The sequence below is a fragment of the Streptomyces sp. NPDC036815 genome (assembly GCF_055609205.1).
Map to the genome: position 1 here is coordinate 1 of NZ_JBVJPW010000010.1, position 57671 is coordinate 57671.

41 protein-coding genes, 5 tRNA genes and 1 riboswitch (1 of these 47 running past the window's edge) are annotated in these 57671 nt (G+C 71.4%); of the genes, 28 read left to right on the forward strand and 18 right to left on the reverse strand.

All coding sequences use genetic code 11. The features are described from left to right. Positions 1-555: 555 nt before the first annotated feature. Positions 556-1104: a MarR family winged helix-turn-helix transcriptional regulator gene (locus tag ACZ69I_RS20965; RefSeq protein ID WP_470833869.1), complete on the reverse strand. Its 549-nt coding sequence runs from the start codon at positions 1102-1104 to the stop codon at positions 556-558. A gap of 127 nt (positions 1105-1231) precedes the next feature. On the opposite strand from ACZ69I_RS20965, the gene ACZ69I_RS20970 reads away from it, so the two are divergent. Further along, positions 1232-2518: an MFS transporter gene (locus ACZ69I_RS20970; protein ID WP_467682890.1), complete on the forward strand. Its 1287-nt coding sequence runs from the start codon at positions 1232-1234 to the stop codon at positions 2516-2518. Positions 2519-2552: 34 nt separating this feature from the next. Here ACZ69I_RS20970 and ACZ69I_RS20975 read toward each other — a convergent pair whose 3' ends face one another. Then, positions 2553-4241: an ATP-binding SpoIIE family protein phosphatase gene (locus ACZ69I_RS20975; RefSeq protein ID WP_467682889.1), complete on the reverse strand. Its 1689-nt coding sequence runs from the start codon at positions 4239-4241 to the stop codon at positions 2553-2555. Positions 4242-4423: 182 nt separating this feature from the next. Further along, the gene (locus tag ACZ69I_RS20980) at positions 4424-5845 is read right to left on the reverse strand and encodes an NAD(P)/FAD-dependent oxidoreductase (protein ID WP_467682888.1); all 1422 of its coding nucleotides are present in this window, start codon (positions 5843-5845) and stop codon (positions 4424-4426) included. Between the two features lie 372 nt (positions 5846-6217). Between ACZ69I_RS20980 and ACZ69I_RS20985 the strand changes: the two genes are divergently transcribed. Both ACZ69I_RS20985 and ACZ69I_RS20990 read left to right on the forward strand, forming a co-directional pair. After that, the gene (locus ACZ69I_RS20985) at positions 6218-6982 is read left to right on the forward strand and encodes a TetR/AcrR family transcriptional regulator (RefSeq protein WP_467682887.1); all 765 of its coding nucleotides are present in this window, start codon (positions 6218-6220) and stop codon (positions 6980-6982) included. A gap of 244 nt (positions 6983-7226) precedes the next feature. Then, positions 7227-9206 (forward strand): sigma-70 family RNA polymerase sigma factor, encoded by a 1980-nt coding sequence (locus ACZ69I_RS20990; RefSeq protein WP_470833871.1) that lies wholly within the window; start codon positions 7227-7229, stop codon positions 9204-9206. On the opposite strand, the gene ACZ69I_RS20995 is transcribed toward ACZ69I_RS20990, so the two are convergent. Together ACZ69I_RS20995 and ACZ69I_RS21000 are read right to left on the reverse strand one after the other, a co-directional pair. Next, positions 9203-12574 carry an AfsR/SARP family transcriptional regulator gene (locus ACZ69I_RS20995; protein ID WP_470833873.1) on the reverse strand — a complete coding sequence of 1124 codons (3372 nt, stop codon included), beginning with the start codon at positions 12572-12574 and terminating at the stop codon, positions 9203-9205. The genes ACZ69I_RS20990 and ACZ69I_RS20995 overlap by 4 nt on opposite strands. 427 nt (positions 12575-13001) lie before the next feature. Next, positions 13002-15113 (reverse strand): asparagine synthase-related protein, encoded by a 2112-nt coding sequence (locus ACZ69I_RS21000; protein ID WP_467682884.1) that lies wholly within the window; start codon positions 15111-15113, stop codon positions 13002-13004. Positions 15114-16010: 897 nt separating this feature from the next. Between ACZ69I_RS21000 and ACZ69I_RS21005 the strand changes: the two genes are divergently transcribed. The 4 genes from ACZ69I_RS21005 to ACZ69I_RS21020 all read left to right on the forward strand — a co-directional run bounded on the left by ACZ69I_RS21005 (position 16011) and on the right by ACZ69I_RS21020 (position 21402). Continuing rightward, positions 16011-17453: an MFS transporter gene (locus ACZ69I_RS21005; RefSeq protein WP_467682883.1), complete on the forward strand. Its 1443-nt coding sequence runs from the start codon at positions 16011-16013 to the stop codon at positions 17451-17453. A gap of 157 nt (positions 17454-17610) precedes the next feature. Then, complete coding sequence (lhgO, locus tag ACZ69I_RS21010; RefSeq protein WP_467682882.1) at positions 17611-18834, forward strand: L-2-hydroxyglutarate oxidase; 1224 nt, start codon at positions 17611-17613, stop codon at positions 18832-18834. A gap of 386 nt (positions 18835-19220) precedes the next feature. Then, positions 19221-20009 carry a tRNA (guanosine(46)-N7)-methyltransferase TrmB gene (gene trmB, locus ACZ69I_RS21015; RefSeq protein ID WP_467682881.1) on the forward strand — a complete coding sequence of 263 codons (789 nt, stop codon included), beginning with the start codon at positions 19221-19223 and terminating at the stop codon, positions 20007-20009. 43 nt (positions 20010-20052) lie between these two features. Further along, positions 20053-21402, forward strand: a complete 1350-nt coding sequence (locus ACZ69I_RS21020; RefSeq protein WP_470833875.1) for a PrsW family intramembrane metalloprotease — start codon at positions 20053-20055, stop codon at positions 21400-21402. 22 nt (positions 21403-21424) lie between these two features. Here the strand turns inward: ACZ69I_RS21020 and ACZ69I_RS21025 are convergent, their stop codons facing one another. The 7 genes from ACZ69I_RS21025 to ACZ69I_RS21055 form a co-directional block, all read right to left on the reverse strand. Further along, positions 21425-22369 carry an aldo/keto reductase gene (locus tag ACZ69I_RS21025; RefSeq protein WP_470833877.1) on the reverse strand — a complete coding sequence of 315 codons (945 nt, stop codon included), beginning with the start codon at positions 22367-22369 and terminating at the stop codon, positions 21425-21427. Positions 22370-22504: 135 nt separating this feature from the next. Beyond that, entirely contained in the window at positions 22505-23581 is a 1077-nt protein-coding gene (locus tag ACZ69I_RS21030; protein WP_467682878.1) for a M23 family metallopeptidase, read from the reverse strand. Positions 23582-23592: 11 nt separating this feature from the next. Continuing rightward, positions 23593-23755, reverse strand: a riboswitch (cyclic di-AMP (ydaO/yuaA leader). Between the two features lie 231 nt (positions 23756-23986). Next, positions 23987-25129 (reverse strand): PP2C family protein-serine/threonine phosphatase, encoded by a 1143-nt coding sequence (locus tag ACZ69I_RS21035; protein ID WP_470833878.1) that lies wholly within the window; start codon positions 25127-25129, stop codon positions 23987-23989. Between the two features lie 210 nt (positions 25130-25339). Then, positions 25340-25413: transfer RNA gene (locus tag ACZ69I_RS21040), tRNA-Met, on the reverse strand. A 47-nt stretch (positions 25414-25460) separates the two neighbouring features. Continuing rightward, positions 25461-26705 (reverse strand): alginate lyase family protein, encoded by a 1245-nt coding sequence (locus ACZ69I_RS21045; protein ID WP_470833880.1) that lies wholly within the window; start codon positions 26703-26705, stop codon positions 25461-25463. A 229-nt stretch (positions 26706-26934) separates the two neighbouring features. After that, positions 26935-27783: a glycosyltransferase family 2 protein gene (locus ACZ69I_RS21050; protein ID WP_470834161.1), complete on the reverse strand. Its 849-nt coding sequence runs from the start codon at positions 27781-27783 to the stop codon at positions 26935-26937. 414 nt (positions 27784-28197) lie between these two features. Next, on the reverse strand, positions 28198-29820 hold the full coding sequence (locus ACZ69I_RS21055; protein ID WP_470833881.1) for an MFS transporter: 1623 nt from the start codon (positions 29818-29820) through the stop codon (positions 28198-28200). Between the two features lie 376 nt (positions 29821-30196). Here ACZ69I_RS21055 and ACZ69I_RS21060 point away from each other — a divergent pair, with 376 nt between their 5' ends. Next, positions 30197-30742 carry a YceI family protein gene (locus tag ACZ69I_RS21060; protein WP_467682873.1) on the forward strand — a complete coding sequence of 182 codons (546 nt, stop codon included), beginning with the start codon at positions 30197-30199 and terminating at the stop codon, positions 30740-30742. 179 nt (positions 30743-30921) lie between these two features. Here the strand turns inward: ACZ69I_RS21060 and ACZ69I_RS21065 are convergent, their stop codons facing one another. Then, entirely contained in the window at positions 30922-31611 is a 690-nt protein-coding gene (locus ACZ69I_RS21065; protein WP_470833882.1) for a GAF and ANTAR domain-containing protein, read from the reverse strand. Positions 31612-31749: 138 nt separating this feature from the next. Between ACZ69I_RS21065 and ACZ69I_RS21070 the strand changes: the two genes are divergently transcribed. The 4 genes from ACZ69I_RS21070 to ACZ69I_RS21085 all read left to right on the forward strand — a co-directional run bounded on the left by ACZ69I_RS21070 (position 31750) and on the right by ACZ69I_RS21085 (position 35632). Beyond that, positions 31750-33027 carry a helix-turn-helix domain-containing protein gene (locus ACZ69I_RS21070; protein ID WP_470833883.1) on the forward strand — a complete coding sequence of 426 codons (1278 nt, stop codon included), beginning with the start codon at positions 31750-31752 and terminating at the stop codon, positions 33025-33027. 60 nt (positions 33028-33087) lie between these two features. Then, positions 33088-33729 (forward strand): HAD family hydrolase, encoded by a 642-nt coding sequence (locus ACZ69I_RS21075; RefSeq protein ID WP_470833884.1) that lies wholly within the window; start codon positions 33088-33090, stop codon positions 33727-33729. 102 nt (positions 33730-33831) lie between these two features. Then, on the forward strand, positions 33832-35007 hold the full coding sequence (locus ACZ69I_RS21080; protein WP_470833886.1) for a helix-turn-helix domain-containing protein: 1176 nt from the start codon (positions 33832-33834) through the stop codon (positions 35005-35007). 103 nt (positions 35008-35110) lie between these two features. Further along, positions 35111-35632 (forward strand): hypothetical protein, encoded by a 522-nt coding sequence (locus ACZ69I_RS21085; RefSeq protein ID WP_470833887.1) that lies wholly within the window; start codon positions 35111-35113, stop codon positions 35630-35632. A gap of 268 nt (positions 35633-35900) precedes the next feature. Here ACZ69I_RS21085 and ACZ69I_RS21090 read toward each other — a convergent pair. Continuing rightward, a tRNA-Lys gene (locus tag ACZ69I_RS21090) sits at positions 35901-35973 on the reverse strand. A gap of 544 nt (positions 35974-36517) precedes the next feature. On the opposite strand from ACZ69I_RS21090, the gene ACZ69I_RS21095 reads away from it, so the two are divergent. Continuing rightward, on the forward strand, positions 36518-38125 hold the full coding sequence (locus ACZ69I_RS21095; RefSeq protein WP_470833888.1) for an MFS transporter: 1608 nt from the start codon (positions 36518-36520) through the stop codon (positions 38123-38125). Positions 38126-38138: 13 nt separating this feature from the next. Here ACZ69I_RS21095 and ACZ69I_RS21100 read toward each other — a convergent pair whose 3' ends face one another. The 4 genes from ACZ69I_RS21100 to ACZ69I_RS21115 all read right to left on the reverse strand — a co-directional run bounded on the left by ACZ69I_RS21100 (position 38139) and on the right by ACZ69I_RS21115 (position 43362). Then, entirely contained in the window at positions 38139-39716 is a 1578-nt protein-coding gene (locus tag ACZ69I_RS21100) for an amino acid permease (protein WP_470833889.1), read from the reverse strand. A gap of 160 nt (positions 39717-39876) precedes the next feature. Continuing rightward, complete coding sequence (locus ACZ69I_RS21105) at positions 39877-42057, reverse strand: DEAD/DEAH box helicase (RefSeq protein WP_470833891.1); 2181 nt, start codon at positions 42055-42057, stop codon at positions 39877-39879. Between the two features lie 258 nt (positions 42058-42315). Then, positions 42316-42819 carry a hypothetical protein gene (locus tag ACZ69I_RS21110; RefSeq protein ID WP_470833893.1) on the reverse strand — a complete coding sequence of 168 codons (504 nt, stop codon included), beginning with the start codon at positions 42817-42819 and terminating at the stop codon, positions 42316-42318. A 192-nt stretch (positions 42820-43011) separates the two neighbouring features. Further along, positions 43012-43362: a metallopeptidase family protein gene (locus tag ACZ69I_RS21115; protein ID WP_361718370.1), complete on the reverse strand. Its 351-nt coding sequence runs from the start codon at positions 43360-43362 to the stop codon at positions 43012-43014. 71 nt (positions 43363-43433) lie between these two features. Here ACZ69I_RS21115 and ACZ69I_RS21120 point away from each other — a divergent pair, with 71 nt between their 5' ends. The 15 genes from ACZ69I_RS21120 to ACZ69I_RS21190 all read left to right on the forward strand — a co-directional run. Further along, entirely contained in the window at positions 43434-44984 is a 1551-nt protein-coding gene (locus ACZ69I_RS21120; RefSeq protein ID WP_470833894.1) for a metallophosphoesterase family protein, read from the forward strand. 82 nt (positions 44985-45066) lie between these two features. Then, a tRNA-Glu gene (locus tag ACZ69I_RS21125) sits at positions 45067-45139 on the forward strand. A gap of 43 nt (positions 45140-45182) precedes the next feature. Next, a tRNA-Asp gene (locus ACZ69I_RS21130) sits at positions 45183-45257 on the forward strand. Between the two features lie 27 nt (positions 45258-45284). Then, positions 45285-45361: transfer RNA gene (locus ACZ69I_RS21135), tRNA-Phe, on the forward strand. Between the two features lie 235 nt (positions 45362-45596). Beyond that, complete coding sequence (locus ACZ69I_RS21140; RefSeq protein WP_467678782.1) at positions 45597-45839, forward strand: phosphopantetheine-binding protein; 243 nt, start codon at positions 45597-45599, stop codon at positions 45837-45839. Beyond that, entirely contained in the window at positions 45836-46906 is a 1071-nt protein-coding gene (locus tag ACZ69I_RS21145; protein ID WP_470833896.1) for a DUF2332 domain-containing protein, read from the forward strand. Before ACZ69I_RS21140 ends, ACZ69I_RS21145 begins: the two co-directional genes overlap by 4 nt. Beyond that, a complete protein-coding gene (locus tag ACZ69I_RS21150) occupies positions 46903-48390 on the forward strand; it encodes a class I adenylate-forming enzyme family protein (protein WP_470833898.1) in 1488 nt (495 codons plus the stop codon). Before ACZ69I_RS21145 ends, ACZ69I_RS21150 begins: the two co-directional genes overlap by 4 nt. A gap of 2 nt (positions 48391-48392) precedes the next feature. Beyond that, positions 48393-49157, forward strand: coding sequence for a phytanoyl-CoA dioxygenase family protein (locus tag ACZ69I_RS21155; protein WP_467678788.1), 765 nt, complete (start codon positions 48393-48395; stop codon positions 49155-49157). After that, a complete protein-coding gene (locus tag ACZ69I_RS21160) occupies positions 49154-50395 on the forward strand; it encodes an MFS transporter (RefSeq protein WP_470833900.1) in 1242 nt (413 codons plus the stop codon). Before ACZ69I_RS21155 ends, ACZ69I_RS21160 begins: the two co-directional genes overlap by 4 nt. A 2-nt stretch (positions 50396-50397) precedes the next feature. Further along, positions 50398-51264, forward strand: coding sequence for a hypothetical protein (locus tag ACZ69I_RS21165; RefSeq protein ID WP_470833901.1), 867 nt, complete (start codon positions 50398-50400; stop codon positions 51262-51264). A 48-nt stretch (positions 51265-51312) separates the two neighbouring features. Beyond that, on the forward strand, positions 51313-52914 hold the full coding sequence (locus ACZ69I_RS21170) for a condensation domain-containing protein (RefSeq protein WP_470833903.1): 1602 nt from the start codon (positions 51313-51315) through the stop codon (positions 52912-52914). Then, positions 52911-53972, forward strand: a complete 1062-nt coding sequence (locus tag ACZ69I_RS21175) for an NAD-dependent epimerase/dehydratase family protein (protein WP_470833905.1) — start codon at positions 52911-52913, stop codon at positions 53970-53972. Before ACZ69I_RS21170 ends, ACZ69I_RS21175 begins: the two co-directional genes overlap by 4 nt. Beyond that, a complete protein-coding gene (locus ACZ69I_RS21180) occupies positions 53969-55030 on the forward strand; it encodes a TauD/TfdA family dioxygenase (RefSeq protein ID WP_470833906.1) in 1062 nt (353 codons plus the stop codon). Before ACZ69I_RS21175 ends, ACZ69I_RS21180 begins: the two co-directional genes overlap by 4 nt. Then, on the forward strand, positions 55027-56427 hold the full coding sequence (locus tag ACZ69I_RS21185; RefSeq protein ID WP_470833908.1) for a homocitrate synthase/isopropylmalate synthase family protein: 1401 nt from the start codon (positions 55027-55029) through the stop codon (positions 56425-56427). Before ACZ69I_RS21180 ends, ACZ69I_RS21185 begins: the two co-directional genes overlap by 4 nt. 11 nt (positions 56428-56438) lie before the next feature. Then, positions 56439-57671, forward strand: partial view of an asparagine synthetase B family protein gene (locus ACZ69I_RS21190; protein ID WP_470833909.1) — the 5' portion only. 507 nt of this gene lie beyond the right edge of the window; the window shows 1233 of its 1740 coding nt (coding positions 1-1233); the start codon lies at positions 56439-56441; its stop codon lies beyond the right edge, outside the window.

Sequence of the window (57671 nt, forward strand, 5' to 3'; positions counted from 1 at the left end):
CTCGCCGAAGCAAGTCGGGGTATCAACATATCTGGCGTTGACTTTTGGCACGCTGTTGAGTTCTCAAGGAACGGACGCTTCCTTTGTACTCACCCTCGCGGGCTTTCCTCCGGGCGCTTCCCTTCGGTGTTTCTTTTTGTTCTTCGTTCTTGCGTTTCCGACTCTATCAGACTCTTTCGTGTCCGACTTCCTCGGTGCCTTTCCGGTTCCCGCTCCGGCCTTTCGGCTTTCGCGTTTCCCTTTCCGGCGGTTCCGACTCTATCAGATCCTTTCGGGCCTGACTCCCAGTCGAAGTGGGTTTGTCTTCGCGGCTGTTGGGCCGTTCCGACGTCTCAAACTCTAGCGGGTTTTCCCGGCGACTCATAATCGAGTCCTGGAATTGAATTCGGGCATGCCGAATGCGTTCCGTTGGGAGGTTGTGCAGAGTTTGATTTGCCGCACGATGGCGGCGGGAGGTGCTGTCGCAGAACCGTTACGGCTCCGTGGCAACCCGAAGAACTCTACGGACCGGGCAGATGACTGTCAACCCCCACTGTGCCCGCGTCGGCCAGTCCCTCAGTCCAGGTCGTTGAGGCGGCCACCGGCGTCCGGCTGAGCGTGCTCCACGCGGCGGAGAAGGCGGGTCAGCACTTCGCCGAGGGCGCCCCGCTCGTCCTGCGACAGGTCCTGGAGGAGGTCCTCCTCGAAGACCGTGGCCAGGCGCATCGCCTCCAGCCACTTCTCGCGGCCCTCCGCGGTGAGCTCGACGATCACGCGGACACGGTTGGTCTCGTCGCGGTCCCGGGTCACCAGGCCCTCCGCCACCATGCGGTCGATGCGGTGGGTCATGGCGGCCGGTGTGAGGCCGAGGCGCTTGGCCAGTTCGCCGGGGCCCATTTGATAGGGCGCTCCGGAGAGGACGAGGGCCTTGAGGACCTCCCACTCGGCGTTGCTGATGCCGAGGTTCGCGGTCTGGCGCCCGTAGGCGACGTTCATGCGGCGGTTCAGGCGGCCGAGGGCCGAGACGATCTGCTCGACCTGGGGGTCGAGGTCCTGGAACTCCCGCTGGTACGCGGCGATCTGTTCTTCAAGTGTCGGCTCGCTCGGGCCGGGGGTGTCACCCATGGCCGCAGTATGGCACGCCCCCACTTGGCATTGAAGTCCTTCGGTGTGTACAGTTTAGACTCGAACTTTAGCTTCGAAGTCTTCACTTCTAACGACTCACTCAAGGCAGGTGAAAGTGACCAGGGCGATGGGCGCAGCGATGCGTCGTATTCAGGCAGGCAGCGCGCTGAGCGCGTTCGGCATCGGGTTCACGGTTCCGTTCCTCTACGTCTATGTGGCGCAGGTGCGGGATCTGGGGGCCAGTGCGGCGGGGATCGTCCTTGCCGCCTTTGCCATGGCCGCTCTGATCGTCCTGCCCGTCACCGGCCGCGTCATCGACCGTCGCGGCCCGCTTCCGGTCCTCGTCGGGGCGGCGGTCGTCGCCTCCGTGGGCGCGGTCGCGCTCGGCCTCGCGAACAGCGAGCCGACGGCCATCCTCGCCGCGTCGCTGCTCGGCGCGGGCACGGCGGTCATGCAGCCGGCGCTGGCGACGATGATCGTCTGGTCGTCGACGCCCGCCACCCGTACGCGGTCCTTCGCGACGCAGTTCTTCCTGCAGAACCTGGGCCTCGGCATCGGTGGTCTCATCGGCGGCCAGATCGTCGACGAGAGCCGTCCCGGCAGCTTCACGCTGCTGTTCTCCATCGAGTCCGTGATGTTCCTGGTCCTCGCGGCCATCGCGCTGACCGTGCGGCTTCCGCACGCTCCGTCCATCCAGGACTCGATGCCCAAGGACGCCTCCGCCCCGCAGGGCGGCATGCGCGCGCTCCTGCGGCACAAGGCCATGGTGCAGCTGTGCGTGCTCGGCTTCGTGATCTTCTTCGCCTGCTACGGACAGTTCGAGTCGGGGCTCTCCGCGTACGGCGTGGAGGCCGCGGGCATCTCGGCCTCGACGCTCGGCATCGCGCTCGCCGCCAACACGGCGATGATCGTGATCGCGCAGTTCGCCGTCCTGAAGTTCGTCGAGCGCCGCAAGCGGTCCCGGGTGATCGCCTCGGTCGGTCTGATCTGGGCCTTCGCGTGGCTGCTCGCGGGCTACGCGGGTGTCGGCCACGGCAGCCAGGAGATGGCCACCGCCGCGTTCATCTCGACGTACGCGCTCTTCGGGCTCGGTGAGGCGATGCTGTCGCCGACCGTCGCGCCGCTGGTCGCGGACCTGGCGCCGGGCGGCATGGTCGGTCAGTACAACTCGGCCTTCGCCCTGGTGAAGCAGTTGGCCCTCGCGGTCGGTCCGGCCGTGGGCGGGCCGATGGGTGCCGCGCTGCACATGCCGTACATCGTGACGTTCGTGCTGTTCTCGCTGGGCATGACGGTGCTCGCGGTGCGGCTCGGCCGCCGTCTCACCCCGCTGCAGAACCAGCCCTCGCTGGCCAAGAGCCCGGTGGTCGCGCAGGGCGGCCCGACGGCCGCGAAGCCCGCGACGGCCGACGCCTGAAGCGGGCGCCGCGCGGGCTCCCCCGGGCGGGCGGCTACTTCGGGAGCGCGAACTCGCACCAGACGGCCTTGCCCCCGCCCGGTGTGCGGCGCGAGCCCCAGTTCGACGCGATCGTGGCGACGATGGCGATGCCGCGTCCCGCCTCGTCCGCGGGTTCGGCGCGGCGGCGGCGCGGCAGGTGGTCGTCGCCGTCGGTGACCTCGATGATCAGCCGGCGGTCGGTGCGGCGCAGCCGCAGCCGCATCGGCGGGGTGCCGTGCTGGAGGGAGTTGGCGACCAGTTCGCTGGCCGCGAGGACGCCCAGGTCGTGCAGTTCCGGTGAGAAGCGCCAGCTGGCGAGGACGCCGGTGGCGAAGGCACGCGCGCGTGGTGCCGCTTCGACGCCGCCGAGCAGTTCCAGGGCCGCGTTCCTGAAGAGCTCGGCGTTCGTGCCGGTGCGGGCGGGGTGCTGGACGACCATGACGGCGACGTCGTCGTCGTGGTCGGCCGCCACTCCCAGGGCGCGGATCAGCCGGTCGCACACCACCTGGGGCGTGCCGGTGGCGCCGGCCAGGGCGCGCTCCAGGGAGGCCACTCCTTCGTCGATGTCCTCGCTGCGGCGCTCGACCAGGCCGTCCGTGTAGAGGACGGCGGTGGAGCCGGGGCCGAGCGGGACGGAGCCCGAGGTGTGCAGCCAGCCGCCGGTGCCGAGCGGGGGCCCTGTGGGTTCCTCGGCGCGGTGGATCGTGCCGTTCTCGTCGCGTACGAGGATCGGCAGGTGTCCGGCCGAGGCGTAGACCAGGCTTCCTTCGTTCGGGTCGTGCACCGCGTAGACACACGTGGCGATCTGGCTGGCGTCGATCTCGGCGGCCAGGCCGTCCAGGAGCTGCAGGACCTCGTGCGGGGGCAGGTCGAGGCGGGCGTACGCGCGCACGGCCGTGCGGAGCTGGCCCATGACGGCCGCCGCGCGCACGCCGCGGCCCATCACGTCGCCGATGACGAGGGCGGTGCGGCCCCCGCCGAGGGTGATCACGTCGTACCAGTCGCCGCCGACCGCGGCCTCGGTGCCGCCCGGCTGGTAGGTGGCGGCGATGCGCAGGTCGTCGGGCTGCTCCAGTTCCTGGGGCAGGAGGGACTTCTGGAGGGTGACGGCCGTCTCGCGCTGGGCCCGCTCGCTGGTGCGCAGCCGCTCGGCGGCCTCCGCGTGGTCGGTGACGTCGGCGGCGAACACCAGGACGCCGCCGCCCTCTTCGGGGCCCGCGGCGGAGCCGCCGAGCGGCAGCGTCACGGGGGTGCACGTGAAGGTGTACGACCGGCCGGAGGGGGCCTTGCGGGACTTGACGGTGCGCGGCTTCGCGCTGCGCAGCACCTGGTCGAGGAGCGGCAGCAGGCTCAGCTCGTCCAGTTCGGGCAGGGCCACGCGCGCGGGTTCCCCGACGGGGCGGGGGCCGAAGGCGGCCACGTACGCGTCGTTGACGTACGCGATGCGGTGGTCGGCGCCGTGCACGAGGGCGACGAGGGCCGGGATGCGGTCGAGCACCTCGCGGGCGGGTAGTTCGTCGAGGCCGGCGAGGCCTACGGCGCCGTCCGGCGGGCCGGTCTCGGCTCCGTCGGTGGGCCGCTCGGCGCGGGCGGCGGGGACGGAGCCGTCCCCGCGCGGCGCGGCGGCGACCGCCTGTTCGGTCCGCGCTGCTGCGCGGCGCTGCGTTCCGGGGAGCCGGGCGCTCCAGCGCGTGAAGTTCACTGCGGTAGGCCTCGTGATGTCGCTTCTGGGTCGGGAACGCTTCTGGATCGGAAACACAGCCTGTCGGGAGCGGACGTCCCTGGTGTCGGCCCGAGGGCCGGCCCATGGTCACACGAACAGTCTGACCGAACGGACTGACATCCGTCAGACGCCGGTCCTGTGCGGGGAGTTCCTGACTCCGGTCAGGGGGACTCCTTCGGGCGCTCTCCACCGGCCGCGAGTTCGAACTCCGCACGGGGGTGTTCGAGCGATCCGAGGGAGACGATCTCGCGTTTGAACAGGCCGGACAGGGTCCATTCGGCGAGCACACGGGACTTGCGGTTGATGGTCGGCACTCTGCTCAAGTGGTAGACGCGGTGCATGAACCAGGCAGGGTAGCCCTTCAGCTTGCGTCCGTAGACGTGCGCGACACCTTTGTGCAGTCCCAGGGAGGCCACGGAGCCCACGTACTTGTGCCGGTACTCCTGGAGGGGCTTCTCGCGCAGGGACGCGACGATGTTGTCGCCGAGGACCTTGGCCTGGCGTACGGCGTGCTGGGCGTTGGGCGCGCACTCCTTGCCCGGCTGCGGGGACCCGCCCGGGTTTTCGGCTCCGGGGGCGGTGACGTCGGGGACCGCGGCCGCGTCGCCCGCCGCCCACGCGTGCGTGGCGCCGTCGATGGTCAGCCGTGCGGTGCACTTGAGGCGGCCGCGTTCGTTCAGCGGCAGGTCCGACGCGGCGAGGACGGGGTGGGGTTTGACGCCCGCGGTCCACACGACGGTGCGGGTGGGGAAGCGGGAGCCGTCGCTGAGGACGGCGACCCGGTCCTCGCAGGAGTCGAGGCGGGTCTCCAGGCGTACGTCGATATTGCGCCTTCGCAGCTGGCGCACCGTGTACTTGCCCATCTCCTCGCCGACCTCGGGCAGGATGCGGCCCGCCGCCTCGACGAGGATCCACTTCATGTCCTCGGGCTTGATGTTGTGGTAGTAGCGGGTGGCGTAGCGCGCCATGTCCTCCAGCTCGCCCAGTGCCTCGACTCCCGCGTACCCGCCTCCTACGAAGACGTAGGTCAGGGCGGCGTCGCGGATCGCGGGGTCGCGGGTGGAGGAGGCGATGTCCATCTGTTCGATGACGTGGTTGCGCAGGCCGATGGCCTCTTCGACGGTCTTGAAGCCGATGGCGTACTCGGCGAGGCCCGGTACGGGCAGGGTGCGCGCGATGGAGCCGGGGGCCAGGACGAGTTCGTCGTAGGTGATCCGGGCGGCGCCGGTGCCCTCCTCCTCGGTGGCGAGGGTGGTGAAGGAGGCGGTGCGCTTGGCGTGCTCGATGGACTCGACCTCGCCGATGAGGACGTGGCACTTGTCGAGGACGCGGCGCAGCGGGACGACGACGTGGCGCGGCGAGATGGAGCCGGCCGCGGCTTCGGGCAGGAACGGCTGGTACGTCATGTACGGGTCGGGCGTGATCACGACGATCTCGACCTCGCCCCGCCTGAGCTCCTGTTTCAGCTTTCGCTGGAGTCTCAGTGCGGTGTACATGCCGACGTAGCCGCCGCCGACGACGAGAATGCGTACACAGTCCGGGGACGCGGGGGTGGTCCCCCGGGAGATCGCAGCCTTCACCATCCCATGACGCACCCGGCTTCGGAGTTTGTCCACAGGCCCGGCAATTTGTGTGACCGGGCACGGTGTGTGCGAAAGGCTCGCAGGCCTGTCGTCGGGCGTGAAAGGTGTGCAGGTCAGCGGGGCCGAGGGGGGTACGGGGGCGGGGTGCAAGTAGGCCGGAAAGGGCGCGTACTCCGATCGGGGGGCGCGCTGTGCGGAACCCGCCTCTTCTGAATTGACCCCCGCTCAACTATGTTCGTGGGACGTCGGGGTGTCGGGGGATGCGCTCGTCGAGCCGAGATTCCGGTTCGCGGAAGGGCTCGCTCCTCACACGTCGGTAGTCAATGACGGGGAGTGTCTCCGGGGGGAGACGTCATTACCGGGGGAACGTGTATGCACATTCAGGAGACTCACTGGACTTCCGCCGGCATGACGGCGTCAGCCGTCGGCCCGGGTGGGAACGGACGAGACATGGGGGAAGGAGCGCGCACGACACCGCTGCGTGTCGACGCACAGCGCAATCTCGAACATGTACTGAGGGCGGCGCGCGAGGTCTTCGGCGAGCTGGGGTACGGCGCGCCGATGGAGGACGTGGCGCGCCGTGCGCGGGTCGGCGTCGGCACCGTCTACCGCCGTTTCCCGAGCAAGGACGTGCTGGTCAGGCGGATAGCCGAGGAGGAGACCTCCCGGCTGACCGACCAGGCGCGTGCGGCGCTCGGGCAGGAGGACGAGCCGTGGTCGGCGCTCTCGCGCTTCCTGCGGACGTCCGTGGCATCGGGTGCGGGCCGGCTGTTGCCGCCGCAGGTGCTGCGGGTGGGCGTCGACGAGGGCGCCGCGGACGAGGCGCGGGTGCCGCAGCAGCGGCAGTCGGTCCCGGACCTCCCCGAGCTGCGGCTCGTGGAACAGCGCCAGGCGCCGGTCGAGGAGTCGACCTCGCTGGATGACGACGCGGGGGCGGCGACGCTGCTCGACGTCGTCGGCCGCCTGGTGGAGCGGGCCCGTGCGGCGGGCGCGCTGCGGGCGGACGTGACGGTGGCGGACGTCCTGCTGGTGATAGCGACGGCGGCGCCCTCGCTGCCGGACGCGGCACAGCAGGCGGCGGCCTCTTCGCGGCTGCTCGACATCCTGCTCGAAGGGCTGCGGTCGCGGCCCGCGTAGCCGATCGGGGCCGCTCCTGCGGCCCGTGCCGGGCTCGCCTTCTCGGTGACCCCATCCGGGGGCGGCTCAACTCCGTGCATGAGCGCGGTCGTTGAGCCTTCCCCGAATGGGTGAACGGTAGTGCTCGGTGACGGGAAGTCGCCCCGGACGGGTGGTTGACCGTCGTCTCCCTCGGCTGCGGCGCGACCGTGTGGCACGCTTTCCCGGTGGTCGGGTCTGAGTGTGCAACCGGGGGCGTTCCGCGATGAGTGTTGACGGTCGGGACGAGTCGCCCGGCGCTTTCGGCGAGGAGGCCCCCTCGGGCAGCGCCGGCGCGGAACCGGGCGAGGCGCCCTCCCGGCAGGTGCCGCCCCAGGGCCGACCCGGTGGCGGGGCGGGAGCCGCGGCCGGTGCGACCCAGGGCCCGGCGGACTCCGCGGCCGAGCCCAGCGTGCCCTCGCAGCGTGCGGCCGGTACGGGTGCCCCGCTGCCCGTGGGCGGCGAAGGCCCGGTGTCCGACGCCGACTTGATCGCCCGGATGCGCGGCGGTGACGACTCCGCGTACGAAGCGCTGTACCGCCGCCATGCCGAGGCCGTGCGCCGCTATGCCCGTACGTGCTGTCGCGACGCCCACACGGCCGACGACCTCACGGCCGAGGTGTTCGCCCGCATGCTGCAGGCGGTGCGCGGCGGCAGCGGGCCCGAGCACGCCGTGCGCGCCTATCTGCTGACCACCGTGCGCCGGGTCGCCGCGGGGTGGACGAAGTCCGCGAAGCGGGAGCACCTGGTCGACGACTTCGCGGTGTTCGCGGCGCAGGCCGTGCGTGGCGCGGAGGCGGGCGACGACGACACCCTGGACCTGGGCGCGGACGTCCGCGCGATGCACGAGGCCGAGCAGTCGATGGCCATGCAGGCCTTCCGTAGTCTGCCGGAGCGCTGGCAGGCCGTGCTGTGGCACACGGAGGTCGAGGAGGAGTCCCCGAGCGACGTCGCCACGCTCTTCGGCCTCGACGCGAACGGCACGCGCGTCCTCGCGAGCCGCGCCCGCGAGGGGTTGAAACAGGCCTATCTGCAGGCGCATGTGAGCGCGACGCTCACCGAGAGCGAGGAGTGCGCGCGCTACGCCGACCGGCTCGGCGCCTATGCGCGCGGCGGCCTGCGCACCCGCGCCGAGCGCGGCCTGCGCAAGCACCTGGAGGAGTGCGCCAAGTGCCGGCTGGCCGCGGGCCAGATCAAGGACGTCGCCAGCGGCATCCCCGCGGTCGTGCCGGTCGCCGTCATCGGCTGGTTCGGTGCCGCCGGGTACGCGAAGGCGGCCGCGCTCATCGGCGGCGGTACGGCGGGCGCGGGCGCGGCGGGCGCCGCCGGTGCGGCCGCCGCGGGCGGTTCCTCCGGCGGATCGGCCGCGGGGGGCGGAGCCGCCGCGTCGGAGGGGCTCGGCGCTCCGGCGAAGGCCGGGATCGCGGCGAGCGTCGTGGTGGCGGCCGGGGTCGCCGCCGCGATCGCCCTCACCGGCGGCAGCGGAAAGCCCGAGGCGGCCCCGCCGCCGAAGGCCAAGGAGCCCGCGGTCTCCGAGTCGATCGTGCCGCAGAAGCCGCCGCCCCCGAAGCCGAGGCCCAAGCCGACCCCGCCGCCGCCCGCGCCGAAGCCGAAGCCGACCCCCAAGCCCACTCCCACTCCCACGCCGGAGCCGAAGCCTCCCGCGCAGCAGAAGCCGAAACCGAAGCCGAAGCCGCCCCCGCCTGCCCCGAAGCCCACGCCCAAGCCGCCGAGGCCGACGCCGAAGCCGCCGCCCCCACCGCCCCCGGCCCCCCGGGTCTACCAGTGGAACGAGCTGGACTACGGCCTCACGGGTGACGGCACCAAGCCCGAGATGCGGCTCACCGAGTCCAGCTGGGTGTGGCAGCGCTGGGGTCTGTCGATCGCCGACAAGCGGTACTCCCACGGCGTGACCGTGCACGGCAAGTCCTCCGTGACGATCGACCTCAACCGCAGCTGCTCGACGTACGACGCGGTCGTCGGTGTCGACGACATGACGATGGGCCTCGGCAGGGTGCGCTTCTCCGTGTACGGGGACGGGGCGCGGCTCTGGCAGTCCCCGCTGGTCAAGGGCGGCGATCCGGCGGTGCCCCTGCACGTGAGCCTGAGCGGCCGCAAGACGGTGAGGCTCGTCGTCGAACCCCATACGCCGTTCGACACGGTGGCCCTGGCGGACTGGGCGCAGTCGCGGATGACCTGCACCTAGTCCTGTCCCGGGTCGGCGAGCACGGCCAACTCGGCGAGCACCTGCTCGGTCGTCAGCGCGCTGCCCGCCTCGCGCTCCCGCTCGTACCCGTCCGGGCCGAGCGCGGCGACGGCGGCGCGCTCCGTGCGCTCCGCCTCGGCCGACTCCGGCATCGGTCGCGGGTATCCGTTGCGCAGGGAGGTGGCGGCGGCGAGCACCCGGGCCGCCCGCGCGTGATCACCGAGGTCGCTCAGGATCACGGCGGTGCTGTCCGCCAGGGAGGCCAGGATGACCTCGGAGCACTGGGACGACAGGGCCGCGCCCAGGGCGGCGACGACGATCGGCAGCCCCTCGGCCGGACCGGACTCGGCCGCGACGATGCGTGCCTCCAGGCCGCCGACGGCGGCTTCGAACTGCGGGGGCGGGGTGCCGTAAGTGGACTCCTCGCGCGCTTCCTGCCACAGCGCGCGGGCTCCGACGATGTCCCCGTCGTCAAGCAGCATCAGCGCCCGCAGCAGTCGTACGAAGGCGCGCGAGTCCGTCACCCCGGACCGGTCGGCCTCCTGGCTCGCCTCGTCGAGGACCTTGGACGCGACGTCCCGGTCGCCCTCGCGGTAGGCGATCTCGGCGAGCCGGGCGAGCAGGAACGGCGCCTCGGCGTACGCGCTCACCTCGTGGGCGAGGCGGAGCGCCTCCTCGTACTCGGCGCGGGCCTCCTCGTAGTGGCTGCGGGCCATGGCCGCCTCGCCCGCCGCGCTGCACACCTGGGCGCGCATCCAGCGGTCGCCCACGCGGCGGCTCAGCGCGCGCAGCTCCGCCAGGTCCTCGTCGACGCCCGAGAGGTTGCCGGGCATGTCGACGGCCATGTGGGCGCGGAACATGAGGATGACGCCCAGGTCCCATTCGCCGCCGTACCTGCGGCAGTTCTCGACCGTACGGTTCAGCGGGATCACCGCGTCCTCGTGGGTGCCGCCGGTGAAGAAGATGGTGAACGGCCAGATCAGCCCGGGGAAGCGGGCGGACTCGGGGCCCGGCCGCATGAACGCGGCGCGCAGCGCCTCGACGTACTCCACGTCGGCCAGCCCGCCGAAGCGGCCTTCCCCCTCCGCGGGCCTGGACTCCGCGACCAGGAAGAGGTGCAGTATCCGCAGGTTCATCCACGGCCAGTACAGCGGGTCGTCCTCGGCGGGCAGGCCGTCCGGGGCGAGCTCCACGACGCGGCCCATCCAGTCGGCGCCCTCCCCGCGGTAGTTGCGCAGCCACCAGAACCAGCCCGTGTGCAGCACCATCGTGATCGCCGCCGCCGCGTCGCGGGCCTCGATGAAGCGCTGCAGGGCGGCGCGGATGTTGTCGAGCTCGACCTCCAGGCAGGTGATCCACGGCAGTTGCTCCGCCGAGCGGATCAGCGGGTCGGCGCGGGCGACGAGGTCGGCGAAGTAGGCGGAGTGGCGGGCGCCGGCCGCGGCGAGCAGTTCCGGGGTCTCGGCGGCGCGCTCGCTCGCGTACTCGTGGATGGTCTCCAGGAGGCGGTAGCGCATGCCGCCGTCCCCGGCCGCGGCGGGGACGGTCACGACCAGGGACTTGTCGACTAGGGCGCCGATCAGGTCCGTGGCGGGCGCGGTGCAGACGGCCTCCGCCGCCGGGAGGTCCCAGCTGCCGGCGAAGACGGACACCTCGCGCAGCACGGACCGCTCGGCCTCGTCGAGCAGTTCCCAGGACCAGTCGACGACGGCCCGCAGGGTCTGCTGGCGGGGCAGGGCCGTGCGGCTTCCGCTGGTCAGGAGGCGGAAGCGGTCGTCGAGGCGGTCGGCGATCTGGCGCGGGGTGAGCATCCGCAGGCGGGCGGCGGCCAGTTCGATGGCGAGCGGCAGGCCGTCGAGGCGGCGGCAGATCTCCGCGACGGCCGCCGCGTCGTCCTCCGGGTCGAACCCGGCACGCACCGCCGCGGCCCGCTCGGCGAACAGGCGGTGCGCGGGGTCGGGCGGCAGCGGCTCCACGGGGCGCACCGACTCGCCCGGTACGCCCAGGGGTTCGCGGCTGGTGGCGAGGATCGTGAGGCCCGGGCAGTGCGTGAGGAGGGTCTCGGCGAGTTCGGCGGCGGCGCCGATGACGTGTTCGCAGTTGTCGAGGAGCAGGAGCAGGCTGCGCTGGGCGCAGTACTCGACGAGCTGGGCGACCGGGTCGTCCTGCGGCGCGGTCAGTTCGCTGGTCATCAGGACGGTCTCGCGCAGGTCGAGCGCGCTGACGACAGCGCCGGGCACCGCCTTGGGGTGGTCGAGCGGGGCGAGCTCGGCCAGCCATGCCTGCGGATGCCCGGCGGCGGCTTCCTCGGCGAGGCGGGTCTTGCCGGAGCCGCCCGGTCCGGTGAGGGTGACGAGGCGGGCCCTGTGCAAGTCGGAACGGATGGCGGCGAGTTCTGGTTCCCGGCCGACGAAAGAGGTCAGGCGGGGGCGGATGTTCCCCTTCCGTTCGGCGGGGGCCGGGCGTTCTGCGGGAGCGGGGTGTTCTGCGGGAGCCGGGCGGTCTGCGGGAGCCGGGTGCCCCGTGGTCGTCGAGCGCCCCGCGCCTGTCGGGCGTTCCGCCGGAGTGGGCCGTTCCGTGGGGGCGCCGCGGAGGACGGGAGCGGCGGGGGCGGCATGCCCCGTCCGCCGGGGCGGCGGCGACGTGTCCGCCGAGTCGCCGAGCAACTGCGCGTGCAGCGCCCGCAGTTCGGGCCCCGGACCGGTGCCGAGCCCCTCGGCGAGGGCACGGCGCGCCTCCTCGTAGGCGGCGAGCGCGGCGGCCCCGCGCCCGGCGTCGCGCAGGGCGCGGATCAGGAGGGCGCGCAGCGTCTCGTCGTACGGCTGGAGCGCGGTCAGTTCGCGCAGTTCCGGTACGACGTCGGACGCGCGGCCGAGGAGCAGGTCCGCCTCGATCCGCGTGCGGACGGCCTCGGCGCGCAGGGCCTCGGGGCGTGCCGCCGCGCTGCGGTCGGGCAGGTCGGCGAGGGCGGGACCGCGCCACAGGGCGAGCGCGTCGCGCAGGGTGCGGGCGGCGGCGTCCGGGTCGGCGCGGTCCAGCGCCGCCCTGGCCTCGCGCACGAGCCGCTCGAAGCGGTACAGGTCGACGTCCTCGGGGGCGACGGCCAGGCGGTAGCCGCCGGGGGCCGACACGACGGCGTCCTTGCTCAGGGCGCGGCGCAGGCGGCCGACGAGGGCCTGCAGGGCTGCGGGGGCGTCGGCCGGCGGGTCGTCCGCCCAGACCTCGTCGATCAGCGTGCCGACGGTGGCCGTGCGGTTGGCGCGCAGCACGAGGGCGGCGAGCAGGGCGCGCAGCCGCTGGCCCCCTACGGGCAGGGGGAGGCCATGACTGTCGTACGCCTCGGTGGCGCCCAGGATCTTGTACCGCACCACGTCATTCTCCCCGGTGGAGCGCGCTGGGGCGCATGGTTTCTTCCGGGTGGGCGTTGCCGGGGCGGTGCCAGCTACCGGAGGGCTGCGTTCCGCAGCGAACTCCGGATCCGGCGCGGCCGCGTACCGGCGGCGGCACGGACGGAAGCCGTATCCGGCAGGGACGTAGACCGGCCCCACCCCGACCACGCACCGGAACCGGCCCGGACGCACACCGGGTCAGGCCCGGACGCACGCCGGACCCGGCACGGACGTCGACCCCGGCGCCAGCCCGACCACGCACCGGAACCAGCCCGGACGCACGCCGAGTCCGGCACACACGCACACCGGCGCCAGCCCGACCACGCACCGGAACCGGCCCGGCGCCCGTGACCGGCTGCGCCCGAACCAGTGCTCCCCGCCCCGGCCCGGACCCCGCACACCCGCCTCAGACCGCCGACGCCCCGCTCGACGGGCGGCGCCCCACCCCTAGGGCGCCCCTCTGCGGAACCACGCTCCCCGTAGGAACGGCTCGCTGTCGTGCCGGAGTTCCCGTCCAGCACGTTCCTCTTCGCGACAGGAGCCGGCGCAGCCACAGCTCGGTGGAGACCAGGTCGGCCAGGCCGTCCAGCGGAAGGGGTTCCCCCTCGGCGGCCGAGCGCAGGGCCTTGCGGACGACACGGGCCTCCACCAGGCCCGCCTGGGCGAGCAGCGGGGTGTCGAAGAGGGCGATCAGGTCGTCCACGGCCACGCGGATGCCGGTGCGGGCGGCGGCCGCGTTCGAGGCGTGGGACGGTGCGCCCCAGCCGGGCGGCAGCTCGGCGACCCCGGCGCCTTCGAGGACGGTGCGCAGGATCGCGGCCCGCGCCCCGGGCCGCACGCGCAGGGCCTCGGGCAGGGCCCGGCAGGCGCGGACGACCTGGTTGTCGAGGAAGGGGGCGTGCAGGCGCTGGAAGCGCACCTCGGCCGCCTGTTCCAGGACGCGCAGGTCCGCCGCGTGCCGGGCGAGGGCCGCCCGCGCCCGGAACTCGCCGGGGCGCTGGCCGGGACCGCCCGGACGCATCGTCGTGTCCTGGAGGCGAACCGATACTTCAGCGAGTGCCTCGCCGGTCAGCCAGCGCGCGGCGGGCCCGGGTCTGGCCCACGCGAGGGCGGCGAGCGACGCCCCCACCGCGCCGCCCGGCTCGTCGAAGCGGCGGTGCAGCAGCCGGTCGGCGAGCGAATCGACGCCCGCGCGGTGCGGCATCCGGGCCAGTTTGCGCGCGGCGCCGTACACGCGCGCGGGGACGAGGACCGAACCGTCGGCCTTCGCCAGGGCCGCCACGGGGCGCACCAGGTGGCGCCGCTTGCGGTCCATCAGGAGGTCGGCGAGGCGCGCCGGGTGGGCGTCGAGGACCTGCCGGGCGCCGTAGCCCGTGAAGTGGTCGGCGCTGCCCGAGGAGAGCCGGGCGCGGTGGCGCTGGGCGGAGACCAGGACGGCGCTCGGCTCGTCCGTGAGGGGGCCCTCCAGGTCCGCGTAGGGCAGGGCGTCCTCACCCGCGGCGACGACCACGTGGTGCAGGCGCGGGTTGGCCGCGATGGCGCCGGCCCGCTCCAGCTCGGCCTCGCGGCCGTCGACGGCAAGGTCGTTGAAGGTGACGGCGAGGAGCCGCTCGCCCGCGCCCGTGCCGTGCCCGAGGACGGTGCCGGGCATCCCGGGCAGACCGGCCGCGAGGAGGGCGAGGGTTCCCGAAGCGGGCCCTCCGGAGAGGTCGGCTCCGATGCCGGGCACCGGCATGCCGCGCGCCGCGCGCCGTTCGGCGGGGCCCATCCCGGGCACCGGGCCGGGGTCGACGTCCGTGCCGGGCACGTGGCGCGGGGCGGTGAGGCGGGCGCGTACCGCCTCGACGAGGGCGTCGCGGACGCCGTCCACCGCGCTGTCGGCGTCCCCCGGGGGCGCCGCCACGGCCAGCGAGGCCACCGGCTCGTACCCGGCGATCTCCCGTGCGCCCGCGCGCAGGATCAGCGCGTGCCCCGGGGGCACGCGCCGCACGCCCTGGTACGGGGTGGAGTCGTGCAGCGCCTCCGGGACGTCGGGGGCCGCGAGCAGCGCCGCGAGGTGGCCGACGTCCAGGTGGGCCTCGACGAGGTCGGCCAGGGGCAGCGCGGCCGTCGCGTAGGCCGTGCCGCCGGACCAGGGGGTGTAGAACACGGGGCGGGCGCCCGCGAGGTCACCGGCGATCATGACGCGGCGGCCGACCTGGACGACCGCCGTGTAACTGCCGGACCAGGCGGTCAGATGGCGCAGGGCGCCGCCGCGCGCGGCGAGCAGGCCGACCCGCAGCTCCTCGTCGGAGGCCCCGCAGGTGCCGAGCACCGCGATGCGCGCCTGCTCACCGGCTGTCACCGTCCGCACCTCGTCGGCGCGCCAGTCGCCGACCGCCCAGAGCGGATCGGGGTCGCCCCACAGGAGCTGGGAGCCCACCGGGTGCACGGTCTCGCCGTGGTCGCCGGTGGCTCCGGCCGAGCCCACGACCGAGGATCTCGCGGTGGTACTGCTCCACCCCACCAACCACCGCATCGCTGCCTCCACAGGCTGTGGACGAACCGTCGGCGAAGCGCCGTCGGGCGCGGCCGACCGGTGCACCGAAGAACTGGGGACCCATGCTGCCACGAAGGAGGCGTGCGGGAAGGGCTACGGGAGCGCTTGCGCGCCAGTGAATGCGCCTCGGGGGAAGGGTGGTTGAAGGAAAGAACCAAGGCGCTTCCCCGCGGGAACGCGTTCGGGGACGCTTCGGGAACGCTTCCCGGGCACCCCGGAACAGCCCGCGGAATCCCCCAGGAGAGGCCGCCGGAGTGACCTGTGGGTGAAATGTCGCTTCTCGCGCACGGGTGCTTTTCGGCCAAATCGGCCTGGGATGAGCCCAGAACGGAACCGTTCGAAGGCAACACACAGCCCGGGAGGCGGTGTTCGCCTCCCGGACCGGTCCGCCGCCCGCGGGGATGGAGGCGGCGGTGTCCCCCAGCCCACTGACTCCAGCGCAGCGGGCCGACCCACGCACCCTCAATGGAAGCGCTCCCGTCATGGCCGGAGAAGAGCGCACACACGGGCGCACGGCCACACAACGGGAGCACGCCGAGGCATGGACGCCCTTCCGTACGGGCAACAATCTCGCCATCCGGAACTGCGCCTCTTAACGCTTGGGATGCGGCGAACTACGCTGTGTGTGCTGATGTTTTCGCGGAGGCATATACCTGGAGGATCGGCCAAACGCTCTTGCGGCCGCTATTCCGGCCACTGCGCGTGGTGGCCCGGGGCGCGACGCCCGGACCGCGGTGTGCGGAGGCTCGGCCGGAGTGCCCGTGGCTCACGTCACGGCGCGCACGGCCAGGGGTGCCACTGCCCCCGGGGGGACCCAGCACGAATGCCGTGCGGTCCAGCCACCGCCCGGCAGCCGTCTGTGTCGAGGGGTGGCGCATGTCCAGGGAGCAACGCGGGCCGAACGAAAAGCTCGGCACCGTTCTCGCCCTCGCGGGAATCAGCAATGCGGGACTCGCCCGCCGGGTCAACGACCTCGGCGCACAGCGCGGGTTGACGCTCCGTTACGACAAGACATCGGTGGCCCGCTGGGTCTCCAAGGGCATGGTGCCCCAGGGCGCCGCGCCCCATCTGATCGCGGCGGCCATCGGACAGAAGCTCGGCCGCCCGGTGCCGCTGCACGAGATCGGCCTCGCCGACGCCGACCCCGCGCCCGAGGTGGGCCTCGCCTTCCCGCGCGACGTGGGGGCCGCGGTGAAGTCCGCCACCGAGCTCTACCGCCTCGACCTCGCGGGCCGCCGCGCGGGCGGCGGCATCTGGCAGTCCCTCGCCGGCTCCTTCGCCGTGAGCGCCTATGCGACGCCCGCCTCGCGCTGGCTGATAACCCCGGCCGACAGCTCCGTCGCCCGTGACGTCTCGCGCGAGGCCTCCCGCGACCTCGCGCACGCAGACGACGGCGCGCCCATGAAGGTCGGCCACAGCGACGTGCTGAAGCTGCGGGAGGCCGCCGAGGACGCGCGCCGCTGGGACTCCAAGTACGGGGGCGGCGACTGGCGTTCCTCGATGGTCCCGGAGTGCCTGCGGGTCGAGGCGGCGCCGCTGCTGCTCGGCTCGTACTCCGACGAGGTCGGCCGCGCCCTCTTCGGGGCGTCCGCCGAGCTGACGCGCCTGGCCGGCTGGATGGCCTTCGACACGGGCCAGCAGGAGGCCGCGCAGCGCTACTACATCCAGGCGCTGCGGCTCGCGCGCGCGGCGGCGGACGTGCCCCTGGGGGGGTACGTATTGGCGTCCATGTCCCTCCAGGCGACGTACCGCGGCTTCGGGGACGAGGGCGTCGACCTCGCGCAGGCCGCGCTCGAGCGCAACAGGGGCCTGGCCACCGCCCGCACCATGAGCTTCTTCCGGCTCGTCGAGGCACGGGCACACGCGCGTGCCAACGACGCGCAGGCGGCGGGGGCGGCGCTGCGGGCCGCCGAGGGATGGCTCGAGCGGGCCAGGGACGGTGACAACGACCCGTCGTGGCTCGGTTTCTACGGATACGACCGGTTCGCGGCGGACGCCGCCGAGTGCTACCGCGACCTGAAGGCGCCGCGACAGGTGCGGCGCTTCACCGAGCAGGCGCTGTCCCGCCCCACCGAGGAGTTCGTGCGCTCGCACGGCTTGCGCCTGGTGGTGTCGGCGGTCGCCGAGCTGGAGTCAGGGAACCTCGACGCGGCGTGCGAGCAGGGGACGCGGGCCCTCGAAGTCGCCGGGCGGATCTCCTCCGCGCGGACGACGGAGTACGTGAAGGACTTGCTGCACCGCCTGGAGCCGTACGGCGACGAGCCGCGGGTGGTGGAGCTCCGCGAGCGGGCGCGGCCGCTGCTTGTGGCTCCGGCGTAGGCGGCGGGCCGCCCGGGCCGTGCCTCCCGACGCCCGGGTGAACGCGCGGATGAGGCCGGGTGAACCGGTACGGATCGGTGGGGAAGGATCCGGCGCCCGAGGTTTGGCGGCGTTGTCAGTGGCGCAGGGCAGTATCTGTGGTGGGAGGTGAGGCGCGGTGAAGAAGGTCGCGTACGACTGCGACGTGCTGGTGATCGGCGGCGGCATCGTCGGTCTTGCGACGGCGTATGCCCTGACGCGCGGCGCTCCCGGGACCCGGGTGACGGTGCTCGAGAAGGAGCCCGGTCCCGCCCGCCACCAGACGGGGCGCAACAGCGGTGTGATCCACAGCGGGATCTACTACCGCCCCGGCTCGCTCAAGGCGAGGTTCGCGGTCCGCGGCGCCGCGGAGATGATCAAGTTCTGCGCGGAGTACGACATCGCGCACGAGGTCACCGGCAAGCTGATCGTCGCCACCGAGCGCGAGGAGCTCCCCCGGCTGCACGCGCTGGTCCAGCGCGGCAGGGAGAACGGCATTCCGGTCCGCGAGCTGGGCCCCGCGCAGATCTCGGAGTACGAGCCGGAGGTCCGCGGCCTGGCCGCGATCCACGTGGGGACGACGGGGATCTGCGACTACGGCGCGGTGGCGGCGCGCCTGGCCGAAGCGTCCGGGGCCGAGATCCGCTACGGGGCGCGGGGCGCCGTCGTCCGCATCGACCGCCGCCCCGACCTCGGCGTCGCGGTCGCCACGGCGGACGGCTCGGTCGTCCGCGGCAAGGTCCTGGTGAACTGCGCGGGGCTGCACTGCGACGCGGTCGCGCGGCTCACCGGGGACGATCCGGGCATGCGGATCGTGCCGTTCCGGGGGGAGTACTTCGACCTGGTCCGGCCCGAGCTGGTGCGCGGCCTCGTCTATCCCGTGCCGGACCCGGCCTTTCCATTCCTCGGCGTCCACCTCACGCGGGGTGTCGGCGGCGGCGTCCACGTGGGGCCGAACGCGGTGCCGGCGCTGGCCCGCGAGGGCTATGACTGGTCGGTCGTCCGGCCCCGCGAGCTCGCCGGGACCATCGGCTGGCCCGGCTCCTGGCACATGGCCCGCCGGCACTGGCGGTACGGGGCGGGGGAGCTGCGGCGCTCCGCGTCGAAGTCGGCGTTCACCTCGGCGGTGCGGAGGCTGCTGCCGGCGGTGCGGGCGGATGATCTGGTGCCGTCCCCTGCGGGGGTGCGGGCGCAGGCGGTGCTGCGGGACGGGACGTTGGTCGACGACTTCCTGATACGGGAGGGGGCGTGCGCGGTGCACGTTCTGAACGCGCCGTCTCCTGCGGCTACGGCTTCCCTCCCTATTGGTAGGGAGGTTGCTCGTAAGGCGTTGGGGGTGTTGCGGGGGGTGGGGGGCGAGTAGGGGGGTGGAGTGTGGGGGCTGCCTCGGTGGGTTCCTGCGGGGCGGACGTGGCTGGTCGCGCAGTTCCCCGCGCCCCTGAATGCGCGTTCCACGCGCCCCTGGGCGGCGATCCGGTGGTCCCATCGTCTTGGCGAGGCGCCCCTCAGCTCGGTGCGCAGTTCCCCGCGCCCCTGATCGGCGATCCGGTGGCCCCACCCCCGTGGCAAAGCCCCACTCAGCTCGGTGCGCAGTTCCCCGCGCCCCCGGGCGGCGATCCGGTGGCCCCACCCCCGTGGCAAAGCCCCACTCAGCTCGGTGCGCAGTTCCCCGCGCACCCGGGTGGCGATCCGGTGGTCCCACCCGCGTGGCGAGTCGTCGTTCTCTTCTGGTCGTAAAATTGGGGCACTGTGTCTGACTCTTCCCACAATCCCGATGCCCCGTCGCCCCGCGCGGTCGCCGCGCCCCGGTTTCCCGGGGGGCCCTCGCCCGATCCTGCCGGGTCGCATCACGAGCGGCGGATCCGTAGCTTCCAGCCCCGGCGCAGCCGGGTGACCGCCAGCCAGGGGGACGCGCTGCGGCGGCTCTGGCCCCAGTGGGGCATGGACATCGACGGGCTGCGCCGGCTCGACCTCGCCGAGTTGTTCGGGGACGACAAGCCCGTCGTCCTGGAGATCGGCTTCGGCATGGGCGAGGCCACCGCCCAGATGGCCGCCGCCGACCCGGACACCGGCATCCTCGCCGTCGACGTGCACACCCCCGGCCAGGGCAACCTCCTCGGCCTCGCCGAGCGCAACGGGCTGAGCAACGTCCGCGTGGCCAACGGCGACGCGATCATCCTGCTCCGCGAGATGCTCGCACCCGAGTCCCTCGACGGGCTGCGCGTCTACTTCCCCGACCCGTGGCCCAAGGCCCGGCACCACAAGCGCCGCCTGATCCAGCCGGAGTTCCTGACGCTGGCCGCGCCCTCCCTCAAGCCCGGCGCGCTGCTGCACTGCGCGACCGACTGGGAGCCGTACGCCGAGCAGATGCTGGAGGTGCTCACCGCGCACCCCGACTTCGAGAACACCCAGGCGGACGGCGGGTACGCCCCGCGCCCGGACTTCCGCCCCCTCACCCGCTTCGAGGGCCAGGGCCTCGGCAAGGGGCACGTCGTCCAGGATCTGCTGTTCCGCCGAGTCGCCCCTCCCCAGGGCTGAGGCACCGTCGCGGCCCGTCCCGTCCCTCGTTAGGGTCAACGACGTGGCCACCAGTTCTCCGTATCCGATACCCCCCGAGGCGCCCGCCCCGGGGGCACTGCGCCGCGTCCGCTGGTGGCAGCGGCGCGCGATACGCGGGGCCGCGCTCGTCACGCTGCTCGCCCTCTCCGGCCTGGTGATCCTCGCCCTGGTCAGGGAGCAGACCGGCACCGAGGGCTTCCTGGTCGGGCTCGGCCTCGCGGTCGTGCCCGTGCCGCTGCTCGTCGCCGCGTTCCGCTGGCTGGACCGCGTACAGCCGGGGCCCTGGCGCAACCTCCTCTTCTCCTTCGCCTGGGGCGCCTGCGCGGCCGCCCTCATCGCGATCGTCGCGAACAGCTTCGCGATCCGCTGGATAGCCACCGCCACCGCCGACCCCACCAGCGCGGACAACCTCGGCGCGACCGTGATCGCCCCGATCGTCGAGGAGAGCGCGAAGGCGGCGGCCGTCCTGCTCGTCTTCCTCTTCCGCAGACGCGACTTCACGGGGATCGTCGACGGCGTCGTCATAGCGGGGGTGACCGCGACGGGGTTCGCGTTCACCGAGAACATCCTCTATCTGGGCAACGCCTTCGTCACCGACCAGCTCAGCCGCGAGAGCGGCCTCGCCTCGGTGACGGCGGCGACGTTCTTCGTGCGCGTCGTCATGTCACCGTTCGCGCATCCGCTCTTCACCGTCCTGACCGGCATCGGCTTCGGCCTCGCCGCGTTCGCCGCCGACCGCCAGCGGCTGCGGCGCCTGCTCCTTCCGCTCGCCGGACTGCTGCTCGCGATGGGCATGCACGCGCTGTGGAACGGCTCGGCGGTCTTCGGACAGTTCGGCTTCTTCACCGTGTACGCGGCGTTCATGCTCCCGGTGTTCGGCCTGCTCACCTGGCTGGCCGTCTGGACCCGGCAGCGCGAGCTGCGCACGATCCGCGCGGAGCTGCCCGTGTACGCGGCGGCCGGCTGGCTGACGCCGCCCGAGCCGTACGCGCTGGGCTCGATGCGCGCCCGCTCGCTGGCCCGCGACTACGCCTCGTACACCTGGGGCAAGGCTGCGGCCCGCACGGTCGCCGAGTACCAGGTGTACGCGACGTCCCTCGCGCTCCTGCGCCACCGGGGCCGCCGCGGCCGGGCCGGCGCGGACTTCGTCGTACGCGAGCGGGAGCTGCTCGAAAGGCTGTGGGAGCGCCGCGAACCGGCCCGCCCCGCCCTCGCGTACGCGGCGCGGGCGACGGCGCCGGTCATGCTCCCCGTGCCGTACGCGGGGTACGGGCACCCCCCGTACGGGTACCCGCAGCCCCGCCCCGTCTACCCGCAGCCCCATCCCGCGTACGGCTACCCGACGACGTACGACAACCCCTATCGCACCTGACGGAAGGCCCTGGGGCCCGCCCCTATGCCGAGGCCGCCGTCAGGCGTGCGAGCTCCGGCTGCGTCAGTTCCAGGTCCGCCACCGCGAGCAGCGCGGGCAGCTGCTCGACCGTGCGCGCGGAGGCGATCGGCGCGGCGACGGTGGGCTGCGCCGCCAGCCAGGCGAGTGCCACGGTCGCGACCTCCGCGCCGCGTTCGGCGGCGATCCCGTCGAGCGCGGCGAGGACGCGGTCGCCGCGCTCGCTGCCCACGTACGACTCGACCCGGCCGCTGCGGGCGCTGCTCACCTGCGTGCCGGGGCGGTACTTGCCGGTCAGGAAGCCGGACGCGAGCGCGTAATAGGGGACGGCCGCGAGGCCGGAGCGCGAGGCGACGCCCTGGAGCGGGCCCTCGTAGGTGTCGCGGGAGACGAGGTTGTAGTGCGGCTGCAGCGCGACGTAGCGCGCGAGGCCCTCGCGGTCGGAGAGGTCGAGGGACTCCTGGAGCCGCTCGGGCGTGATGTTGGAGGCGGCGATGGCGCGCACCTTGCCGTCCCGCACCAGCTCGTCGAGCGCGCCGATGATCTCCTCGACGGGGACGGAGGGGTCGTCGTAGTGCGTGTAGTAGAGGTCGATGTAGTCGGTGCCGAGGCGGCGCAGGGACTGCTCGGCGGCGCCCTTGATCGTGGCCGGGGAGAGGCCCTTGTACGCGGGGTGCGCGCCGACCTTCGTGGCGAGGACGACATCGGAGCGGTTGCGGCGCTCGGCGAGCCAGGCGCCGATGAGGGTCTCGGACTCGCCGCCCTCGTTGCCGTCCACCCAGGCCGAGTACGCGTCGGCGGTGTCGATGAAGTTGCCGCCCGCGGCGGTGTAGGCGTCGAGGACGGCGAAGGACGCGGTGCGGTCGGCGGTCCAGCCGAAGACGTTGCCACCCAGGGAGAGCGGGAAGACCTCGAGGTCGGAAGAGCCGAGCCGGCGTAGAGAAGTCATGTAGTCCGGAACGTCCGCGGCGGAAACGGAATTCCGTCGCGCCGGGACGGGACCGGCGGCCCTGGCGTCGGGGGGGGGTTGGCGCCAGGGCCGCCGGAGTGGAGGGGCCCCTTCAGGGGGTGGTGGCGGGGTTTCTCAGGGGTTGAGGCCCTTGCCCTGCAGCCAGCCGAGCGGGTCGATGCCGGTGCCGTCGGGGGTGTGGACCTCCATGTGGAGGTGCGGCCCGGTGACGTTGCCGGTCGCGCCGACGCGGCCGATGACCTCGCCCGTGGTGACCTTCTGCCCGGCGCTGACATTGAGGGAGGACTGGTGGCAGTACCAGATCTCCGTGCCGTCCTCGAGTTCGAGCACGGTGCGGTAGCCGTACGCGCCCGCCCAGCCGGCCTCCTTGACGGTGCCGGTGTGCACGGCCTTCAGCGGGGTACCCGTGGGAGCGGCGAAGTCCAGACCGGTGTGGTGGCCGGAGGACCACATGGCACCGGCGTCACCGAAGTGCGAGGTGAGGGTGTACGAGGAGGTGGGGATGGCGTAGCTCTTGGCGAGCTTGGCCAGGCGCTCGGCCTCTGCCTTGGCCTTGCGGGCCTCCTCCGCCTTCTTCTTCTTGGCGGCGGCCTTGGCCTTCGCGTCCTTCTGGGCCGCCTGCTGCTGGGCGGCGGCCTCTTCGGCGGCCTTCTTGACGGCCGCGTCCTCGGCCGCGGTCCGTACGGCGGTGTCCGCCTGGTCCTGCTGGTTCTCGGCCTGCTGCATGATGCGGGCGCGCAGCGCCTCGCCCGCGTCGGTGGTGCCCTGCTCGGCGTCGGCGGTGCTGACGCCGGCCGCGGTGAGCGGGGCCGCCGCGGCGGCGGTCGCCGTGGTGTCCGACGCGTCGTCGGAGATCAGCGAGCCGACGCCGGGCAGCGACGTGGCCTCCGGCAGCGAGTCCGCGACGGTGTCCATGCCCGGCAGGTCGGGCAGGGAGATGGAGACCGGCGGCTTGCCGTCCTGCGCGGTGGCGATGCCGCCCGCGCCGACGGCGGCGATGACGCCCACGCCGAGGACGGTGGAGCTGCGGGCGAGCCCGCCGCCGCCCTTCTTGTGCACACGGTGCCTGCCGCGGACGGGACGGATGGAATCCTCGGTGGGGTTCCACTCCTCGAAGGAGTCGTCGTACGGACCGAAGTCATCGTCATTCGGTATGTACACGGCTTGGGGGGCAGGCCGGTTGGACGCCACTGGGGCGCACTCCTTTCCTTCCTTCTCGCCTACCGGGTTAGCTGACGGGTTCGGAGCAGGAAGGTCTCCTACGGACAGCCGGCGCCGGTGCACGAATGCACGGTGCGCAGCTGCCTGATTCACCCCAAGTTGGTGGTTCCCCGGCTCCCTTGCGGGATTAGGCGCGTGCGCGCGGAGCCGCCTCTAGTGACGGCTGGGACGACCGCGCTGCGTTATCGAACGTTAATAGACAGCGGGTCCGTATTCCAAGCCGTTCCGGTTGATCGTTAACGCGGACCGGGTGTACGTACCGGGACACGGGGGTTCGGAACGGGGCGAGTTGACGCCCTCTCATCCCACCGTGGCGCGCACCGGAGCTTCACATTCCCTTGACAGTACGTCAGTTGTCATGCGGAGCGACGTCCATCAGTCACCGGCCGTGATGTCCGGATCCCCGGCGACGGGCCGCCGCACCGCGAGCAGCGCCATGTCGTCGGTCATCCGCCCCCCGGTGTGCCGCCGCACCTCCTCCGCGAGCGCGGCGAGCAGCGCGCGCGGGCCGCCGCGGCCCGGGAAGATGCGGCCGCCGAGCCGGGTCGCGGGATCGTAGAACTCCCCCGCCGGATCGCGCGCCTCCGACAGGCCGTCCGTGTAGAAGAGCAGCATCGCGCCGGGCGGGAACTCCGACTCGTCCGCCCGGTCCGGCCAGGCCCCCAGCTCGCCCATGCCGAGCGGCAGCGCGGGCTCGCTCGCCGACAGGACGCACAGCCGGCCGTCCCCGCGCAGCAGCAGCGGCGACGGGTGCCCCCGGTTGATCAGCCGTACGGCGCCGTCGGCGTGGTGGATCTCGGCGAGTACGGCGGTGGTGAACCCCTCGAACTGGTCGAGCCCGTCGCGGCGGGTGCCCTCGCGCGCGAGCGCCCGCTCCAGGCGCTGCGCCACCGCCTCCAGCGTCGTCTCCTGCTCGGCGGCCTCCCGGAAGGCGCCGATGACGACGGCGACCGCCGCGACCGCGCCCATGCCCTTGCCCCGGACGTCGCCGACGATGAGCCGCACGCCGTGCGGGGTGTCCTGCACCGCGTACAGGTCGCCCCCGATGAACGCGTCGGCCTGCGCGGCCTCGTACCGCGCCGCGATGTCGAGCCCGCCGATCCGCGGATCGGGTTCGGGCAGCACGGCGCGCTGGGTGGTCTCGGCGATGGAGCGGGCGTTGGCGAGCCGGTCGTTGCCGCGGCGCACGACGCGGTTGATGACGATCGCGAGGGCCGCGACGGTGACCACGGTGAGCACCTCGGTGACGGCCTCGACGTGGCTGCTCACCGGGTTGCCGAAGTGCAGGAAGAGGACGGCGGCCGTGGCGGCGGCGCCGGTCAGGACCGTGCTGAGCTGCGAGTAGAAGGGGGCGGCGATCAGCGGGGCGGCCGTGTAGAGGGGGGCCGCGGTGAATTCCGGCGGGGTCGCCACGTCGTAGACGACGCCGACGATCAGGAGCAGCAGGGGCAGGGACCGGACGAACGTCCGCTCGTGCGCGCTGGCACCCCTGTCCCCGGAACCCGCTCGCTGCCCCACCGCTTGTCTCCCGCCGACTCCGCGCCCATCACCGCGCTCCACTCAGGGTTCCCCCGACGGGGAGCGGGTGCGAGCTGGTGCGGTCCGACCGGGTTACGAGAAGAGGGGTACGAATGGGGCGTACGGGAAACGCCCGTACGGGAAGCGCACGTACGGGAAAACACCTAGGGCCCGGAACCAATTGCTTGGTTCCGGGCCCTAGGCCTTGAGTAGCGGGGACAGGATTTGAACCTGCGACCTCTGGGTTATGAGCCCAGCGAGCTACCGAGCTGCTCCACCCCGCGCCGTTGAATGCAACTCTACGCCATGGGGAGGGGTGCGTCGAACCACTTCAGGCGTTGCCCGCGTGCGTGAGCGTCTCCCAGGCCACGAAGAGGCCGTCCGTCCCCTCCGGCCGCCCCCGCTCCGTGTACCTCTCGGTCTCCGGCATCTCCCGGTGCAGCCGCCCCCGCAGGTGGTTCAGGCCGACCTCCGTGTCGGGTCCCATGTCGCGCTGCACCCTGCCGCCGCACAGCCAGCCCGGCACCGGAGCGCCCAGCTGGTACTTGGAGTGGAACTCGAAGGCGGCCCGCAGCCGGTCCTCGGCCTCCCCGTACAGGTCGACGCCCTGGTGCCACGCCGTCTCCGCCATGTGGGAGGCGGCGGCGAGGGAGTAGCTGGCGTGTTTGAAGTTGCGGCAGGTCTCCTGGGAGAGCCCGTCGGCGAAGGTGCCCTGCCCGAACCAGTACCTCTTCAGCTCGGCCGCGGTGTCGATGCCGCTGCCCTCCGGCGAGACCGGCAGCTTGCCGTCCGACTCCAGGTAGAAGTAGGCGGGCACGCGGGTTCGGAAGTGGTGCACGGACTTCTCGAACGTGGCGTGGTCGTCGAGGAAGACGGCCATCGCCATGGTGGCGTCGGCCATCACCAGGTCCCAGTTTCCGTTGAAGTCGGCGGAGCCGTTCTCGACCTGCGGCAGGTAGGCGTTGCGGAGCATCCGCTCGAAGCGCAGCAGCGAGCCGTCGTTCCAGCCGTCGTAGCTGTAGCGCACCGCCTCGGCGGCACGGGCCCAGGAGGAGGCGGCCCAGGCGGTCTGGAGCCCGGCGTTGGCCTCGGTGTGCCTGGTGATCACCTTCGCCCAGGCGTCCATGATCTGCACGGCCTTCTCGGCGTGCGCGCGCTCACCGGTGATGTTCCAGAGCAGCGCCTGGGTGTACGCGGCCAGGGCGTCCTGGCGCTCCTCGACGCACCCCTTGCCGGGGCGGGTGTCGGGCGGGCACTCCACGACGGGGTACGGGGTGGCCCGGTAGCCGTCCGCCGCGTACTTGCTGCCCCGCATCTGCTCGTACGCCTTCAGCCAGGGCTGCTCCCGCGCCCGGACGTGCGCCCGGACCCGGTCGAGCTGCTCCTTGCTGACCAGCACGCCGGGGTGCTTGAACGCCAGGTCGAGGGGGCGGGCCGCGGCGGTACGGGTGTCCGACCCGCCCTCGCCGCCACCGCAGGCCGCGGCGAGGGCGACGAGGAGGGGCAAGAGGAGGAGTACGAGGACGCGCTGTCCGCGCGGGCCGCGCCGCCCTCTGCCGCGTACGGCTGCTGCCATGCTGCACCTCCGGTTCGGGCCCACTGCCCCGGCAGTTCAGCGTGGCCCGGGGCGCGGGCGGGCGCACCGCCGGGCTGCTCCGTTCGGGCGGTGCGCGGCAGGGGTGGGGTGCGCGGCAGGGGTGGGGTGCGGGCCGGGTGGGGCGCGGGCCGGGTGGGGCGCGGGCCGGGTGGGGCGCGGGCCGGGGCGGGTGGCGTACGCCCCGTGCGCCCCGTGCACCCCGTGCACCTCAGATGACCGGCGGGCGGCCGAGGCGCGTCAGCTTCCACACCGTGCGCCAGCGCATCGGCCTGCGCTCGCCGCACGGCGTCCGCAGCCCTTCGACGAAGCCGCCGGCCCAGGCGCGCAGGCCCGGCAGCGAGCGGGTGCGGGCGAGGGTGAGGAGGGTCCAGATGCCCAGGTGGACGGGGATCAGCGGGAGCGGGAGGCCGCGGCGGACCAGCCAGACGCGGTTGCGGGCGGTGTTGCGGTAGTAGACGGCGTGCCGGGCCGGGGAGGTCTTGGGGTGCTGGAGCAGCAGGGCGGGCTCGTAGAGGATCTGCCAGCCGTCGTCGATGGCCCGCCAGGCCAGGTCGGTCTCCTCGTGCCCGAAGAAGAACTGGGCGGGCCAGGTCCCGGTCCGCGCGAGCATGGGCATGGAGAGGGCGTGCCCGCCGCCGAGGAAGGCGGTGACCGGGCCGCGGCGCATCGGGTCGGTGGCGCGCAGGCGTGGGATGTGGCGGCGCTGGGTCTCGCCCGTCTCGTCGGCGATGCGGAAGCCGACGATGCCCAGGTGCGGGTCGGCGGCGAACAGGTCACGGATCCTGCGGAAGACGTCGTCGGCGACGAGCAGCCCGTCGTCGTCGAGCTCGATGACGACGTCCACGTCGCCGAAGTCCGCGAGGCGCTCGATGGCCACGTTGCGGCCACCCGGGCAGCCGAGGTTCTCGTCCAGCTCGACGGCGGTCACCTTGCCGGGCAGGGGCGGGAGTTCTGGGAGGGGCGAGCCGTTGCCGACGACGACGACGCGGTCGGCGGGCACGTCCTGCATGGCAACGGACGCGAGCAGCGCGTCGAGCTCCCGGGGACGGTTGCCCATCGTGATGACGGCAACGCCCAGACGCGGCAGCGGTGGCTGAGGCACGGTGGTCCCTTCGGGGGGGGGGTGGGTGCGGGTGTGGGTATGGGGTCCGGGCTCCGGGGGCCGGGCTCCAGGGGGGCCGGGGGCCGGGGTGCGGGGTGCGAGGTGCGGCGGGAGTCGGCCAGTCAACACCACGGCGCCCCGCGGGGCCGAAGCCGGGCGGGGCGCTGTGGGGGGCGGCGTATGGGGTTGTTGCGGGGGCGGGGCGGAGGGCGGTGGGGGCGGGCTCGCGAGCCAGGCCCGGAGGCCGGACTCGGGGGCCGTGCCCGGAGGGCTGGCCCCCCGGGGGGGAGCCGGGCTCGGGAGCCGGGCTCGGGAGCCAGGCCCCAGCCCCCGCCGGGACTCAGGCCGCCGGGACCCAGGCCGCCGGACTCAGGCCACCGGACTCAACTCGCCGCTGTGGGCAGCCTCGTCGGCGACAGGAGTCTGCTCGTCCGCGGCGGCCTGCCCCACCACTGGAACCTGCCCCACTCCCGAAACCTGCCCCTCCACAGGAACCTGCCCCTCCCCCGAAACCCGCCCCTCCGCGGGAGCCTCCCCGTCCCGGATGAGGACGAGGGCGAGGACGGCGGCGGCCAGGACGCCCGCGGCGCCTGCCCAGAAGCTGGCGGACATCGCCTCGGTGAAGGCCTCACGGGCAGCCGTGGCGAGGGCGCCGTCGCCGGTGGCGGCCGCCCGGGCGAGCGCGTCCTGCACCGAGTGGCCGGCCCCCGCCGGGGCGTCGGCGGGCAGGGAGTCGGCGTACGTGCTGGAGAGGACCGTGCCGAGGACGGCGACGCCGAGGGCCGCGCCCGCCTGCTGGACGGTGTCGTTGAGGGCGGAACCGACCCCGGCGTGCTCGGCGGGCACGGCGATCATCAGCGCGGCGGTCGCGGCGGGCATCGCGAGGCCGCCGCCGATGCCGATCAGCACCATGGCCGCGGCGAGCATCCCGAACCCGGCGTCCGAGGGGAGGGAGGCGAGGGCGCCGAAGCCCGCGGCGATGACGGCGAGACCCGCGGCGGTCATGGGGCGGTTGCCGATCTTGTTGCCGAGGGTGGCGCCGACGCCGTTGAAGAGGAGGGTGGCGACGGCCATCGGTGCGAAGGCGATGCCGGTCTTCGCGGGCGAGTAGCCGAGGACGAACTGCAGGTACTGGGTGAGCACCAGCATCAGGCCGCCGTTGGCGAAGGTCAGCAGGACGAGGGAGAAGCTGGCGCCGCTGAAGACGCGGTCGCGGAAGAGCGAGAGCGGGACCATCGGCGCGTCGGTGCGGGTCTCCCAGATCCCGAAGGCGACGAGTGCGACGACCGCGACGCCGAGCGAGAGCTGCGTACCCGTGTCGGCAAGGCCGGTCTTGGCGGACTCGATGATCGTCCAGACGAGCGCGGTCATGCCGGTCATCGAAAGGACCATGCCGAGCGGGTCGGCCTTGCGGGCGGGCCCCTTGGACTCGGGCATCAGGACGAGGGCGGCGACGACGGCGAGCCCGGCGATCGGAACGTTCATCAGGAAGACCGCGCCCCACCAGAAGTGGGCGATCAGGACGCCACCGAGCACGGGCCCGCCGACCAGGCCGACCACGGCCACCGCGCTCCAGGCGCCGATCGCCTTGCGGCGCTCCTCGTCGTCGAAGACGGTGATGAGGATCGACAGGGTGCTCGGCATGATCAGGGCACCGCCGACGCCCATCAACACCCGGCCCGCGATGAGCTGTTCGGGATTCCGGGCGACGGTGGCCAGGAGGGACGCCGCACCGAAGAGGGCGAGCCCCACGATCATCACGCGCCGCCGTCCGAACCGGTCGGAGAGGCTGCCCGCGGTGAGGAGCAGTCCGGCGAAGACGAGGATGTACGACTCGATGATCCACTGGATGTCCTGGGCGTCCGCGCCCAGATCCGCGGCGATGGGCGGGACCGAGACGGTCAGGACCATGTTGTCGACGACCAGGACGAGCGTGCTCAGGCAGAGCACGATCAGGATGAGCCAGCGGCGCGGATCGCGGCGTACTTCCATCGTGGGACCCCCAGGACATAGGCGGCACGCCCGTTGAGTACGGCGTGCTCTCGTTGCGCACACCGTACGCACTGCGCACAGTGTGCGCAACAGGCGTACGACGTACGACGCCGCTAACTCCACTTGACTCGGGGTGGTTTGGCGCTGGAGCAGCCCGAACAGGCGTGGTCACCGGCGGTATCGTCGCCCCCGTCCGCCGGACCGACCCGGCACGCACGCGCACACGCGCAACACCCGGAGAACCAACACCCAGAGAACCGACACCCGGAGAACCGACACCCGGAGAACCCCACACGCTCGGCCCCGGACAGACGCCTCATCCAGTGACCGGTCGCACCGAACGCTCACCCCGTCTTCCCACCAGGAGTGACCAAGCATGCCAACCATCACCGAGCTCACCGAGCTCAGCGGCGAGTACGTCCTCGACACCGAAGGCACCCGGATCGGGTTCATCGGCAAGCACTCCGTGGGCCCCCAAGTACGCGGGGAATTCGAGGAGTTCGAGGGCGCCGCGCACCTCGACGGCGACACCCCCTCCAAGTCCGGCATCCAGCTCACGCTCCGGTCGCAGAGCCTCCAGACCCGCAACCGCTTCCGCGACGACCCGCTGCGCACCAAGTTCCTGGACGCGGCCAACCACCCCGTCATCACCTTCACCTCGACGGAGGTGGAGCACGTCGACGGCGCCCGCTTCCGGGTCACCGGCGACCTGACCCTGCGGGGTACGACGAAGCCGCTCACCCTCGACGTCGAGACGACCGGCGGCGAGCACGACGCGCAGGGCCGCCTCCGGGTCGGCTTCCGGGGCAGCGTCACCATCAACCGCAAGGACTGGGGCGCGAGCGCGAACGCCGTGGACACGATGATCGTCAGCTCGAAGGTGACGGTCGAGTTCGAGGTCGCGGCGGTCCGTCAGCCCTGAGCCACCCCTTCTCGTACGAAATCGTATGTGTGAGGTGTACGGGGCGGGGGACCTGGGAGGCAGGCACGGGCCCGGCAGCGTTCCTCTGGAGGGTCGGCCCGGCCAGGTTCCTCCGGTTCAGCAGAGAGCCGGGGGAGCCGTGTGTCGGCGCCCGTTCCGGCGCCGCTCTCGGTTTCCGTTCACACGATGCCGCCCTGCTCACAGACCCGCCGCGCGACCTCCCGCAGCTTCAGGTTGTTCTCCTGCGAGAAGCGCCGGAGTACGTCGAACGCCTCTTCCTCAGTGATGTGGTGACGGCCCATCAGGATGCCCATCGCCTCGCCGATGGAGTGCCGGGTGGCGACGGCCTGTTCCAGCTGGGCGTGCCCGCGGGCGCTGGAGAAGGCGACGGCGGCGTGCGAGGCGAGCAGCCAGCCCGCGACCTCGCTGGCCTCCGTGAAGGCGCCCGGGCGCCGGCAGTAGAGGTTGAGGGCGCCCAGGTCCTCGTCCTCGGTGAAGAGCAGGAACCCCATCATGCTGCCCACGCCGAGCGCGTGGGCGCGCGGGGCGTAGGCGGGCCAGCGGGAGTGCTCCTGCGCGAGGTCGGCGATCCGGAACACGCGCTCACCGTGCACCCGGCGGGCGACGTCGAAGCAGGGCCCCTCGCCCACCTCCTCCTGCAACAGATCGCTGTCGACGACGAGTTGCTCGGTGAACGCCAGCGTCTCCACCTTCTTGCCGCGCAGGACGAGGATCCCGGCCGCGTCGCAGCCGCTCACCAGCTCGACGGCGGACACGGAGATCTGCCGCAGCGTGGCGTCGACGGATTCCTGCGCCAGCAACTCCCGCGCCATGGAAGCCATCTGCAACGCGAACCCACGCCAGTCCATGACGCCCCGCCCTTCCCGTCCCCGGCCTCTTCGGCCAGCCTGCCATGGGCGGGGGCGGGAGGGGTGGGGCTTGGCGGACGGGGCCACTTTTCGGGTCGTACGACGGGTCCCGGCGACCGGGCGGCGTACCGTGGCGGCGTGGCAACCGACGATCTGGGGCGGACCCTCCGACGCCTGCGCCGTCTGGCCTCCCTGACTCAGGAAGAGCTGGCGGAGCGCTCCGACGTGAGCGTCGACGTGATCCGCCAGCTCGAACAGCGGCGCAAGCATTCGGCGCGGCTGCCCACGCTGCACGCTCTGGCCAACGGACTCGGCGTGGAGCTGACGACGCTTCTCGGCGACCCTCCCGCAGTCAGCTCGACCGGCGAGAACGACGGCCCCCGCTTCGTGGCGGTACGGCGCGCCGTCATGCCTGCGCTCTGGGGACCCGCGCCGGAGCCACCGGGCCCCGGTTTCTCCCCTGACCGCCTGCGTGAGCAGATCGCGGACGGCTGGACGCGGTACCACGCCGCCGAGTTCGACCCCGTGATGAAGGCGCTGCCCGACATGATCGCGGACGCGCGTTCAGCCACGGTCGCCGGCCACGACGCCGACCGGGGCGCCGGTTTCGCGGCGCTCGGCAAAGCTCTCCAGCTTGCCGGACACGTAGCCGTACGGATGGGGAAGACCGACCTCGCACTGATCAGCCTGGAGCGTGCCATAGAGGCGGCGGGTCAATCCCCGGACCCCCTGCTGCGCCCCATGATCGTCAACTCCGTCGCGTGGACGTACCAGCGACAAGGGCGCCTCGCCGACGCCATGAGCATCGCCCTGCACGCCGCCGCCGACATCAAGGAGCGCGGTCACACGGGAACCGCTGACGGCTTGAAGGTCTGGGGCGCGTTGACCATGTCCGCCGCCACGTCGGCCGCACGCAGCAACGACTACGCGCGGGCCGCCGAGTTGATGGAGAACGCCGAGGCCGAAGCCGCGCGTGTGGCCAGACTGCCGCAGGGCGGCGACAGCCGCATGGTCAGTGTCTTCAGTCCGTCTTCGGTACGGATCGAACGCGTGCGGCTGGCCGTCCAGTACGGGCGCCCCGAGCAGGCCCTGGCGCTCGCGAAGGGCATGCGGCTGAGCAAGGACGTCCCTCCGTCATGGCGAACGTGGCTGTTGCTGGACGTGGCCCGCGCTCACACCGACCTCGGTGACGCGGCGGGGGCGGTGAAGGCCCTGGAGTCCCTACACCGGGTCGCACCGACGTGGATGCAGCACCACACCTTGGCGGTGGCCATCGTCCGCGACCTGTGGGCACTGCCCAACCACCCGACCGGGCTGAGCTCGTTGGCCGGTTTCCTGGGCCTCAGCGAATGGTGTCAAGACCAGGCCTGCACTGGGTGGTGTGGCCCTGCACCATCCGCGACCACTGCCCCGTAGCGGCCGTCGCCGCCCTCGTCCGCGCCGACGCCGCTCACCCACTCCCACTAGGGTCGCCGGATGATTCGCACCATCGCATTCGACGTAGGTGAGACCCTCGTCCGCGACGACCGCCACTGGTCATCGTGGGCCGACTGGCTGCGCGTGCCCCGGCACACTGTGTCCGCGCTCGTCGGCGCTGTGGTCGCACAGGGGAAGGACAACGCCGAGGCGCTGCGCCTGGTCCAGCCGGACATCGACGTCGCAGCCGAGTACCGCGCCCGCGAGGAAGCAGGCTGCGGTGAATACCTCAATGAGAGCGACGTGTACGCCGACGTCCGCCCCGCGCTCGGCACACTCCGCGCCCACGGCGTCCGCGTCGTCATCGCGGGTAACCAAACCGCACGCGCAGGCGAGTTGTTGCACGCCCTCCGCCTACCCGCCGACCTGATCGCGACCTCTGGGGAGTGGGGCGTCGCCAAACCGTCTCCCGCGTTCTACGAACGGCTCATCGCCGAGGCCGGAGGGCCCGCCGAGGACATCCTCTACGTGGGTGACCACCCGCAGAACGACGTGTTCCCCGCGCGAGCGGCCGGGCTGCGCACCGCGCACCTGCGCCGGGGCCCGTGGGGGTACCTGTGGGCAGAGGCCCCCGAAGTGATCACAGCTGCGGACTACCGGATCAATTCGCTCATGGATCTGGTGAGCATCGCTACGGACTGATCGACAAGAATGCCCGCCCGCGAGTACAGACGAACTCAACCTCGCGACAGAGCGTTACCGCCCAGGTACGGTTCGAAGTGGAAGCCTCGAACTGGAGCGAGTATGCCCGCACTTGACGACGGACACGTAGGGCTCCGCATCGCTACCGCCCGTAAGGCGAAACGCCTGCGACAGGCCGACCTCGCCCGCAGTGCTTTCGTCTCTTTGGCCATGGTCAAAGCGATCGAGCGCGGCGCCCGCAGGCCTGGCGACGCCACGCTCGAAGCCATCGCGGCCGCGCTCGGCATGGATCCCACCCGACTCCTGTCCACCTTCACCGGCACCGAGCACCGCGTGCGTGCCGCGTTGTCCGCCCTGTCTGCGTGCATCGCCGCGTACGACGTGCCCCTCGCCCCACCGAGCCGCGGTCTCGACGAGCTGTCCCGGGCAGTTGACGCGGCGGTGAACTGGCGGCTTGCAGCACAGTACGGCCGAATCGCCCAGTACGCTCCGGCTCTCCTCGGCGACGCACTCGCCGCGTTTCACGCAGCTACGGATCGGCGGGCCGCGGCCCGTCTCCTCGTGTGTGCCGCGCGCTGCGCAGACGCGGTCGCCTACAAGTTCGGCGCCCACGACCTGTCCGCGCGTCTGATCGAACTCATGCGGTGGGCGGCACCACATGCGCAGGACCCACTCCTCACCGCGTCGGTGGCCTACGTGCGTACTGAAACGTTCTTCACCGCCCGCGCGCACACGGCCGGTGCCCGCGCACTGGAGACCGCGATCGACGAGGCACCAGCCGGTACCGGCACCGAGGCGATGGCGGCACGTGGTTCGCTCCACATGCGGGCCGCTGTCATCGCAGGTCGGGATGGCGATGTGAGCGCCGCGGACACTCACCTGGCAGAGGCGCGGCACCTGAGTGAACGCCTCCGTGAAGGCACCTACCTGGGCACCTCGTTCGGTCCGGAATCCGTCCGCGTCCACGAGCTTTCGGTGGCCGTGAGTCTGGGGAGCGACCACATCGGCCGTGCGTTCACGATCGCCCGGGGGTGGACCCCGTCCGACGACCTCCCGGCCGAGCGACGATCCGGGTCATGGATCGAGTTGTCCCGCGCACAGTTGTGGGGCCAGCGCTTCGACGACGCCTTCGAATCGCTGAAGGTGGCGCGCCTCATCGCTCCCCAGCACACCCGCGCTCACCCATGGGCGCGCGATACAGCCGCGACATTGATGCGCCTGAAGCGGGCGGACAAGGAGTCTCTGCACCACTTCGCCGGATGGCTCGGCGCTGTGTGACACAACCCGTTCCAGCGCCGGCGGAGGGATACACGGTGTATCCCTTACCGGCTCGCAGGGCGCCCATGATCTGTGCATCAACAGCGACAGGTCAGGGGCCGAGATGAGCGGTACACGAGTTGCGGATTGGCTGGCGCGCTCCCAGCAAGTCCCCGAGCAGGCCCGTCGGGAATGGACGGCCACCGGCGTCGCCCTCCTCCCGCTGGGGCAACGTTTCGACGCGGTCCGGCTGCCCGAGCGTCTCGTTCACGCGGCAGTACGCACCCCCGTCCCGCACGAGGTTGCCGCGCGGCTCGCCCGGCTCCTCGACGGACCCGTGATCTACGACGGACGGACGATGGGCGGCACGTACTACGCCCTGACGAGAAAGCGCCGCAAGGGCACTTGGCGCCACCAGGACAGCGCGGCCTGGCTGGGCGCCGGCACCTACCTCGGCGTACCGAAGCTCGCCCGCACGGAGCCGCCCGGCACGCACTGGACGGTGGCGCCCCGCTTCGAGGGAGACCTGTGCGAGCCCCTCGCCGTGGCCGCCCTCATCATCACCGGCCGGTCCGCCGACCAAGAGGCCGACCAAGAGGCCGACCAAGAGGCCGAGCAGGAGGTCGAGCAGGAGGCCGAGCAGTGAGCACCCCCACCCCGACCACCGCGGAACGCCGCGAACAGCTCACCTATCAGAGCTACCTCGCCCACCTCGACGCCTGCGCCCCCTGCCGGACGGAGGTGAACCCCTGCGCGGAAGGCGCTCGGATACGACGCGCTCTCCGAGCCGCGCGAACGGCCGCACACCGCGAAGCGGAAACTACGCCCTGAAGGCGACGCACGGGCCCGGCCCCGCCGAGGCCCGAAAACGACCTCGACCCCTGGTCAGATCGCTCTGACCAGGGGTCGATTCGTGGGCCGCGTGGGACTCGAACCCACAACCTACAGATTAAAAGTCTGCTGCTCTGCCAATTGAGCTAGCGGCCCGCCCGCCCAGCATAGCCGTACGGTCGCACTGCCCTCACAGGCTTGTCCGAGTCGGGCGCGCCCGGCCCCGCCCCGGTGACCCGGGCCTGGCCGCCGAGGACCGGGGCGCGGCCCGGACGAGCGACGGGCCAGCGACGGGCGAGCACCGCACGAGCACCGCACGAGCGCCGGTCGGCCGAGGCACACGCCGGGCCCCGCGCGCCACCCCTGAGCAACGAATTCAAGAATTGACAGTCGCGTGATGCCATGCCCTCGATCGCTCGGCAAAGGCGGCGATTTATTCAAGGGGCGAGAATCGACATGGAAATCGACAGGGAATCGACAGGGAATTGACAGGCCCCGTAGCGGCATGCCCTGGCTGACCTGCCAGAACCTTCGCATTAAAGGTCGTCAATGAATTGACAGGGACGCAATGCCATGCCCCCGCCACTCCACCAAAAAAGTCTCCAATTTTAATTGACACAGGCGCGGCGATTACCTACGGTCCAGGTGATTACCTACGGCCCATTCGACAGTTCTTGCCGACACCCACCCAAGGGAATTCATGACCACATCCCCAACCCTGCCGAAGTCCAGGCAACAGCTGATCCTCGTCGTCCTCATGGTGTGCTCGCTGCTGATCTGGCTGGACAACACCGTCCTGAGCACCGCCCTGGAGACCCTCGCCGACCCGGACCGCGGCCTCGACGCCGACCCCGCCGAACTGCAGTGGGCCACCGGCTCGTACACCCTGGCCTTCGCCACGCTGATGTTCACCGCCGGCGCCCTCGGCGACCGCTTCGGTCACCGGACCGTGCTCGTCGCGGGATTGGTCGTATTCGCCGGGTCCTCGATATGGGCGGCGTACGCGGGGGACGCGGGACAGCTGATTGCCGCGCGTGCCGCGATGGGCGTGGGCAGTGCGTTGATCATGCCCGGAAACATGGCGATCCTCATGTGGACCTTCACCGGTCCCGCGCGGTCGACCGCGGTCGCCATTTCCTCGACGGCCGCCGGTGTCGGAATGGCCGCGGGCCCGGTCCTCGCCGGGTTCCTTCTCGACCATTTCTGGTGGGGCTCGGTCTTCCTGGTCAATGTCCCGGTCGTGATCGTGGCGCTCATCGGAATCGCCGTACTGGTCCCGAATTTCCGCAGCCCCGTCCCGCGCCCGCTGGACGGCGCCGGAATGGTCCTTTCGATCACCGGGCTCGCCGCCCTCGCCTACGGACTGATCCGGGCCGGCCAGGTGGCCGCCTGGGGCCGTACGGACGTCTGGGCGCCGATCGCCGTCGGCACCGTCCTGCTGACCGCCTTCGTCCTGGTCGAACTGCGGATCAGGGTGCCCAGCTTCGACCCCCGGCTGCTCGCACAGCGCGCCTTCGGCGGCGGCAACGTCGCCCTCGGCCTGCTCCTCTTCGCTGTGACCGCCGTGACCTTCTACAACGCGTTCTACTTGCAGGGCGCGCGCGGCTACTCGCCGATGGAGGCGGGCCTGGCCAGCCTCCCGACCGCCGTCGGCGCGACCCTCGGAGCGCCCGTCGGCGCCCGTCTGGTGCGGCGCTGGTCGCTCCGTCGCGTCAGCGCACCGGCGCTCGTCGTGGCTGCGCTGACCATGGGCGCGTACGGGTTCCTCGGGCTGGAGACCCCGCTCCTGTGGATCGAGATCCTGGTGCTGATCCAGGGCCTGACCGTCGGCATGGTGCTCGGCCCGGTGACCGCCGCGCTGATCAGCTCCCTGCCGCTGGAGCGGGCCGGTGCCGGATCGGCCGTCACCAACACCGTGCGGCAGACCGGCAGCGTGATCGGCATCGCGGTCGGCGGCACGATCATGTCGATCGTCTACCGGCGCGCGATCGAGCCCTCGCTCGACGGCGTCCCCGAGTCGGTACGGGACCGGGCGCAGGTCTCGGCCGAACAGGCACGGCACGTCGCCACGGAGACCCACCGGCCCACCCTGGCGCACGCCGCCGATGACGCGTTCCTCCACGCCATGCACGTCGGCGCGGTCTGGATCACGCTCATCGCCCTCGGGGCAGCAGCGGTGCTCGTGTTCTCGCTGCGCCCCGGCGGGAAGCCGACGCTGGAGCGCGAGGAGCCGGTGCGGGAGCACGAGGAGCCGGACCACGTGAACCGGCCCCCGTACGAGGCCGGGCGGACAGGGCGGACAGCGTGAGCAACCGCTGCCCTCACGGCGGATCGAGAGGCTCCGAACCTTTCGTCCGCGCCCCGTCACGCGCCCGCGCCGCGTCCCGCGCCCGCGTCCGGGCGTGGTCCGGATCGAGGAACCAGTGCCGGGCCGACGCCAGCCACCAGACCGCCGCGAAGCCGAGGACGACGAGGACCGCGACCGGGGCGTAGTTGAAGGTCTCCCAGGTGACCGGAGAGACCTGCGGCAGCATGAACAGGACGGTGATCACGCCGACCCATCCCACCGCCACGACGCCGATCGGCCGCGACCAGCGGCCCAGGTGCCAGGGCCCGCGCTCGAACGCGTCGCCCTTGCGCAGCCGCAGCAGCGTCGGGATGACGTACGCGATGTAGAGCCCGATGACGGCGATGGACGTCACCGCTGCGTACGCCGTGACGTTGATCAGATACGGCAGACCGAGGACGAGCGCGCCGAGCACGGCCAGCCACACCGCCGCGACCGGGGTCCTCGTGCGCGGATCGACCGAGTGCCAGACGTGCGAGAAGGGCAGCGCGCCGTCCCGCGAAAAGGCGTAGATCATACGGGAGTTGGCGGTCACGGAGGCCATGCCGCAGAAGAGCTGCGCCCCGATGACGACGAGCAGAAGCAGCTTGCCGGTACTGGCTCCGAGCGCGTCGAGCAGAATCTGCGCGGGCGGCGCCCCCGTCGCCGACTCACGGGCCCCGTCGTACGACTGGATGGCGAACGTGAAGCCGAGCAGCAGCACGAACCCGGCGATCCAGGACGTCCAGATGGACCGCACGATGCCCTTGGGCCCGGCGGTGGACGCGTCGTGGGTCTCCTCGGTCATATGGGCGGAGGCGTCGTACCCGGTGAAGGTGTACTGGGCCATCAGCAGCCCGATGAGTGCCACGTACAGCCCGCTCCCCCACCCGGTGTTGTTGACGAACTCGGTGAAGACGAAGGACGCCGACCGGTGCGAGTCGGGCGAGAAGGCGAGCGCCCCGACGATCACGGCCACGCCGGCCACGTGCCACCACACGCTCACGCTGTTGAGCAGCCCCACGATCCGCACGCCGAAGGTGTTGAGCAGCCCGTGCAGCACGAGGATCGCGGCGAACAGCAGGATCGTCCGCTCCTCGGTGACCCGGAAGTCGAACTGCAGGTTCAGATAGACCCCGAGGAACGAGGCCGCACCGAAGTCGATCCCCGCGGTGACGGCGACCTGCCCGAGCACGTTGAACCACCCCGTGAACCAGGCCCACGCGGCCGCGGTCCGCGGCGGCGCGAGCCGGTGCGCCCAGAAGTACAGCCCGGCGGAGGTCGGATAGGCGGAACAGATCTCCGCCATGGCGAGCCCCACGACCAACGTCATCAGCCCGACCCCGACCCACCCCCAGGTGATCAGGGCGGGCCCCCCGGTGTTCATCCCGAACAGGTACATGGTGAGGCACCCGGAAAGCACCGAGATGATCGTGAACGAGACCGCGTAGTTCGAGAACGCGGACATCCGCCGCGCGAGAACCTGGGTGTAGCCGAGCTGAGCGAGCCGCTCCTCGTCCGCCCCCGCCCCGGTCGGCGGCGAGCCGGTCACTCCACGCGATTCTTTTGTCATGCCCCCAGCGATTCCCTCGCCGGGGGCATGACATGCGCCACGTCTGGCCAAATACCGCTCAACTCAGAAGCCAAGAGGGGTGTCGCGCACGGATAAGCCGAAGGGCCCGCACGACGCTGACGTCGTGCGGGCCCTTCGTTCAGGCAGAAGCGGCTAGAGATCAGCCGTTGCGCTTCCAGCGCGGCTTGTCGTCGCGGCGGCCGAAGGAGCCGGTGCCCGTGCCGGTGCCGGACGTGCCCGAGTTGCGGTTGTACGACGGGCGGTCGTGGCCGCCGGAGCGGAAGCCGCCCGAGGGACGGTCGTCGCGGCGGTCACGGTTGAACGGGCGGTCGCTGCCGCGGTGGCCGCCGGAGGGGCGGTCGTCGCGGCGGAAACCGGCGCCGCCGCCACGGTTGTCGTCACGGCGGTCACGGTTGAAGCCGCCACCGCGGTTGTCGTCGCGGCGGAAGCCACCACGCTCACCGCCACGGTCGTCACGACGCTCGAAAGAACGGCCGCCACGCTCGCCACCACGGTCGTCGCGACGGAAGCCGCCACCACGGTTGTCGCCGCCACGGCTGTCGTCACGACGGTCACGGTTGAAGCCGCCACCGCGGTTGTCGCCGCGGCGGTCCCGCTCGTAGTTGCCGCGGTCGTCGCGCTGCGGACGGCGGTTGTCGTACGAGGAGGAGCGCTCCTCGCGGGCCGGGCGCTCGGCGACGGGCTGCTCCGGGACCGACACGGCGGCCTCGACGACGGCCTCGGCGGCAGCGGCGGCCTCGGCGACCGCGGTCTCCGGGTCGTCACCGCGCTCGCGGGCGGCGCGCGCGATGAGGCGCTCGGCCTCCTCGCGCAGCTCGGTCGCGCGGCGGGTGGCGCGCTCCAGCTCCTTGGTGAGGTCCTTGACCTCACGCTCGGCCTGGGTCGCGGCGTTGCCCGCGGAGTCGGCCTGCACCTCGGTCATGGAGCGGGCGCCGGTGATCTCGGCGACCTCCGGGTCGAAGGTGCCGCCGCCGTTGATGATGTGGCGCGAGGCGTCGACGCCCGCGTCCTCCATGAGGCGGAAGATCTGGCGGCGCTGGTGCGGGAGGGAGAGCGAGACGACCGTGCCGCTGCGGCCCGCGCGGGCCGTACGGCCGGAGCGGTGCAGGTAGTCCTTGTGGTCGCCGGCCGGGTCCACGTTCAGGACCAGGTCGATGCCGTCGACGTGGATGCCGCGGGCGGCGACGTCGGTGGCGACGAGGGCGTTGACGTAGCCCTTCTTGAAGTCCTCGAGCACGCGGGTGCGGGCACCCTGCGTCATGCCGCCGTGCAGCGCGTCGGCCTTCACGCCGGAGTCGCAGAGCTGCTCGGCGATGCGGTCGGCGCCCAGCTGGGTGCGGACGAAGATGATCGTGCGGCCCTTGCGCGCGGCGATGGCGGCCGTGACGGGCGCCTTGTCGCGGGGCTTCACGATGAGGATGTGGTGCGTCATGGTCGTGACGTTGCCCTGGGCGCTGTCGACCTCGTGCGTCACCGGGTTGTTCAGGTAGCGCTTGACCAGCGTGGAGATCTCGTTCTCCATCGTGGCCGAGAACAGCATGCGCTGGCCGCCGCCGGGAACCTGGTCGAGCAGCTCGGTGACCTCGGGCAGGAAGCCCAGGTCGGACATCTGGTCGGCCTCGTCGAGGACGGCGATCTGGGTGTTCTCCAGGGAGCAGGCGCCGCGGTTGATGAGGTCGCGCAGTCGGCCCGGGGTGGCGACGAGGATGTCGACGCCGCGCTCCAGGGCGTAGATCTGGTTGCCCATCGACGTACCGCCGCAGACGACCTTCATCTTCAGGCCGAGCACGTCGCCGTAGGGCTGGAGGGCGTCCGCGACCTGCATCGCGAGCTCGCGGGTCGGGGTCAGGATGACGCCGCGGGGCTTCTTCTTCTCGGTGCGGCCGTCGGAGGCCAGCGTCGCCAGCATCGGCAGGCCGAAGGAGAGGGTCTTGCCGGAGCCGGTACGGCCGCGGCCGAGGATGTCCTTGCCGGCCAGGGCGTCCGGGATGGTCGCGGCCTGGATCGGGAAGGGCGTGGTGACGCCGTTCTGCGCGAGCTTGCGGACGATGCCCTCGGGCAGACCGAGGTCGCCGAAGGTGGCCTCGGGCTCGGCGTCGGCGTCAGGCTCGGCGTCGGCCTCGGCGTCCTCGGCCTGAGAGGCCTCGGGGGCGTCGGAGGCACCGGCGTCGGGGGTGACCTCGGTGACGTCCTGGGCCTCGGAGACCTCGACCTCGGCCGGCGCGACGACGGCCACTACGGCCTCCGTCTCGACGGACTCGACGGCCTCGACGATCTCGTTCTCGGGCAGGACGGCGTGGTCAGAATGAGAAATGGACATGCGAAATGCGAAACCTTCCGGAGTCTCGGCACGCGCCCGTCAACTCCGTGATTTCGCAATGGACCGCCTCGATGCGGTCAGCCACGGCAAGGGAGAGTACGCGCCACGCGGCGCTCTTCTGTGTCGGCGCCGGGCAAATGGGATCAAACGATCTACCACCATACGCACCCCCCACCCCAGATGGCAAACCGCCCCCTTTGGAGAGGCCGCGACCGACCTGCGGTACCGCCTCTGACCTGCGCAATTACTGAGGTCCCGCTACTGAGGTCCCGCCTCCGGCGAAGGCTCCCGCGCCGGGATCTCCGCGTTCCGCCGCTGCAGCTGCGCGTCCTGCCCCGACCCCTCGTGCGCCGACGAGGACGGCTCCGGAGTCGTCGGATCCGGCGTCGGGGTCGGGTCGGGCTTCGGCGGGGTCGGCGTCGCGCTTGTCCGGGTCGCGGTGGGTCTGGGCCGCGTCGGCGTGGGCTTGCCCGGCCCGCCCTGCTGCGGCTCCTTCGCCGGGGAGGACACCGAGGACGACTCCGCGGGCTCCGCGCCGTCCCCCGCACCGGACCCGCCCGAGTGCGACGAGCCGCCCTTCCCGTGGCCCTTCCCCCTGCCTTTGCCCTTCCCCCTGCCCTTCCCGCGGCCCTGCGCGTGCTCGCCCCCGTCCTCGGCGTCGTCACCCCGCCGCTCGGGGCCGCCGTCGGACGCCGCCGCCCCGCTGCGGTGCCCCGCGGACCGGTCGGGCCCGGGGGCCTTCCCGTCGTCACTGACGCTCATGCAGCCCGCTGTCGCCGCTACGGCCACCGCGACCGCGGCCCAACGGACGGGAACGTACAACTGGCGCACGGCCGAGCACCTCCTGAGGCGCTGAGAATCCAGACGCCCTGCCCAACTCCCGCGGCCCGCAAGAGGACACGGAGGTCCACCCCCGCCCGGCCCCGCCCCGCACACCAGGCCGGGGGCCCTCGCTCACCCGTACCCGAGCGCGTGCAACCGGGCGTCGTCGATCCCGAAATGGTGCGCCACCTCGTGCACCACCGTGATTTCTGTCTCGGCCACGGCCTCCTCGCGCGAGCCGCACATCCGCAGCGTCGGACCGCGGTAGATGGTGATGCGGTCCGGCAGGACACCCGCGTACCACTCGCCCCGGTCGGTCAGCGGCGTCCCCTCGTACAACCCGAGCAGCTCGGGATCGTCGGAGGGCGGCTCGTCCTCGACGAAGACGGCCACGTTGTCCATCAGCCGCGTCAATTCCGGCGGGATCCGGTCGAGCGCCTCGCCGACCAGTTCCTCGAACTCCTCGCGCGTCATCTCCAGCACTCCCCCATTGTCGGCCACGCCGCCGCCCCCGTCCCGGCATAGCCACCGCCCCAACTGGGCATACGGGACCAATGGCCCGCGACTTCACCGTCGTCCTGAAGGGCGTACGACGGGCGGGCACCGCCCTCGTAGGCCACTACCGCGCTCGCCGCACCCACCCGACCCACGAGCTGATCAGCCCCCCGCACCCGTACGCCCGCGCCCTCGGCCTGATCGCCGTCGTCGTCCTCGGCGCCTGGCTCGGGCTCCTCGTCGTCGGCAGCGTCCGCGCCCCGGTCGGCCCGATGGACACCCGCATGGCGCTGCGCCCGTCCGTGTCCGGCGGCACGAAGATCGACGTCTCCCCGCTGGGCGCCCTGGAACTCCGCTCGCACACCGCGCCCCTGCGCCTCGACGTCGACGTGGACCGCCTCGACCCGGTGCGCTCCCAGGCCCTGGTCGACCACCCCGAGCGGCTCGCCGGGCTCCAGGAGGAGGTCGCCCGCGACGTCGGACACGGCACGCTCGACCTCGCCGTACGCTCCTGCGTCGCCGTCGTCTCGGGCGCCACGGCGCTCGGCCTCGCCGTCTACCGCCGCCCGCGCCGCGCACTCGCCGCGGGCGGCCTCGCCCTCGCCCTCCTCGCGGCCTCGGGCACGGTGGCGTACGCCACCTGGAACCCGAAGTCCGTCCTGGAGCCGAAGTTCTCCGGCCTGCTCAGCAGCGCCCCCTCGGTCGTCGGCAACGCGCGCAGCATCGTCAGCGAGTTCGATGTCTACCAGCGGGAGTTGGCCCGCCTCGTCACCAACGTGACCAAGCTCTACGACGTGACGTCCACGCTCCCCGCGTACCAGCCGGACCCCACCACGATGCGGGTCCTGCACGTCTCCGACATCCACCTCAACCCGGCCAGCTGGAAGATCATCTCCTCCCTCGTCGACCAGTACGAGATCGACGTCATCGTCGACTCCGGCGACACCATGGACCACGGCTCGGCCACCGAGAACGGCTTCCTCGACCCGGTCGAGGACCTCGGCGCCCCCTACGTGTGGGTGCGCGGCAACCACGACTCGCGCACCACCCAGCGCTACCTGCAACGCCTCAAGAACGCGCACGTGCTCGACGACGGCAGGGCCGAGACGGTCGCGGGCCTGCGCTTCGCGGGCATCGGGGACCCGCAGTACACCCCGGACCGCTCGGTGCGGGCCGAGGGCGACGCGGTCGAGCGCATGGCGGGCATACGGCTGGCCTCCGCGCTGCGCGCCGAGCGGGCGGCCGGGACGCCCGTCGACGTGGCGATCGCGCACAACCCCACGGCGGCGCGGGAGACCGACGGCGAGGTGCCGCTCGCCCTCGCGGGGCACGTCCACCACCAGGAGATGGACGTCCTGGACGAAGGGACGCGGCTGCGCGTCGAGGGGTCGACGGGCGGCAGCGGGCTGCGCGCGGTCGAGGGCAAGTACCCCGATCCGGTCGAGGCATCGGTCCTCTACCTGGACCGTACGAGCAAGCGGCTCCAGGCCTGGGACGAGATCAAACTCGGCGGGCTGGGCCTGACGAAGGCCGAGGTCAGCCGCCATCTCCCCAAGGAGAACCGGCCCGGGGCGCCCACCGCGCCGAGCTCTCCCGGCACCGACCCGTAAACCGTTTTGGCGATAGCTCCCCGCATCCCATATGCTTCTCACGTCCCCGACGCGCCGCAAGGCGCACACGGCGGGCCTCTTAGCCCTCATCGTCTAGTGGCCCAGGACGCCGCCCTTTCAAGGCGGTAGCACGGGTTCGAATCCCGTTGGGGGCACGCAAAGCTTTACGTACGTGGATTCGTTCGCATACGTAAATATGGTCCTGTGGAGCAGTTTGGAGTGCTCGCCACCCTGTCAAGGTGGAGGCCGCGGGTTCAAATCCCGTCAGGACCGCTTGCAGATCACCTCGGTGAACTGCGTGGCTGGGTAGCTCAGTTGGTACGAGCGATCGCCTGAAAAGCGATAGGTCGCCGGTTCGATCCCGGCCCCAGCCACCAGAACGAGAACACCCCGGACGGCATGCCGTCCGGGGTGTTCTCTTTGCGTTCCCACAGCCTGGCTCCCGCGATTCCGCGTTCAAGACAACGATCATTCAACGGTCATGCGCGCCACCGATACCGTGCGTCAGCCGGTCGGCGAGCAGGCGACCCGGGCGGATCGGCGGGACGAGGTGTGAGTACTCCGTGCCGCCCCCGAGGCCGGTAGGCAGCTCACGCGGGGAGGAGAACAAAGATGGACGAAGAGACTTTCTACGAGGAGAGCAAGAAGTACCTACGCGAGATCCTGGGCGAGGCCGACCTGGAACTCGCCTCGGATACCGAACTTCTGGAGTCCGGCTTGCTCGACTCGCTGTCGACACTGGAATTCTTCTTCTTCATAGAGGAAGTCAGAGGCGCGCCGATCGATCCGGAGGAGGCCAGTCCGGAGTCGATCTCCACGCTGCGCAACGCCTACAAGCTGGTGCAGTCGGCATGACGCTCACCGTGGAGCAGGTGCACGCGGGCTGGGCCTGGCAGCGGGAGATCTGCAGGCAGGCCGGGTCGGTCGGCTACGTGGGGGTGATCACCGGGGTGCTGGACCGGCTCGGTCGCGACCCCCGGCTCACCGAGTTGCTCACCTCGGAGACGCAGGACCCCATCCAGTCCGCCCAATGCCTCAGGCTCCTTGGCGCCGTCAACCGGGTGGCCCTGGCGGAGAACGCCTCCTGGATCACGGACTACTACCCGGTCTTCGGCGGGCGGTGCGATGTCGAGCGGCTCGTTCCGGCATTTCTGGCCTTCCTCGATGACCGGTTGCCGGCGGTGCGGCGGCAGCTGCCCGCCGGTGTGCAGACCAATGAGGTGGGACGGGCGGCTCCGCTGTCCGCCGCGATCAATTACGTGGCCGAGGCGACCGGGATGCCCGTCCGGCTGCTCGAGGTCGGTGCCAGCGCCGGTCTCAACCTCCTCATCGACCGGTACTACGTCGCCGCGGGCGGGCGGAGCTGGGGTCCCCCGGGCTCGGCCTTGCGGCTGACCGGGCAGTTCGAGGACGGCGATCCGCCGGCCGGCGCCCCTGAGGTCGTCGACCGCAGGGGCTGCGACCTCAACCCCATCGACGCGCGAGACCCGAGGTCCATGGACCTGCTGAGGTCGTTCGTGTGGCCCGAGCACGTCGAGCGCATGACCCGGCTCAACGCGGCGCTCGAGATCGCACGGGCCGCTCCCGCTGTCCCGATCGACGCGGACGAAGCCGGCTCGTGGGCCTCCCAGCAGCTCGCCACCCGCCCGGCGGGCCAGGCCACCGTGCTCTACCACTCCATGGTGCTCACGTACTTCGACGACGCCGAACGAGCCAAGTTCGCGGACGTCGTCCGTGCCCACGGCGCCCGGACCACCGCCGACCGGCCGCTGGCCTGGATCTCCATGGAACCGAGCGAGGACGACTCGGCCGTGGTCGAGGTCGGCTGCGAGCTGTGGCCCGAGGGGCGGCGCCTCCTGCTCGCCCGGTGCACGCCGCACGGCGGCAAGGTGCGGTGGGCCCCGGCGGAGATCCCGGCATGAGAGCGGACACGCTGCTCGGGGTCTACGAGCGTCAGGCGGCGAGTACGCCGGACGGCGAGGCGCTCGTCTACGCCCGCGCTCCCTACGAAGGGACCACGCTGACCTGGCGTGGGCTGCTGGAGCGCGGCCGCGAGCTCGCGTCGAAGCTGCGGGAGGCCGGGCTCGGCCCTGGCGGCCGCTGCGCCGTGGTCATGATCGACCACCCGGACGTGCTTCCCGGTGTGCTCGCCGTCTGGCAGGTGGGCGGCGTGCCGGTCCTCCTGGACAGCCAGTGGGGGCGCACCACCACTCGCTCGGTACTGCGGCTGAGTGCCGTCGAGGCGATCTTCGATGTGGTCCGCGGTACCTGCGAGAAGGTTCCGGCCGCAGGCACGGACGCTCCCCCCTTGCCGGGGGACACCGCGCTGCTCAGCTACACCTCGGGCTCCACCAGTGACCCGAGGGGAGTGGTGCTCTCGCACGGGCAGTTGCTCCATGCCTACCGGGCCGGAGGCACCGCGCTGACCGAGCTCCTGGGGCGGAGGCGGCGCCGCTTCGGCGTCACCATGCGTTTGTCGGGTCTCGGCATCCTCGGTATGAACTATTTGTGGCCCGCTGTCATGGGACTGCCTGTCACGGTCCTTCCCGAGCTCTCCGTCGCCTCGGCGAAAGGCTATTGGTCGAGGCTCAGAGAACATGACGTCGACGTCACCTACCTGGTCCCGCCGCTCGTCGATCTCCTCACCAAGATGTCGGTGGATCCCGGAGCCGAGAACGGGGACACCATCGCCTGTTTGTCGGGCGGCGCACCCCTCTTCGAGCAGTCGCAGCGGGCCCTTCAGCGGAACTGTCGCGCCGTACTCCTGAATGTCTACGGCCTCACCGAAGTCTCCTTCGCCGCCTTCTTCGGAGACATCGGACCCGACGGTCTTGCGACACACTCCATCGGCCGGCCCGCGACCGTGGAAGCGAGGCTGCGGTCAGCGGACGGCAGCATCGTCGTCGGCCCGGGCGAAGGCGAGCTCGAACTCGCCGGGGCAGCGGTGAGCCACGGCTATTACGCGAACGACACCGCCAACAAGGAACTGTTCCGGGAGGGCTGGGTCAGAACCGGGGACCTTGCCGACAGGGACGCGAGCGGCCGCTACTCGATCATCGGTCGGCACAAGGACGTCGTGCTCAGGGGGGCATTCACCGTCTACCTGCACGAGATCGAAGAGGCGGCCAACGGGCACCCCGGGGTACTGGAATCGGCGGCCGTCCGACTTCAGCTGCCCAGCGGTGAAGACGTGGGGCTGCTCGTGCGCATGGCACCGGGACCGGATGCGGAAACCAGCACCGCAGACCTCCGTGAACACCTCGCTCTGGAGTTGGGGAGCCAGCGGACACCGCGCCGCATCGTCAAGACGACGGAACCACTTCCCCGACTGGCACAGCACAAGATCGACCGTCGCGCCGCCCACGCGCGATGGCATGCGGTGAACACGCCTCACGCCAAGGAGTGAACATGACTGCAAAAGGCTTCGATCTGGACTGGGCGAAGTTCCGACGTAATGGCTTCCTCGAACTCGGACCTCGCCTGTGTGAAAGCGACCGGCTGGCCGTACTCGAGCACTTCGACAAGCTGGATGCCGCGGACCGGATTCCTCCGGGCTATCAGGCCCAGTACGACGAGTCGGGCGGAACACGCAGGTTGCGCAAACTGCGTCGGCTCCTGTGGTGCGACAAGAAGCTCTACGCGCCGATTCTCCACCGGATGGGGGCGCTCGACCTGGCGGAGACGCTCATAGGTCCCAGTGCCGTGGCGATCCTCCATGCCGCCTTCCTCAAGCCGGCCCGCATCGGCACCCACGTCGCGCCCCATCAGGATCAAGCACTGTGGGACCGCCACCTCCCCGGCTCCTTCAACATGTGGACCGCCCTGACCGACGTGTCGCCTGCCAACGGTGGCCTGCACGGCTATCCGGGCTCGCACGTCCACGGCGTGATCGAACACCGCGACGACCCCGATCACCCGTGGCACGAAACGCTGAGCTACAAAGTGCCCGAACTCGCCGAGCGGCACGACTTCTTGCTCAAGCCCGGCGAGTCCGCCATGTGGGAATCCACCTTCGTGCACGGGAGTGAACCGAACACTTCCGACGAGGACCGCCGGGGCATGGTCGTGGTCTTCGCGGACAGCTCCGCGGCGAACTTCCATGAGCGCGACGTCATGACACTCGAGCAGATACGTACCCTCGCCGCAGCTGGAGCCGCGACGGAGTCCGGGTGACCAACGAGGGGGTCCAGGTCGAAGAGCGGAACGCCAGGCCCACCCTCTGGGTTCCTGATTTCCGGCTCTTCTTCACGGCCAGGACCACGTCACTGCTCGGGGACGCCGCACTCCCGGTGGCGATCACCGCCGCCATGCTGGAGGCCGGCTACGGCATCTCGGGTGTGGGATACGCGCTGGCCGCGCATCTGGGGCCGTTCGCGGGATTCATGATCTTCGGCGGGGTGCTTTCGGACCGGCTCGGCGCGCGGCGACTGATGATCTTCGCGGACTTCGTGCGCCTGGCCGTCCAACTCACCCTGGCGGTCCTGCTGTTGGCCGGCCCGCCGCAGCTCTGGGTGATCCTCGCTCTGCTGGCCACGCTCGGCACCGGCGGTGCGCTGTTCCAGCCGGGCGTGGCCAGCGTGACCCCCCGGCTCGCGTCCGACGTGCAGCGAGCCAACGCCGTCCTGCGCATCACGGAGTCATCCGCCGTCGTGGTCGGTCCGGCTGTCGCCGGTGGGCTGCTGGCGCTGATGCAGCCCGCCGCCGTGATCGCCTTCGACGCGCTGACGTTCGGCGCCAGCGGCTGCTGCCTGCTGCTGCTGCGCCTGGCGCCCCTGCCCGCGCCCGACGGGCCGAAGAGCTCGCTGCGCGGCGATCTCCTCGTGGGCTGGCGGGAGTTCGTGGCACGGCGGTGGCTGTGGCAGGTCGTAGCGGTCTGGATGCTGTTCCAGCTGGGCTCCTGGGGGCCGACCCTGACCCTCACCAACGGCATCCTGGTCGATCGGCTCGGCGCTTCGACCTTCGGCCTGGTCATGTCCGCCATGGGACTCGGCAGCGTCCTGGGCGGAGTGATCGCGATCAAACTGCGGCCGGTCCGACCGCTTCGTGCGGCCACCATCGCGATGCTCTTCTACGCACTGATTCCCCTGAGTTCGTCATTCGACCTGTCGGCTCCGGTGCTCGGCGCCTGCTATTGCGTCGGCGGGGCGAGCATGGCGTTCTGGGGAGTCATGTTCCACACCAGCGTGCAGACGTACATACCGGTCCAATTCCTTGGGCGAGTACACGCCTACGACGCGGCGGGCTCGCTGATGATGAAGCCGGTGGGGCAGGCTCTGGCCGGCCCCGTAGCCGGAGTCATAGGCGCTGTTCAGCTACTCCATATCGCGACCGGCATAGGCATGGTGGTGTGTCTCATTCTGCTGCTCCTGCCTGCCGTCCGTAATCTCCCCCGGAACGAATGTGTGGGATAAGCATGCGCATTGACATCGCCAGCAGGGCTTCCCTCGGAGCCGTGCAGAATGAGGACTTTGCCGCTGCCGCGCTGCCGGCCATGGGGCGCGGTGGCGTAGCCGTCGTGCTCGATGGCGTCAGCGCGCCCGTCGCCCCTGGAATGGGATGCTCACACGGCACGCCGTGGTTCACCAGCTCGGTCGGCGGAAGCCTGCTCGAGCTCGCCGCCAGGATGGACCGGCCTTTCGCCCAGTGTCTGGCCGATGCGATCTCCAGGACGCGCGAGCAGCACTCCGGAGTATGCGATCTCGGGCATCCGCGCACCCCGCAGGCGACGCTTGCGGCGGTCCGCTGGGACGCGGACCAGCTCGAATACCTGGTTCTCGGCGACAGCGAGGCGATGGTGGAGACCACGGTGGCAGCCGCGGCGGAGGTGCACTTCCTCCGTGACATGCGCGTGGAGGCCGTCAGGGAACGACCGGACATGCGGGCCTGGCGGGCTCAGCTCGACGCCCTTCCCATCGGTTCCGAGGAGTGGGAGCGCACCACCAAGGAATACCAGAAATTTGGTGACGCCTTCCGAAACTCCAAAGAGGGCTTCTTCACGGTGGCCGCGGATCCGAGTGTGGCCGCGGAGGCAGTGAACGGGCGTTTCTCGATGACTGAGCTCGTCGGCGCCGCGCTGTTGACGGACGGCGTGACACAAATGACCGACATATTCGGCCATAGCGACCGCCACGAAATCTACCAATCGCTCAGAGCGACCAGTTGCCAAGAGGTGATCGACAAGACAAGGGCGCTGGAGCTGGCCGATGAGTCGGCCACCAGGTTCCCCCGCAGGAAAGCCTCGGACGATGCGACTGCCGTCCTGGTCGAGTTCTCCGGATAACCGTCCCTTCGCTGAGTGGCCGTCGTACTGCAGGAAGTTGGATGAGACATGAAGGACGACAACGATCTGCTGGAACTCAATCCATCCCAGCTGCGAAACCACCGCAATTGGACTGACGCCGAGCTGCCCATACGCGTTCAGACGCTCGTCCTGTCGCCGACTGAGGACATCTCCCTGGACGCCGCTACGCGGGCACTGGGCGAACTGATGAGCGCGCACGAGGGACTCCGCAGCCGCCTGTGCCACGACGACCACGGAAACCCGCGGCAGCGGGTGATATCAGCACGTGAGGCACTCGCCGAGATCAACCACAGCATCGAGACGAAGCCCTACGAGCCCGACGACGACCTCTGGGCCACGGTCCCGGTCCAGCCCCGGGAGGCGTCGGTCAAAGCGGTGTTCTACCTCGTGGGGGACCGCGTATCGGCGATCAAGCTGAGCCTTTCGCACGTCTTCGTCGATTCGCTCGGCAAGCAGGCGGTGACCGCGCACCTGGCCGAGCTGCTGCGGAAGAACGGCAGCACGGCACCCAGCATCACACCGCAGGCGAGCACCTATGCGAAGGGCATCGAGCACCCGGATGTCCGAGCGAGCACCGCGCACTGGAAATCAGTGCTCGCCGACGCGCCGCGCTCTTGCACGTACGGTGCGGGAGAGCGGCCGGAGAGCGAGCAGGCCCAGGTGTGTCAGGTGCCGTTGGAGCGGCGTGCGGCGGACCGCCTGGTGGCGACCTGCCGCAGGCTGCGCGTGTCGCCGCAGACAGCATGGGTGGCCGCGCTCAGCACGGTGGTCGGCCTGTTGTCGGGCCAGCATCGCCACACGTTCAAGACCACCCATGGCAACCGTGTGCTGCCTGCGGACTTCCGGGCGGTCGCGCAGATCGCACAACCCTTCTTCTCCGTCGTGGGCGGTGACCGTGCGGACACCCTCCGCAAGAGGGTGGAGAAGGCGGGCAAAGCGCTCGACGCAGCCACGGGAAACACCATGTACGACGCGAACGCCCTCCTTGACTGGCTCAATTCCGAGGAGCGTTCCAGCGGCTCGGTGTTCCAGCCCGCCTTCGAAGTGAACTACGTGCCGACGATCCGCCGCGCACACGCGTCGTTCCTCTACGGACCGGCTCCGGAACAGCTGCGGAACGTGACGATGCGGTACGACCCGAACGCGGGCAAGCCGGATCTCGCCCTCACCATCCGCCACTTGCCGGAACCGCTCCTCCTGCTCACCGTGCGCGGCCCCCTGTGCGCGGAGCGGGACGCGCGGAAACTCCTGGACCACGGGCTCACGTTCATGGAGGCGCTGGCCGACCATCCCGACCTGCCCATCTCAGAGTTGGGGATTCCGGAACTCGGCGCGCGGGGCTCGCTGCTGTACGGGCACCGGAGTGAGGTCGCCATCGATCCGGAGATGACCCGGCGGCTGTTGCTTTCCGCGCGCGGCGTCACGCGTTGCGAACTGACGCCCCAACACTCGGCGGACGGCTCGGTCGTGCTGCGCGCGCGGCTGGCGATGCGCGGCGCGCCGGACGAGAAGGAACTGCGAGCGCAGCTGCGCCGGGCGCAGCCGTGGTACGCGGGCGCCATTGTCCCTGACGTGCTCGTCATCGAGCCGCACGGCGAGGGAGCCGGAGAATCCAAGGAGGGCGCGTGAGACGAAGGGTTCTGATTACCGGAGGCTGTGGATACGTCGGATCTGCCCTGGTGAAAAGACTGGTGCGAGACGGCGGATATCACGTGACCGTTCTCGACAACGGACTGGTTCCGGGCTGGCGCGTGGAGGGCGGTCCCGTTGACTACATCGAAGGCGATGTGCGTGACGTCGCTGACTGGTCATCGGTGCTGAAGAATGTGGACTGCGTGGTTCACCTGGCAGCGGTCGTGGGCGATCCGGCCAGCAGTATCGACACCCAGTTGACCTGGGAGGTCAACTACCTCGCCACCGTGCGGCTGGTCACGGAGTGCCGCAAGGCCGGGGTGGCCCGCTTCGTCTTCTCCTCGACCTGCAGCAACTACGGTGTCGTCGACGATGTGGCGGACGAGGACGCCCCCCTGCAACCCCACTCGGAGTACGCGGAATCCAAGGTCCGCGCCGAACACCATCTCCTGGTGAGTCAGGATGTCGGATTCACGCCCGTGATCGTGCGGCTCGCCACGCTGTACGGGTTGGCGCCTCGCATGAGATTCGACCTCGCGGTGAACGTGATGACGGCGAACGCGGTCCGCAACGGCAAGATCGAAGTCCATGGCGGAAAGCAATGGCGACCGTTCCTCCACGTCAACGACGCGGCGAAAGCACTGCAACTGGCAGTGGAAGCGGGCGCCACACCCTCCGTACCGCAGGTGTACAACTGCGGCTCAGCCGCGGACTGCTACCAACTCGGTGACATAGGCCGGCAGATCGCGGCCGAGGTCCCAGGATCCGAACTCGTCACGCTGGATTCCGTCACCGACGTACGCGATTACCGGGTCAGCTTCGACCGTATAGGAAAGCGCATCGGGTTCCGCGCGGATCTGAGGGTCGTCGATGGCATCAGAGAGATGAGAGACGCACTCGCCGCGGGCGAGTACGCCGATTACGCCCATGAGCGCTACAGCGACCATCTGTCCGTCTCCGCTTCCGTCCAGCGCGGCGATCCGGCCGGACAGTGCCGGTCCGGGCCGCGGCACCCGGACGTCACGACTGACTGCCGTGCGGGAAGTGGCGTATGACCGAGATACGCACCGCGCCGACAGCAGTAACGGGAGACTGGATCGGCGCGGACCTGTCCGCTGACCCGGAACAGTGGCGCCTCCCCGTTCCCCAGCACGTCGCGGACGACATACTCACGCTGGCCCGCGACTTCCTCGACAGAGGGGCCGAGAAGGACCCCGACGCACCGCCTCCCGCGGCCGGGCCCGCGACGCGTTCCCTGGCCGGGCGCATACACCGGCGTCTCGCCGGATTCCCCGGCTTCGTCCAGCTCACCGGTTTCCCGGTGGATGCCGGGTTCGAACTGGTGGAAGCAGCGTACTGGCTGTTCGGCAGGCTGATCGGCGCGCCCGTTTCGCAGACACGCGCGGGGAACTTCCTCGCCCGGGTCGAGGACCAAGGGGCGAAGATCGCCGTTCCCACCCAGCGTGGCCACCACAGTTCCAGCGCCCTCGCGTTTCACGCCGACCGTACGGACGTCATCGGGCTGCTGTGCGTCCGCGCCGCCGCCGAGGGCGGACACAGCCAACTGGTGTCGAGCAAAGCCCTCCACAACCTCATCCTGCGCGAACGTCCCGACTTGCTGGCCGTGTTGTACCGGACGTTCCCGCACGACCAGCGGGGCGAGGCACCTCCCGGTCGTCCCGGCTGGTGTGAACTTCCGGTGTTCAGCCAGTTCGCGGGGGATTTCTCGGCCCGTTATGTGCGGCGCTTCGTCGAGGGTTCCCAGCGTCACGCGGGGGCACCGCGGCTGACCGCCGAGCAGGTCGCTGCCATGGATTTCATGGACGAGCTGCTCCATCGGCAGGGAATGGCGCTGCAGATGGAATTGCGGCCGGGTGACATGCAATGGATCAACAACTTCCACATCCTGCACGCCAGGAGCGCGTTCCGTGATGCGGCCGGCCTCGACGAAGGCAGGTTGCTTCTGCGGCTGTGGCTCTCTTTCGCGGGCAGCCCTGCCCTGCCGCCCGAATACGCCGACATGTACGGCAGTACCACCGGCGGCGCGTACCGGGGCGGAGTGTGCGCGACAGGGTGCTGGTCCGAATCGGGCAACGGAGAGGGGCGACCATGAATGACCGGCCGGTGCACATCATCGACGCCACGCTGCGTGAGGGAATGCAGGCTGCCAACGGCGCCTTCACCACGGAGCAGAGCGTGGAAGTGGCTCGATGTCTCATAGCGTGCGGCGTCGACATGGTGGAATGCGGGCACCCCGCGATCGGCCACCACGAGCAGCTTCGGGTGGCGGCGGTGGTGGAGGCCAGCGGGGCGGTGCCCGTGCTCGCCCACGCCAGGGCGAACAACAACGACGTCGACGCGGTGGCCAAGACCGGTGCCGACTGGGTGGGCATCTTCCTCGGGGTCAACGAGATATCACTCAACAGCAGGCTCCCCGGCTACAGCCGAGACGACGTGCACCGCAAGATCGACGAGTCCGTCGGATACGCACGTCAATTGGGCCTGCACGTGCGGTTCACCGTCGAGGACAGCAGCCGTACCGACTTCGACCTCCTGGTGGAGACGTACACCAGAGCGATCAAGGCGGGCGCCGACCGGATCGGCATCGCCGACACCGTAGGGGTGCTGGAGCCGGGAAGAGCGGGCGAACTCGTGCGGAGGCTGGTGGCGAGCGGCCTCGACGCCGAGATCGAGGTGCATCTGCACGACGACAGAGGTCTCGCCCTCGCCAACGCCCTCGCGGCCATCGACGCCGGCGCCACCTGGGTCTCCACCTCGGTCAACGGGCTCGGAGAGCGGGCCGGAATCGTTGATCTGGGCGCGCTGCTCGCCAACCTGGACCACCGGGGCACCCGCACGTGTGCGAACGGTCAGCGGCTGCGCGACCTCAGCCGTCGCGTCGGCGCCTACTCCCGGTCGGCGCCGGACGACCGGCGGCCCGTCGTGGGCAAGAACGTGTTCCGCCATGTGTCCAGACTCCATCTCATGGCGGTGGACCGCGATCCTGCCTCCTACGAGTGGATCGCTCCTGAACTGGTCGGAGCCGAACGGGTCATCGGCGGTGCCGGACTGCCGAGGACTCCGGCCGAGTGGATCGTCAAGCCACCGGTCGTGTCCGCGACGGAACTGCGTCACCACCGTGCGGGGCCCGGCGACCGGTTCGTCCTGGTGGACGAGAGGTTCGTCGCCGGTGCCGGCCAGTACTGCATCGCCCGCCGCATCCCCGAACTCGACAGCTATGGCGCCGGGCACGTCGATGGCCATGTGCACCACTGCGACAGCCTGTTCGTCTTCCTCGGCACCCAGGAGAGCTACCAGGGGCTCGAAGTGGACGTGCACCTGGGTGAGGAGACGTTCCGGGTGCTCAGTCCGGCCTCGGTGTTCATCCCCGCGGGGGTGCGGCACAGCTACCAAGTGGTCGCCGGTTCCGGCACCTACCTCAACCATGTGCTGGCCGGCGACTACAACAGCAGCCTCCTCGATCCGCCGTCCCTCGGAAGCCGGGACTGACCGTGTGTGGCGTGGTGGGTGTCTCGCTGCGGCCGCGCGCGGGTGAGCGGTCGGCGGGCGAAGTCGCCGCCGGGGTCCTGGATCAGCTGCGGCATCGTGGACCGGACGGCCTCGGCCTCGTCGGCCACGGAACCGCGGCCTTGGGGATGGCCCGGCTCCGGGTACGGAGCAGGCAACAGGATTCCGTGCCCTTCGCCGGGTCGGGTGCCGTCTTCGCGTTCAACGGGGAGGTCTACCGTGCCGACGGCCTGGTGCCGGAGGGCGGTTTCGAAGAGGCACGGTGGGCCAGCGAGCCGGCAGCGGCGGTGGACGGGATGTACGCGGTGGTCGGTGGGCCCCCTGACGGGGCGCTGCGAGCCGTGCGCGACCCGCTGGGCATCAAGCCTCTCTACCTGCGCGAGTCACCGGACGGCGTCGCGGTCGCTTCCGAGGTGGGGCCACTGGTGGATGTCTTCGACCGGGCTCCGGTCAGGCGCGCGGCATTCGCGCAGTTCCTTCTCAGTGGGCGCCGGGTCGTCGACGGCGGTTCGTTCTTCGAGGGGATCAGAGCGGTCAGGCCAGGAGAGCGGCTGACGCTGCGCGACGGGCGGGTCACCCAGTCGGTCCTGGCACGTCCGACGCCCTGTGCCCCCGGCGTGCCCGAGGCGGCCGAGCTGCGGGCCGCCCTGGAGACGGCTGTTGACCGGATGCTGCTGACCGATCGCCGAGTGGGCCTCGCCGTCAGCGGTGGCTTGGACTCCACCCTGGTGGCCCGGCTGCTCGCGCGGCGCGGCATCCGCGACCTGCCCACGGTCAGCGTCCTGCCCCAGGACACCGGCGACGGGGTCCGCGACCTCGACGACCTGGGTCTCTCCGATGACGTCATCGGAACCTGGAAGCACCGCTCGACGTCGTTCGGCCCGGCCGACCTGCTTGCCGGGCTGCCGGCCGCGGTGCGGTCACTCGGTGAACCGGTGGCCATGTCGAGCCTGCCGATGTACCGGGCGCTGGCGAGGCTGGCCAGAGCCGCTGGGATCACGGTGCTGCTGGTCGGCGAGGGAGCGGACGAGCTGTTCGCCGGATACCACCGCTACCGGCCGCTCTACGCCGGTGCGTTCACCGATCCCGTCGACTTCTACCTCCCGTACGAGCGGCTGGAACTCGTCACCGCACTGCTCGGACGAGACGCGTGTGCCGCGGCCACCGGAGAACTGAGGAGGGCGACGGACCGATCACGTGAGGCCGCCGCCCAACGCCACGGCATC

Coding starts and splice junctions, on each gene's coding strand:
- ACZ69I_RS20965 (WP_470833869.1), bottom strand. CDS start 1,104: ATGGGTGACACCCCCGGCCCGAGCGAGCCGACACTTGAAGAACAGATC.
- ACZ69I_RS20970 (WP_467682890.1), top strand. CDS start 1,232: ATGGGCGCAGCGATGCGTCGTATTCAGGCAGGCAGCGCGCTGAGCGCG.
- ACZ69I_RS20980 (WP_467682888.1), bottom strand. CDS start 5,845: ATGGTGAAGGCTGCGATCTCCCGGGGGACCACCCCCGCGTCCCCGGAC.
- ACZ69I_RS20985 (WP_467682887.1), top strand. CDS start 6,218: ATGCACATTCAGGAGACTCACTGGACTTCCGCCGGCATGACGGCGTCA.
- ACZ69I_RS20990 (WP_470833871.1), top strand. CDS start 7,227: ATGAGTGTTGACGGTCGGGACGAGTCGCCCGGCGCTTTCGGCGAGGAG.
- ACZ69I_RS21000 (WP_467682884.1), bottom strand. CDS start 15,113: ATGCGGTGGTTGGTGGGGTGGAGCAGTACCACCGCGAGATCCTCGGTC.
- ACZ69I_RS21005 (WP_467682883.1), top strand. CDS start 16,011: ATGTCCAGGGAGCAACGCGGGCCGAACGAAAAGCTCGGCACCGTTCTC.
- ACZ69I_RS21025 (WP_470833877.1), bottom strand. CDS start 22,369: ATGACTTCTCTACGCCGGCTCGGCTCTTCCGACCTCGAGGTCTTCCCG.
- ACZ69I_RS21045 (WP_470833880.1), bottom strand. CDS start 26,705: ATGGCAGCAGCCGTACGCGGCAGAGGGCGGCGCGGCCCGCGCGGACAG.
- ACZ69I_RS21050 (WP_470834161.1), bottom strand. CDS start 27,783: ATGGGCAACCGTCCCCGGGAGCTCGACGCGCTGCTCGCGTCCGTTGCC.
- ACZ69I_RS21055 (WP_470833881.1), bottom strand. CDS start 29,820: ATGGAAGTACGCCGCGATCCGCGCCGCTGGCTCATCCTGATCGTGCTC.
- ACZ69I_RS21060 (WP_467682873.1), top strand. CDS start 30,197: ATGCCAACCATCACCGAGCTCACCGAGCTCAGCGGCGAGTACGTCCTC.
- ACZ69I_RS21065 (WP_470833882.1), bottom strand. CDS start 31,611: ATGGACTGGCGTGGGTTCGCGTTGCAGATGGCTTCCATGGCGCGGGAG.
- ACZ69I_RS21075 (WP_470833884.1), top strand. CDS start 33,088: ATGATTCGCACCATCGCATTCGACGTAGGTGAGACCCTCGTCCGCGAC.
- ACZ69I_RS21080 (WP_470833886.1), top strand. CDS start 33,832: ATGCCCGCACTTGACGACGGACACGTAGGGCTCCGCATCGCTACCGCC.
- ACZ69I_RS21085 (WP_470833887.1), top strand. CDS start 35,111: ATGAGCGGTACACGAGTTGCGGATTGGCTGGCGCGCTCCCAGCAAGTC.
- ACZ69I_RS21095 (WP_470833888.1), top strand. CDS start 36,518: ATGACCACATCCCCAACCCTGCCGAAGTCCAGGCAACAGCTGATCCTC.
- ACZ69I_RS21100 (WP_470833889.1), bottom strand. CDS start 39,716: ATGACAAAAGAATCGCGTGGAGTGACCGGCTCGCCGCCGACCGGGGCG.
- ACZ69I_RS21105 (WP_470833891.1), bottom strand. CDS start 42,057: ATGTCCATTTCTCATTCTGACCACGCCGTCCTGCCCGAGAACGAGATC.
- ACZ69I_RS21110 (WP_470833893.1), bottom strand. CDS start 42,819: ATGAGCGTCAGTGACGACGGGAAGGCCCCCGGGCCCGACCGGTCCGCG.
- ACZ69I_RS21120 (WP_470833894.1), top strand. CDS start 43,434: ATGGCCCGCGACTTCACCGTCGTCCTGAAGGGCGTACGACGGGCGGGC.
- ACZ69I_RS21140 (WP_467678782.1), top strand. CDS start 45,597: ATGGACGAAGAGACTTTCTACGAGGAGAGCAAGAAGTACCTACGCGAG.
- ACZ69I_RS21145 (WP_470833896.1), top strand. CDS start 45,836: ATGACGCTCACCGTGGAGCAGGTGCACGCGGGCTGGGCCTGGCAGCGG.
- ACZ69I_RS21150 (WP_470833898.1), top strand. CDS start 46,903: ATGAGAGCGGACACGCTGCTCGGGGTCTACGAGCGTCAGGCGGCGAGT.
- ACZ69I_RS21155 (WP_467678788.1), top strand. CDS start 48,393: ATGACTGCAAAAGGCTTCGATCTGGACTGGGCGAAGTTCCGACGTAAT.
- ACZ69I_RS21165 (WP_470833901.1), top strand. CDS start 50,398: ATGCGCATTGACATCGCCAGCAGGGCTTCCCTCGGAGCCGTGCAGAAT.
- ACZ69I_RS21170 (WP_470833903.1), top strand. CDS start 51,313: ATGAAGGACGACAACGATCTGCTGGAACTCAATCCATCCCAGCTGCGA.
- ACZ69I_RS21180 (WP_470833906.1), top strand. CDS start 53,969: ATGACCGAGATACGCACCGCGCCGACAGCAGTAACGGGAGACTGGATC.
- ACZ69I_RS21185 (WP_470833908.1), top strand. CDS start 55,027: ATGAATGACCGGCCGGTGCACATCATCGACGCCACGCTGCGTGAGGGA.